Origin of the sequence: Burkholderia sp. JKS000303, from assembly GCF_002563755.1 — a bacterium.
Lineage (GTDB): Bacteria > Pseudomonadota > Gammaproteobacteria > Burkholderiales > Burkholderiaceae > Burkholderia > Burkholderia anthina_B.
Genome location: NZ_PDBZ01000001.1, coordinates 2058770 through 2115745 on the forward strand (window position 1 = coordinate 2058770; position 56976 = coordinate 2115745).

Below are 56976 nucleotides of genomic sequence, written 5' to 3' on the forward strand. Positions count from 1 at the left end.
CGACCCGATGAACCTGCTCGGCGAACGCGATGCATTCCGCTACCCGACCTTCGCCGACTACGTTGCGGCCGTGAACGACGCACGGCCGGCTGTCAATGTCGCGGCGCTCGTCGGGCACACCGCGCTGCGCAACAACCAGATGGACCGCCTCGACCGCGCGGCGACCGACGGCGAAATTGCCGGGATGCGCGCGCAGCTCGAAGAGGCGCTCGCGAACGGCGCGCTCGGATTGTCGTCGGGCCTCGCGTACGGCTCCGCGTTCGCGGCGCCGGCCGAAGAAGTGATGGCGCTCGCCGAGCCGCTCGCGAACGCGGGCGCGCTGTACACGACCCACATGCGCACCGAGTTCGACGCGATTCTCGATGCGATGGACGAGGCGTACCGCGTCGGCCGTCACGCGCAGGTGCCGGTCGTGATCTCGCACCTGAAGTGCGCGGGGCCGTCGAACTGGGGGCGCAGCACCGAGGTGCTCGCGTCGCTCGAAGGCGCGCGCCGTTACCAGCCGGTCGGCTGCGACTGCTATCCGTACAGCCGCAGCTCGTCGACGCTCGACCTGAAGCAGGTGACGGGCGACATCGACATCACGATCACGTGGTCGGAGCCGCATCCGGAAGTCGCCGGCAAGCTGCTGAAGGCGATCGCGGCCGACTGGGGCGTGACCGAGCAGGAGGCCGCGCAGCGGATCCGCCCGGCCGGCGCCGTGTACCACAACATGTCCGAGGACGACGTGCGCCGGATCCTGTCGCACCCGGCGACGATGGTCGGCTCGGACGGCCTGCCGAACGATCCGCTGCCGCATCCGCGGCTGTGGGGCGCGTTCCCGCGCGTGCTCGGCCACTACGTGCGCGATACGAACCTGCTGCCGCTCGAGGAAGCGATCCGCAAGATGACGTCGCTGTCTGCGCGCCGCTACGGGATCGCGCGGCGCGGCGAAGTGCAGGTCGGCTACCACGCGGATCTCGTGCTGTTCGATCCGGCGCGCGTGATCGACGCCGCGACGTTCGAGAAGCCGCAGCAGCCCGCGCACGGGATCGACGCGGTGTGGGTGAACGGCGTGCTGACTTACGAGAGCGGTCAGCCGACCGGCGAGCGCGCCGGCGGTTTCGTCGCGCGCGGCGAGCGCGTGCCGGCGAGTGCCGACGCCGCGTTCTGAGCGCGGTTCTGATTCGATCTGCCGCGCGCGCCAGGGTCGGCGCGCGCATCCGCAACCGTGCGTTGCATGGGGCGGGAGCAAGCGCTGAAGCGCTGGTTCCCGCCGACAAACAAGGAGTGAAACGATGAAGCGATATGGCGTAGGCGAAGCGAAGGGTACCGGCGGCCAGGTGATGCCGTTTGCGCGTGCGGTCGAGGCCGACGGCTGGCTGTACGTGTCGGGCCAGACGCCGATGGTGAACGGCGAGGTCGTTGAAGGCGGGATCGTCACGCAGTCGAAGCAGACGATCGAGAACGTGATCGCGATCCTGAAGGAAGCCGGTTACGGCCTCGAGCACGTCGTGCGCTGCGGCGTGTGGCTCGATGACGCACGCGATTTCGCGTCGTTCAACAAGGTGTTCGTGTCGTACTTCGGCGAGAACCCGCCGGCGCGCGCATGCGTGCAGTCGAGCATGGTCATCGACTGCAAGGTCGAGGTCGATTGCATCGCGTATAAGGCGCCGGCGAAGTAACGCGCGAGGGCGAATGGTTGTGTGACGGGGCCGGCGCATTGATGTGCGCCGGCCCCGTTGCGTTTTGGGGGGGGCGACGTGTTTCCGGCGTTGGGTATTGAGAGCGCTCGTCTCCTGGCAACCGCAATAATTCGGCAGGGAACCCAACCATGATTGGCGCTGAGTAACGCCGAATTTTTACACTCCGAATGAAATTCTTGCGACTCGATCGTGACACGATATGCTGCGTCCGTCGGGCGGCTCTGGTGATGGACGCGCAATACGCCAGCGGCGTCGATGAATCTCGATAGAGTAAATTGAGTGGATCGTCGGGTATGGTCGTCATTCCGATTAACGATTTCGTGAAATCAAATCATGACGAGCAATACGTACCGCTACGGCGTTTATTCGGATCTCACGTCTGCCGAGCTTTTCTTTTTCGTTGCGGTGGAAGAGACCTGCGCACGCGTCGGGATCGACGATGTCGAAGCCGTGGTCCTGATTCTAGCGGGTTGGCCCGTTTTACCGACGCGGCAAAAATTCGGTGGCGCGACGAAAGGGACGTCCGTCGCATCCGTGATGGCCCGTTCGGTTTTTCGCTACCAGCTCAACAGGAAGGTTTTACCAACGGTGACGCTTCAAAGCATCAAGTCGTTCCGGATCATTCTGACCCGGAAGCTCAGCGTATTCATCGGGCGCGCCATTCCGGGCGTCGGTTGGGCGCTGCTTGCCCACGACGTATTCGGGATCGTTCACGGTACGGTCTCCAGGTACAACAGCCTGGTCAAACCCGAGGACAAGGTGTTCTGATGGAAAACGTGCGTTGGGACGAGATCGAAGCCTTCGTCAGATCAGAGGTCGGGCTCGGTCGCTCGAAGCCGCTCGCCGCCGGCACGCGGCTCTGGGACGACCTGGGTCAAACCGGCGACGAAGCAAACGACTTCATGGAGCGCTTTTTTGAGCGGTTTGCTGTCGACACGGGCGATTTCGACTTCCACCGGTATTTTCTGATGGAAGGCGAGGGGCTGCTCTATTCGCTATTTCGGCGATGGGTGCTTCGAAAGCCGCACGACTTCAAGCGGGAATCGATTACGCTCGCGATGCTGCATCGTGCAGCCGTTGAAGGAAAATGGGACGCCACACGATTGGCCGCACTGTCGTGAAAGGGCGGGTTTCCGCACGTGTCGATCCGGATTTCAACGCACGGGATTGGGAACCGACGTCCGCGAATCCGCTACTTCTGCAAACGGTCGGCGCTGGCAGGCTGCAAAATTTCCGTTAGCGCCACATCATTTGCTGCCGCGCAGTGCGCGCTTACACGGTGAATCGCTACAAAACGGGCCGGCACATTCACGTGTGCTGGGCTCGTTTTGTCATGTAGCGTGCCGGGGCTGCGGATGAAAGGCTCTCGATGCAGCCGCCACCACCACGGATCCCGCCTGTTCCGGCACTGTCCTTGGTCATACCGGGAGGAAAAGCATGGAATGGGCTGCCCTGGTACCGGAGCTGATCTGCTCGGACCTGGCCGAAAGCGTTTGCTTCTATCGCGACGTGTTGGGATTCAGGATTCGCTTCGAGCGTCCGGAAGACGGGTTCGCGTATCTTGAAATCGGGCGGGCTCAGCTCATGCTCGAGCAGTACAGTCGGGACGCCTGGCTGATCGGCCTGCTGGAACGGCCGTTCGGGCGCGGGATCAATCTTCAGATCGAGGTTGATTCGCTTGATCCCATCCTTGACCGGATCCGTAACGCAGGCGTGGCGCTGTTTGTCGAACCGCGAACGTCGTGGTACCGACAGGACGATATCGAGCACGGCCAGATCGAGATGCTTGTGCAGGACCCAGACGGCTACCTGTTGCGTCTAGTGGAGATCCTTCCGGAGCGGCCGGTGAGCGGATGACAACGGGCCGGCTGCGCTTCTCCCTGCATAGAAAACAGCCCGGCGGTTGGATCCGGCCGGGCTGTTTTATTCGTGGTTGTCTGGCGTGCTTTGAACTGCGGCGGCGACCCGCCGCCGTCACTGCCGCGCCGTCCGCGCGTTATCCGGCATCGGCTGGTTGTAGTTCGTGCGGAACGGGTTGATGTCGAGCCCCCCGCGGCGCGTATAGCGCGCATACACCGCGAGCTTCACCGGTTTGCATGCCTGCATGATGTCGAGGAAGATGCGCTCGACGCACTGCTCGTGAAAGCCCGTGTGATTGCGGAACGAGATGATGTAGCGCAGCAGCCCCGCATGATCGATCTGCGGGCCGACGTAGTGGATCTGCACGCTGCCCCAGTCGGGCTGGCCGGTGACCGGGCAGTTCGAGCGCAGCAGGTCGGACACGAGCGTCTCCTCCACCGGCGCTTCGTCCTCCGCGTCGGCCGCCGACAGCAGTGACGGATCGGGTTCGTACACGTCGGTGTCGAGGTCGAGCCGGTCGAGCGACAGCCCGTCGAGTTCTTCCATCTCGAGCTTGGCGAAATCGTGCGGCGACACGAGCTGCACCGACACGCTGGCACCGCACGCGGCCGACACGTCGCGCTTGAGCACGTCGCGCACCGCGTCGACCGAGTCGAACTTCGATTGCGCGAACGAGCCGAGATACAGCTTGAACGACTTCGATTCGACGATGCTCGGCGATTCGGCCGGTACGTAGAACGTCGCGACCGCGACCTGCGGCTTGCCGCGCGCATTGAGCCACGACAGCTCGTACGCGTTCCAGATGTCGGTGCCGAAGAACGGCAGCGCCGAGGTGATGCCGAGTTGCTCGCGCGCACCGGCGCGCGGGATCGGGAACAGCAGCGACGCGTCGTACTGCGTGGCGTAGACGGTGGCCTTGCCGAGCGGGGAGTGTTCGGGATTCATTGCGTGACGCCTTTACGACAGGAAGAGACGGTAAGCCGGATTGGCGCTCTCTTCGACATACGGATAGCCGAGTGCCGCGAGGAAGCGCTCGAACTCGGTGCGATCGGCCTGCGGCACCTGCAGCCCGACGAGGATCGAGCTGTAGTCCGCGCCCTGGTTGCGGTAGTGGAACAGGCTGATGTTCCAGTCCGGCGCCATCGACGACAGGAACTTCATCAGCGCGCCCGGCCGTTCCGGGAATTCGAAGCGGAACAGGCGTTCGTCCAGCGCGAGCGGCGAGCGGCCGCCCACCATGTAGCGGATGTGTTCCTTCGACAGCTCGTCGTGCGTCAGGTCGACGCTCTTGAAGCCGTGCGACTCGAAGTTCGCGGCGATCTCGGCCGATTCGCCGCGGCGCTTGATCTGCACGCCGACGAAGATGTGCGCGGACTGCGCATCGGCGATCCGGTAGTTGAACTCGGTGACGTTGCGGTCGCCGACGAGCGAGCAGAAGCGCTTGAAGCTGCCGCGTTCCTCGGGGATCGTGACCGCGAACACGGCTTCGCGCGCTTCGCCGACTTCCGCGCGTTCGGCGACGAAGCGCATCCGGTCGAAGTTCATGTTCGCGCCCGACGTGACCGCGACGAGCGTCTGGTTCTCGATCCCTTCGCGTTCCGCGTAGCGCTTGGCGCCCGCGACCGCGAGCGCACCCGACGGCTCGAGCACGCTGCGCGTATCCTGGAAGACGTCCTTGATCGCCGCGCACAGTGCGTCGGTGTCGACCGTCACGACGCCGTCGAGGAATTCGCGGCACAGCCGGAAGGTTTCCTCGCCGACGAGCTTCACCGCGGTGCCGTCCGCGAACAGGCCGACCTCGCTCAGCTCGACGCGCTCGCCCTTCTGCAGCGACTGCGCCATCGCGCACGAATCCTCGGCCTGCACGCCGAACACCTTGATCTCCGGGCGCACGGCCTTCACGTACGCGGCCACGCCGGACGCGAGCCCGCCGCCGCCGATCGGCACGAAGATCGCGTGGATCGGCGCCTGGTGCTGGCGCAGGATTTCCATCGCGATCGTGCCCTGGCCGGCGATCACGTACGGATCGTCGAACGGGTGGACGAACGTGAGATCGCGCTCGGCCTGCACCTTGACCGCGTGCGCATATGCATCGCTGTACGATTCGCCCGCCTGGATCACCTCGACGCTCGGGCCGCCGTGCGCGCGCACCGCATCGACCTTCACCTGCGGCGTCGTGACCGGCACGACGATCACGGCCTTGACGCCCATCCGGGCCGCCGAGAACGCGACGCCCTGCGCGTGATTGCCGGCCGAGGCCGTAATCACGCCGCGTGCGAGTGCGTCGGCCGGAATGTGCGCCATCTTGTTGTACGCGCCGCGCAGCTTGAACGAGAACACCGGCTGGTTGTCCTCGCGCTTCAGGTACACGGGGTTGCGCAGCCGGGCCGACAGGTTGCGGGCGGGTTCGAGTTCCGTCTCGAGCGCGACGTCGTAGACGCGCGCGGTGAGGATTTTCTTCAGGTAATCGTGGGATGCCATGGACGCTCGCGTGCAGTGCGGAAAGCAGACGGTAAAGGATCAATGATAGCGCCAAGGATCCGTCCGCACGCAAGCGGCATGCCGGGCGCACCGTCGCGGAACGGTCCGGCGCGCGCATTTGACGGACGCAATGGCCTTTTTTACCGGTTTAACTGCACGGTTACCGACCGGACGGATGGCGAATGCCGCCGCAAAACCGCGCCGGCCCAAGCGTGGCGCGGGTTGCGGGGATAGCCCCACGACCTGTCCGGCGTGTCACGGACGGCCCGATCATGGGTTAGAATTCCGTTTTGAATCAAGGATCGGAAGATGCAGAGGCACCCTCGGATCGCCCCATTGAAGCCGACGCCGCGTGCAGCCAGCCCCGCGGCGGAGCGGCATGCGCGCCGCGCGCGATCGTGCTGATGGCTCCGAGTGCCGCCAGGCCCTGCCGACCCGGAACGGTGAGTCCAGACCCGCTCCGGCCCCATGCGAGATAGTCGCGCGCCTGGCACCAGAACAGATTTCCCCAAGATTGCGCGTACGCGCTTGCCGACGCCCGTTCACGGTGTATCGGCCCTCCGAGTCGTCCGAACATGAACGCACCACAAGTTTTCGATCCGCATGGCGCGGCCGCCGCCGTCGCCGCCGACCCCGCGCCCCGACTGCGCGAGATTCCCTATAACTACACGTCCTTCTCCGACCGCGAGATCGTGATCCGCCTGCTCGGCGAGGAGGCGTGGTCGGTGCTCGACGAGTTGCGCGCCGAACGCCGCACGGGCCGCTCGGCACGGATGCTGTACGAGGTGCTCGGCGACATCTGGGTCGTGCGCCGCAACCCGTACCTGCAGGACGACCTGCTCGACAACCCGAAGCGCCGCGCGCTCCTGATCGAGGCGCTGAACCACCGCCTGACCGAGATCGGCAAGCGCCGCCGCGCCGACCTGACCCAGCACCATGACGAGGCGGGCCGCGAGCGCGCATCGCGTGTCGAGATGCTCGAGACGGCCGCGCAGCGCGCGGTCGACGAGTTCGCCGACGAATTCGCGAAAATGGCCGACCTGCGCCGCCGCGCGACCAAGGCGCTCGGCCGCTGCACGCAGAAGGACAACATCCGCTTCGACGGGCTGTCGCGCGTGTCGCACGTAACCGACGCGACCGACTGGCGTGTCGAATACCCGTTCGTCGTGCTGACCCCCGATACCGAAGCCGAGATCGCGGCGCTGATCAAGGCCTGCTTCGAGCTCGGCCTGACCGTGATCCCGCGTGGCGGCGGCACCGGCTACACGGGCGGCGCGGTGCCGCTCACGCCGTTCTCCGCGGTGATCAACACCGAGAAGCTCGAACAGCTCGGCGCGGTCGAGCTTACCGAGCTGCCGGGCGTCGCGCACAAGGTGGCGACGATCTTCTCCGGCGCGGGCGTCGTCACGCGTCGCGTGACCGAAGCGGCCGAGGCGGCCGGCTACGTGTTCGCGGTCGATCCGACCTCGCTCGACGCCTCGTGCATCGGCGGCAACGTCGCGATGAACGCGGGCGGCAAGAAGGCCGTGCTGTGGGGCACCGCGCTCGACAACCTGGCCTGGTGGCGGATGGTCGACCCGGACGGCAACTGGCTCGAAGTCACGCGCCACGAGCACAACCAGGGCAAGATCCACGACATCGCGGTCGCGCGTTTCGAGCTGAAGTGGTTCGACGGCGCCTACGCGCCGGGCGAGAAGCTGCTGCGCACCGAGATGCTCGAGATCGAAGGCCGCCGGTTCCGCAAGGAAGGCCTCGGCAAGGACGTGACCGACAAGTTCCTCGCCGGCCTGCCGGGCGTGCAGAAGGAAGGTTGCGACGGGCTCATCACGTCCGCGCGCTGGGTGCTGCACAAGATGCCCGCGCACACGCGCACCGTGTGTCTCGAATTCTTCGGCCAGGCGCGCGAGGCGATCCCGAGCATCGTCGAGATCAAGGACTACCTGTTCGAGACGTCGAAGCAGGGCGGCGCGATCCTCGCGGGTCTCGAGCACCTCGACGAGCGCTACCTGCGCGCGGTCGGCTACGCGACCAAGAGCAAGCGCAACGCATTCCCCAAGATGGTGCTGATCGGCGACATCGTCGGCGACGACGCCGATGCGGTCGCGCACGCGACGTCCGAAGTGGTCCGGATGGCGAACGGCAAGAGCGGCGAAGGCTTCGTCGCGGTCAGCGCGGAGGCGCGCAAGCGTTTCTGGCTCGACCGCAGCCGCACGGCCGCGATCGCGAAGCACACCAACGCGTTCAAGATCAACGAAGACGTCGTCATCCCGCTGAACCGGATGGGCGAGTACACCGACGGCATCGAGCGGATCAACATCGAGCTGTCGCTGAAGAACAAGCTGCAACTGGTGGACGCGCTCGAAGCGTTCTTCAAGGCCGGCAACCTGCCGCTCGGCAAGACCGACGACGCGAACGAAATCCCGAGCGCCGAGCTGCTGGAAGACCGTGTGCAGCAGGCACTGGAGTTGCTCAAGCGCGTACGCGCGCGCTGGGAATTCGTGCGCGACCGGCTCGACCAGCCGCTGCGCGAGGCGCAGCATTACCTCGTGCAGCTCGGCTACGAGGCGCTCGCCGAGAAGTTCGCGGATCGCGCGGACGAGCAGCCGGGCGCGACCGTGTTCCACATCACGCAGGACCGCACGGTCCGCATCTCGTGGAAGCAGGAGATCCGCGCGGAGTTGCGCACGATCTTCAACGGCGGCGCGTTCAAGCAGATCCTCGACGAAGCGCAGGCGATCCACAAGCAGGTGCTGCGCGGCCGCGTGTTCGTCGCGCTGCACATGCACGCGGGCGACGGCAACGTCCACACGAACCTGCCGGTCAACTCCGACAACTACGAGATGCTGCAGGATGCGCATGCGGCGGTCGCGCGCATCATGACGCTCGCGCGTTCGCTCGACGGCGTGATCTCCGGCGAGCACGGGATCGGCATCACGAAGCTCGAGTTCCTGACCGACGACGAGATCGCCGAATTCCGCGCGTACAAGCAGCGCGTCGACCCGAACGGCCGCTTCAACAAGGGCAAGCTGCTCGACGGCGCGGATCTTCGCAACGCGTACACGCCCAGCTTCGGGCTGATGGGGTACGAGTCGCTGATCATGAAGCAGTCCGACATCGGCGCGATCGCCGATTCGGTGAAGGACTGCCTGCGCTGCGGCAAGTGCAAGCCGGTGTGCGCGACCCACGTGCCGCGCGCGAACCTGCTGTACAGCCCGCGCAACAAGATCCTCGCGACCTCGCTGCTGGTCGAGGCGTTCCTGTACGAAGAGCAGACGCGCCGCGGCGTGTCGATCAAGCACTGGGACGAGTTCAACGACGTGGCCGACCACTGCACGGTGTGCCACAAGTGCGCGACGCCGTGCCCGGTGAAGATCGACTTCGGCGACGTCACGATGAACATGCGCAACCTGTTGCGCAAGATGGGCAAGAAGAAGTTCAATGCCGGCAATGCGGCGGGCATGTTCTTCCTGAACGCGACCAATCCGCAGACGATCAACGTCGCGCGTAGCGTGATGATGGGCGTCGGCTACAAGGCGCAGCGCTTCGCGAACGACATGCTGAAGAAGGTCGTGACGAAGCAGACGCAGCACCCGCCCGCGACGACCGGCAAGCCGCCCGTGGTCGAGCAGGTGATCCACTTCGTCAACAAGAAGATGCCGGGCAACCTGCCGAAGAAGACGGCGCGCGCGCTGCTCGACATCGAGGACAACAAGATCGTGCCGATCATCCGCAACCCGAAGTCGACGACCGTCGATTCGGAAGCGGTGTTCTACTTCCCGGGCTGCGGCTCCGAGCGCCTGTTCTCGCAGGTCGGCCTCGCGACGCAGGCGATGCTGTGGGAAGCGGGCGTGCAGACCGTGCTGCCGCCGGGCTACCTGTGCTGCGGTTATCCGCAGCGCGGCTCGGGCCAGTACGACAAGGCCGAGAAGATCGTCACCGACAACCGCGTGCTGTTCCACCGGGTTGCGAACACGCTCAACTACCTCGACATCAAGACGGTGGTCGTGTCGTGCGGCACCTGCTACGACCAGCTCGCGGGCTACGAATTCGACAAGATCTTCCCGGGCTGCCGGATCATCGACATCCACGAGTTCCTGCTCGAGAAGGGGATGAAGCTCGACGGTGTCTCGGGCACGCGCTACATGTACCACGACCCGTGCCACACGCCGATCAAGACGATGGATCCGGTGAAGCTCGTCAACGAGCTGATGGGCACGGAGAAGGACGGCTACAAGATCGAGAAGAACGAGCGCTGCTGCGGCGAATCGGGCACGCTCGCGGTCACGCGTCCGGACATCTCCACGCAGGTCCGCTTCCGCAAGGAAGAGGAAATCCGCAAGGGCGCGGCCAAGCTGCGCAGCATCCCGGTCGTGGCCGGCGATGCACCGGCGCCGGCTGCCGCGGCCGAGAACGGCCCGGACGTGAAGATCCTGACGAGCTGCCCGTCGTGCCTGCAGGGCCTGTCGCGCTACAGCGAAGATGCGAACCTCGAGGCCGACTACATCGTGGTCGAAATCGCGCGTCAGACGCTCGGCGAGAACTGGATGGCCGACTATGTCGCACACGCGAACAATGGCGGGATCGAGCGCGTGCTGGTCTAATGCGGGCATGACGACCGCCCGGCGGGGCTTGGGATGAGAGCGGGCGCCGGCGCAGAAGCGCCGGCGCCCGTCCACTTGGGAGCGACGATGAAATGCGTGTTTTGCCGTGAAGACGGCGGCGAGGTGCTCTGGCAGGACGATGCGCTGCGCGTCGTCCTCGCGACGGGCGAGCACGAGTACCCGGGCTTCTGCCGGGTGATCTGGGGCGCGCACGTGGCCGAGTTCTCCGATCTCGGCGAACCCGAGCGGGCACACCTGATGCGCGTGGTGTACGCGGTGGAGCGGGCCGTGCGCCGCGTAATGCAGCCGAACAAGGTGAATCTCGCGAGCCTCGGCAACATGGTGCCGCACGTGCACTGGCACGTGATCCCGCGCTTCTCGAACGACGCCCATTTCCCGCAGCCCGTCTGGGCGCCGCGCCAGCGCAGCGTGTCCGAGGCGCTGCTGCGCACGCGCGCGGCGCAGGCCTCGCTGCTGCACAATGCGGTGCGCGAGGAAATTCAACGAACGACCGATTCGAGGCAGCCATGAGCGGTTTGACTTCCACGACGCCGATTCCGTCCGGCGTCGTCGTGCACGCGGTATCGCGCGTGCTCGAATTGCAGTACCCGAACGGAGACAGCTTCCGGATTCCGTTCGAGCTGATGCGCGTGTATTCGCCGTCGGCCGAGGTGCGCGGTCACGGGCCCGGCCAGGAAACGCTGCAGACCGGCAAGCGCGAGGTGACGATCACCGCGCTCGAGGGCGTGGGCAACTACGCGCTGCAGCCGACGTTCTCCGACGGCCATTCCACCGGCATCTACTCATGGGATCTGCTGTACGAACTGGCGACGCAGCAGGACGCGCTGTGGCGCGACTATTTCGACAAACTGAAGGCGGCGGGCGTCGAGCGCGACGCGCCGATGCAGGCGGCCTCCGCGCCGCACGGCCACTGCCACTGAAATCGACGGCGCCCGCTCGGCGCCGTCTTGCCATTTACTGAGGATCAACGCGATGAGCAAAACCCACTTCGGCTTTGAAAGCGTCGAGGAAACCGAAAAAGCGAAGAAAGTGGCGGGTGTGTTCCATTCGGTCGCGAGCAACTACGATCTGATGAACGACCTGATGTCGGCCGGCATGCACCGCGCGTGGAAGGCGTTCACGATCGCGCAGGCGAACGTGCGCCCGGGCTTCAAGGTGCTCGACATCGCGGCCGGCACCGGCGACCTGACCAAGGCGTTCGCGAAGGCGGCCGGCCCGACCGGCGAAGTCTGGCACACCGACATCAACGAATCGATGCTGCGCGTCGGCCGCGACCGGCTGCTCGACAAGGGCATCGTTACGCCGTCGCTGCTGTGCGACGCGGAGAAAACGCCGTTTCCGGACAATTACTTCGACGTGGTCACGGTCGCGTTCGGGCTGCGCAACATGACGCACAAGGATGCGGCGCTCGCCGAGATGCGCCGCGTGACGAAGCCCGGCGGCCGCGTGATGGTGCTGGAATTCTCGAAAGTCTGGGATCCGCTGAAAAAAGCCTACGATGTGTATTCTTTCAAAGTATTACCGTGGCTTGGCGACAAGTTCGCGAAAGATGCTGAAAGTTACCGGTATCTTGCTGAATCTATCCGGATGCACCCGGATCAGGACACCCTGAAGACGATGATGGAACAAGCAGGCCTCGACGCCGTCAAATATTACAATTTGTCAGGTGGCGTGGTAGCTTTACACCTGGGAACCAAGTACTAAGGGGTTCTTTCCATACATTCGCCTTTCATTTGGAGAAACTGATGTCCGAATCGCGTTCGTTGTTCAACCGTAGCAAGCCGTCGAAGCCGTGGGCTCGACGGGTCGGCACGCTGCTGATGGTCGGCCTGCTCACGGCCGGCACGTTCGCATCGCTCGACGCCGAAGCCCGGCGCATGGGCGGCGGGCGCAGCATCGGCCGTCAGAGCTCCACCGTCACGCAGCGCCAGGCCACGCCGCCGGCGCAGCCGATGCAGCAGGCCGCGCCGTCGCAGGCGCAGCGCGCGAACCCGGCCGCTCCCGCGCCGGCCGCGCAGCCTAACCGCTCGCGCTGGCTCGGGCCGATCGCCGGTCTTGCGGCCGGCCTCGGCATCGCGGCGCTGCTGTCGCACTTCGGCCTCGGCGGCGCGTTCGCGAGCATGATGGCGAACGTCATCGTGATCGCATTGCTCGCGATGATCGGCATCTGGCTGGTCCGCAAGTTCATGAACCGCGGCCGCTCGCAGCAGCCGGCGTACTCGGTCGGTGGCTCGGCCTCGTCGTCGGGCAGCTACTCGCAAGGCCCGTCGTTCCAGCAGGGCAACACCGGCAGCAATTATGCGGGCAGCGGCAGCAGCTACGCGAACGAAGCGCAGGGCGTGTTCGGCGGCGGTACGCCGGCCGCAGCAGCAGCGGGCGCAATGGCAGCCGCACCGCTGCAGGTGCCGGCCGGTTTCGACACCGAAGCGTTCCTGCGCAGCGCGAAGGTCTATTTCGTGCGCCTGCAGGCAGCCTGGGACCAGGGCAACCTGGCCGACATCCGCGAGTTCACGACGCCCGAAATGTTCGCCGAGATCAAGATCGACCTTGATTCGCGCGGCAACGAGTCGAACCAGACCGACGTCGTGCAGCTCGACGCGGAACTGGTCGCGATCGAGGATCGCGGCATCGAGCAGTCGGCGAGCGTGCGCTTCCACGGTCTGATCCGCGAATCGGCGAATGCGTCGGCCGCGCCGTTCGACGAGGTGTGGAACCTGTCGAAGTCGGGCAGTCAGGGCTGGTTGCTCGCGGGTATCCAGCAGATCAACACGCACTGAACGTGGCTGGCGGCTCCGCCCGCCGGCTTCACGGGCGACGGCCGCCGCGCTGCGACCGGTTGCCGCCCGGATGTGCGGTCGGCCGCGGTCTGCCGACGATCCGACGTTACAATAGAAACCCGCACGGGCGCCCGGCCCGCGCGGGTTTTTTCTTTCCCAGCCCGATGACCTTTGCCGCCAAGCCTTTTGCTGCTGCTGTCAATCACCTGCTCGCGCGCGAATCGTGGGCGCGCGACCGCCTGATCCCCTACGCGGGCAAGACTGCCCGGCTCGACGTGCCGCCCGTCACGCTCACGCTGCTCGTGCAGCCCGACGGTTACCTGTCCGCGGTCGAAGCGCACGATGCGCAACACGTCGACGTGTCGATCGCGCTCGCGGGCGACACGGTCGCCGCATTCCTGCAGGGCGGCCAGGCGGCCGTGATGAAGCACGTGAAGATCGAAGGTGACGCGGAGTTTGCGGCGCAGATCGCGAAACTGGCCGAGCATCTGCGCTGGGAACCCGAAGAAGATCTCGCGAAGCTGGTCGGCGACGCGGCGGCGTACCGGATTGCGACGGTCGTGCGCGACGCCGGCGCGCGTGCGCGCCGCACCGGCCGCAACGTGCTCGATTCCGTCGCCGAATACTGGCTCGACGAAAACCCGCAGGTCGTTCGACGCACGGCGCTCGGCGGCTTCGATGCCGAGCTCGCGCGCGCGCGCGACGCGCTCGCGCGGGTCGAAAAGCGGGTCGAGCGACTCGAACAAAAAATCGGCGCGCGCACGGGTTCCGGCCCGCGCGGCGCGCACTGAGGGCAGCAGGGCATGCGCATTTTCCGTTTCATCAAGATTGTCTACACCGTCATCCGCTTCGGCCTCGACGAGGTGATGCTGTCCCGGATCGACGACCGGCGCGTGAAGTTGCTGCTGCGCGTGACGACGATCGGCCGCCGTTATTCGTCGCCGCCCGCGGTGCGTCTGCGTCACGCGCTCGAAAGCCTCGGCCCGATCTTCGTGAAGTTCGGCCAGGTGCTGTCGACGCGCCGCGACCTGTTGTCCGTCGATTTCGCGAACGAACTCGCGAAGCTGCAGGACCAGGTGCCGCCGTTCGATTCGGCGGTCGCGATCGCGATCATCGAGAAGTCGCTCGGTGCGCCGGTCGACGAGCTGTTCGACGAATTCGAGCGCGAGCCGATCGCGAGCGCGTCGATCGCGCAGGTGCATTTCGCGAAGCTCAAGCAGGGGCCGCACGCGGGCAAGTCCGTCGCGGTGAAGGTGCTGCGCCCGAACATGCTGCCGGTGATCGATTCCGACCTCGCGCTGATGCGCGACATCGCGACGTGGACCGAGCGGATGTGGGCCGACGGCCGGCGCCTGAAGCCGCGTGAAGTCGTCGCCGAGTTCGACAAGTACCTGCACGACGAGCTCGACCTGATGCGTGAGGCCGCGAACGGCAGCCAGCTGCGCCGCAACTTCGCGGGCCTCGACCTGCTGCTCGTGCCGGAGATGTTCTGGGATTTCTCGACGTCGCAGGTGCTCGTGATGGAGCGCATGACGGGCGTGCCGATCAGCCAGGTCGAGACGCTGCGCACGGCGGGCGTCGACATCAAGAAGCTGGCACGCGAAGGCGTCGAGATCTTCTTCACGCAGGTGTTCCGCGACGGCTTCTTCCATGCGGACATGCACCCGGGCAACATCCAGGTGAGCCTCGACCCGAAGACCTTCGGCCGCTACATCGCGCTCGATTTCGGGATCGTCGGCGCGCTGTCCGACTTCGACAAGAACTACCTCGCGCAGAACTTCCTCGCGTTCTTCAAGCGCGATTACCACCGCGTCGCGACGTTGCACCTCGAGTCGGGCTGGGTGCCGCCCGAAACCCGCGTCGAGGAACTCGAAAGCGCGATCCGCGCGGTGTGCGAGCCGTATTTCGACCGCGCGCTGAAGGACATCTCGCTCGGCCAGGTGCTGATGCGCCTGTTCTCGACGTCGCGCCGCTTCAACGTCGAGATCCAGCCGCAGCTCGTGCTGCTGCAGAAGACGATGCTGAACGTCGAAGGGCTCGGCCGCTCCCTCGATCCCGAACTCGACCTGTGGAAGACCGCGAAACCGTATCTCGAGCGCTGGATGACCGAGCAGATCGGCCTGCGTGGCTGGTATGAGCGTTTCAAGGTCGAAGCGCCGCAATGGAGCAAGACGCTGCCGCAACTGCCGCGCCTGATCCATCACGCGATGGCGGCGCGCCACGACGCGCCGCGCGCGGCGAGCGAGGACCTGATGCGTCAGATCCTCATCGAGCAAAAGCGTACGAACCGGCTGATGCAGGCGTTGCTGATCTTCGGCTTGGCCGTGGGCGTCGGCGCGCTGGTCGCGCGCGTGCTGCTCGCGCTCGCGTACGGCGGATGACCGAAAGGAGCAGGGCGATGTCCGAACCGAAGCACCCTTCAGCGCCAGGCGCGGCCGATTTCGCGACGCGCGACCCCGGCAACGCATCGTTCTGGGACGAGCGGTTCGCGCGCGGCGTGACGCCGTGGGAGTTCGGCGGCGTGCCGGACGGGTTTCGCGCATTCGCGCAGCGGCATGCGCCGTGCGCGGTGCTGATTCCGGGCTGCGGCAGCGCGCAGGAGGCCGGCTGGCTCGCGCAGGCCGGCTGGCCCGTGCGTGCGATCGATTTTGCCGCGCAGGCGGTGGCGGCTGCGAAGGCGCAGCTCGGCGCGCATGCGGACGTCGTCGAGCAAGCCGATTTCTTCGCATACCCGCCGCCGTTCGACGTGCAGTGGGTGTACGAGCGCGCGTTCCTGTGCGCGCTGCCGCCGAGCCTGCGCGCGGACTATGCGGCGAGGATGGCCGAACTGCTGCCCGCCGGCGGATGGCTGGCCGGTTACTTCTTCGTGACGGCGAAACCGAAGGGGCCGCCGTTCGGCATCGAGCGCGCCGAACTCGATGCGTTGCTCGCGCCGCACTTCGAACAGATCGAGGATCTGCCCGTGACCGATTCGCTGGCCGTGTTCGGCGGCCACGAGCGCTGGCTCACGTGGCGCCGTCGCTGATCTCCGTGCGTCGCGCCCGTTGCCGGAGCGCGCCGGGGTTTCAGCTATAATTCAAGGTTTTGCAAGCCGTTTCCAGTTTCTGCGGGAAAAATATCATGCCGATCTACGCCTATCGCTGCGAAGCGTGCGGTTTCGCGAAGGATGTACTCCAGAAGATGAGCGATGCGCCGCTGTCGCAGTGCCCTGAATGCGGGAAGGATGCTTTTCGCAAGCAGGTCACCGCCGCCGGCTTCCAGCTGAAGGGTTCCGGCTGGTATGTCACCGATTTTCGCGGGGGTTCGGGCGGCACCAGCGCGCCGGCCACGGCGTCGGGCGATGGCGCTGCAGCGCCGGCCGACGCAACGCCGGCGGCAGCCGCGCCGGCCGCTGCGAGTTCCGAAAGTACGACGACGAGCGCTGCGCCAGCCCCGGCTGCGGCGCCCGCCGCCGGCAGTTGACAGTCGCGGCCCGGTCGGGCCGCGCCCACACCGCGCCGCCGGCGCGGTTCATTGACGGCAGATGATGAAAAAGACGACCCTGAAATCGGTGTTTCTGACCGGCCTGCTGGTTCTCGTCCCGCTCGCGATCACGCTGTGGGTGCTCGGCCTCATCATCGGCACGATGGACCAGACGCTGCTGCTGCTGCCCGAATCGTGGCAGCCCGAGCGCGTGCTCGGTTTCCACCTGCCGGGGATCGGCGCGGTGCTGACGCTCGCGTTCATCTTCGTGGTCGGGCTGGCCACGCAGAACTTCATCGGCCAGAAGCTCGTCACGTGGTGGAACGCGGTCGTGCGTCACATCCCGGTCGTCGGGCCGATCTACACGAGCGTCAAGCAGGTGTCGGACACGCTGCTGTCGAGCAGCGGCAACGCGTTCCGCAAGGCGCTGCTGATCGAATACCCGCGTCGCGGCTCGTATACGATCGCGTTTCTGACCGGCGCGCCCGGCGGCGACGTGGTCAACCATCTGACGGAAGAGTACGTGAGCGTGTACGTGCCCACGACGCCGAACCCGACGTCGGGCTTCTTCCTGATGCTGCCCAAGAGCGAAGTCATCGAACTCGACATGTCGGTCGATGCCGCGCTCAAGTACATCGTCTCGATGGGCGTCGTGGCGCCTCCGACGCCGGCTCCGGCGCCCGCCCGCCGTCCCGTCGAGCCGCCGCTGTAAGTAAAGAATCATCGCCCGGGCCGCGCGTTGCGGCGCCCGTTGATCAAACCGAACGAAAGCAAACATCATGTCGATGCGTACTGAATACTGCGGTCTCGTGACCGAACACCTGCTGGGCCAAACCGTGTCGCTGTGCGGCTGGGTGCAGCGCCGCCGCGATCACGGCGGTGTGATCTTCATCGACCTGCGCGATCGTGAAGGCCTCGTGCAGGTGGTGTGCGACCCGGATCGCGCCGAAATGTTCGCAACCGCCGAAGGCGTGCGCAACGAGTTCTGCGTGCAGATCAAGGGCCTCGTGCGCAACCGTCCGGAAGGCACGGTCAACGCCGGCCTGAAGAGCGGCAAGATCGAAGTGCTGTGCCACGAACTGAACGTGCTGAACGCATCGGTCACGCCGCCGTTCCAGCTCGACGACGACAACCTGTCGGAAACGACGCGCCTCACGCACCGCGTGCTCGACCTGCGCCGTCCGCAGATGCAGCACAACCTGCGCCTGCGCTACCGCGTCGCGATCGAAGCGCGCAAGTACCTCGACGAGCAGGGCTTCATCGACATCGAAACGCCGATGCTGACGAAGAGCACGCCGGAAGGCGCGCGCGACTACCTCGTGCCGTCGCGCACGAACGCGGGCCAGTTCTTCGCGCTGCCGCAGTCGCCGCAGCTGTTCAAGCAGCTGCTGATGGTCGCGAACTTCGACCGTTACTACCAGATCACCAAGTGCTTCCGCGACGAAGACCTGCGCGCCGACCGTCAGCCGGAATTCACGCAGATCGACTGCGAAACGTCGTTCCTCGGCGAGCAGGAAATCCGTGATCTGTTCGAAGACATGATCCGTCACATCTTCAAGACGACGATCGACGTCGAACTCGACGCGACCTTCCCGGTGATGCCGTACTCGGAAGCGATGGCGCGTTTCGGTTCGGACAAGCCGGACCTGCGCGTGCAGCTCGAATTCACCGAGCTGACCGACGCGATGAAGGACGTCGACTTCAAGGTGTTCAGCACGCCGGCCAACGCGAAGGACGGCCGTGTCGCGGCACTGCGCGTGCCGAAGGGCAGCGAGCTGTCGCGTGGCGACATCGACGGCTATACCGAATTCGTGCGCATCTACGGCGCGAAGGGCCTCGCGTGGATCAAGGTCAACGAGAAGGCGAAGGGCCGTGACGGCCTGCAGAGCCCGATCGTCAAGAACCTGCACGACGCATCGATCGCGGCGATCCTCGAGCGCACCGGCGCGGAAGACGGCGACATCATCTTCTTCGCGGCCGACCGCGCGAAGGTCGTCAACGACAGCCTCGGCGCACTGCGCCTGAAGATCGGCCATTCGGAATTCGGCAAGGCGAACGGCCTCGTCCATGCCGGCTGGAAGCCGCTGTGGGTCGTCGACTTCCCGATGTTCGAATACGACGACGAAGATGCGCGCTACGTCGCGGCTCACCACCCGTTCACGAGCCCGAAGGACGAGCACCTCGAGTACCTCGAGACCGACCCGGGCCGTTGCCTCGCGAAGGCATACGACATGGTGCTGAACGGCTGGGAAATCGGCGGCGGCTCGGTGCGTATCCACCGCGAGGAAGTGCAGAGCAAGGTGTTCCGCGCGCTGAAGATCGGTGCGGAAGAAGCACAGCTGAAGTTCGGCTTCCTGCTGGACGCACTGCAGTACGGCGCGCCGCCGCACGGCGGTATCGCATTCGGTCTCGACCGCATCGTCACGATGATGGCCGGCGCCGACTCGATCCGCGACGTGATCGCGTTCCCGAAGACGCAGCGTGCGCAGGATCTGCTCACGCAGGCGCCGAGCCCGGTCGACGAGCGTCAGCTGCGCGAACTGCACATCCGCCTGCGCCAGCCGGAACAGCCGAAGGCATAACGCCTGTCGCAGCTCGTGCGCGCGGCGACGCGCGCGCGACACCCAACGAAAAAGGCGCCGTGGTGCGCCTTTTTCGTTTTTTGCGGTACAGTCGCAGCACTTGCCGCACGTTCGGGCACAGGCCCGCCGCACGGCCCTGTGCCGCATGAAACCAAGATGACGAAGCCGCCGAAAATCCCCGAATCCGTTCTCGTCGTGATCTACACGCCTGAACTCGACGTGCTGGTGATCAAGCGTGCCGACCAGCCCGATTTCTGGCAATCGGTGACCGGATCGAAGGACGCGCTCGACGAGCCGCTCGCGCTCACCGCCGCGCGCGAAGTGGCCGAGGAAACCGGCATCGCGGTCGGCACGCGCGATGTGCCGGCCACCGCGCTCGTCGACTGGCATCACCGGATCGAGTACGCGATCTATCCGCAATACCTGCATCGCTATGCGCCGGGCGTCACGCGCAACGTCGAGCACTGGTTCGGCCTGTGCGTGCCGCACCGCGTCGACGTGACGCTGTCGCCGCGCGAGCACGTCGACCATGCATGGCTGCCGTTCCGCGAAGCGGCCGCGCGCTGCTTCTCGCCGTCGAATGCCGAAGCGATCCTGCAGTTGCCCGCGCGCGTGGCGCTCGCTCACGCGCCGCACGGCTCGTCCGCATGAATGCGGAAACCCGCAAGCGCTTCGCGCAGTTGCGGCAGATGTTCCTGCAGGAGCGCGGCTCCGCGTCGCGGCTCGCATTCACGGCCGGCAACACGGTGCGGCTGTGCGAGACCGGCAGCGAATTCTTCAGCGCGCTGATCGAGCGGATCGACGCGGCGAGCGAGCAGGTGATGCTCGAAACCTACATCTTCTGCGACGATGCGGCTGGCCGTCCGGTGTCGGACGCGCTGATCCGCGCGGTGCAGCGCGGCGTGCGCGTGCGCGTGATCACCGACGGCGTCGGCACCGCGCGCCTGCCGCTGTTCGACACGTGGGCTGCGGCCGGTGTCGAGCACTGCATCTACAACCGTTACCTGTTCGGCCGCTTCGGCTTCTCGCGCACGCACCGCAAGCTCGCGGTGATCGACCGGACGGCCGCGTTCTGCGGCGGCATCAACATCGTCGACGACTTCACGCAGGGCAGTGCGACGCTGCCGTTTCCGCGCTGGGATTTCGCGGTCGAGATGGCGGGGCCGGCGGTGGCGGACGTGCGTGCCGCGTTCGAACTGCAGTGGCACCGGATCCAGTTCGGCCACAAGCCGTATGCGCAGTACGCGGCGGGGCTGCACGGCGGCGAAGCGTTTCCCGACATGTTCCGGCGCTGGATGCGCAGTCATCGATGGGTCAAGGCCGGCGCGCTGCGGAACGTGACGGAGCCGAGCGTCGCGTTCGTCGCGCGCGACAACGTCGTGAACCGCCGCGCGATCGAGAAGGCGTATCTCGCGGCGATCGGCCAGGCGCGTCACCGGATCCTGCTCGCGAACCCGTACTTCATGCCGGGCCGCAAGCTGCGCCGCGCGCTGACGGGCGCGGCACGCCGCGGTGTCGACGTGCGTATCCTGATCGGCCGCAAGGAATTCACGGCGCTCGATACCGCCGTGCCGTTCCTGTATCACTCGCTGTTGCGCGCCGGCGTGCGCGTGGCGGAATATGACAAGACGATCCTGCACGGCAAAGTGGCCGTGATCGACGACAATTGGGCGACGGTCGGTTCGTCGAATCTGGACGCGCTGAGCCTGATGCTGAACAATGAGGCCAATGTCGTGCTGGTGCGCTACGACACGATCACGAACGAGCTGCGCGATGCGATCGCGGCCGCCTTCTCCGAAGGCCGCGAAATCGACGCCGCGCGGTATGCCGCAAGGCCGCGCATCGAGCGTATCCTGAACTGGCTTGCGTACAACACGTACCGCATCGTGATGAAGGCGCTGACGGTCGGCGGTTACGACTGAAGCGGACTCAGCACCCGCTTCAAAATATCTGTCCGCACGTTCGTGCGGAAAAGCCGCTCCGGTCCCGCCGGAATCGCGCAAAATAGCGGCTCGGTTAGACACCGGTTTCTAATAATTTCCTTGTTTCGCGAGCGGCCGCACTCAATAATAGTACGGCCGTTCGATTTTATTCGAACCCCCGAACGGTTACAGAAATAGCTATGCGAAAAGGCGAACAGACGCGTGCCGCGATACTTGAAGCTGCTTTGGACCTCGCCAGCCGTGACGGGCTGGAGGGGCTGACGATCGGCCTGCTGGCCGAGCGCATGCAGATGAGCAAGAGCGGTGTGTTCGCGCACTTCGGATCGCGTGAGGACCTGCAGGTCGAGGTCGTCCGCGAGTATCACCATCGTTTCGAAAACGAGGTGTTCTTTCCGAGCCTGCGCGAGCCGCGAGGCTTGCCGCGCCTTCGGGCGATGCTGGCCCGCTGGACGGAGAAGCGCATCCAGGAGGTGACGACCGGATGCATTTACATCAGCGGTGCCGTCGAGTACGACGACCGGCCTGACAGCCCCGTGCGCGAGCAGTTGATCGCGAGCGTGACGGCCTGGCGTGCCGCGATGCTGCGTGCCATTTCGCAGGCGAAGGAAGAAGGCCATCTGCGTGCGGATACCGATCCGGACCTGATGCTCTTCGAGTTGTACAGCTTCACGCTCGGCCTGCATCACGACGCCCGCTTCCTGCATTCGCCGGATGCCGTGCGCCTCACGTGGGCCGCGCTGGAAAAGACGATCGTTTCGTATCAGAGCGAGAGCCGTTAGCGGCGCGTGATCCGCCCGCCGGGAGCTCGAGCCGTTTGCCCACTTTGGAGAGAGTCATGGGACAGTACGCCGCGCCGCTGCGCGACATGCAATTCGTGTTGCACGAGCTTCTGAACGTCGAAGCCGAGGTCAAGCAAATGCCGCGGCATGCGGACCTCGACGCCGACACGATCAATCAGGTCCTGGAGGAAGCGGGCAAGTTCTGCTCCGAGGTGCTGTTCCCGCTGAACCAGGTGGGCGACCGCGAAGGCTGCACGTATGAAGGCGACGGCGTCGTGAAGACCCCGACCGGCTTCAAGGAAGCGTATCAGCAGTACGTCGAGGCCGGCTGGCCGGCGCTCGGCTGCGATCCGGACTACGGCGGCCAGGGCCTGCCCGCGTTCGTGAACAACGCGCTGTACGAAATGCTGAACTCGGCGAACCAGGCGTGGACGATGTACCCGGGCCTGTCGCACGGCGCATACGAATGCCTGCATGCGCACGGCGCACCGGAGCTGCAGCAGCAATACCTGCCGAAACTCGTGTCGGGCGAATGGACGGGCACGATGTGCCTGACCGAGCCGCACTGCGGCACCGATCTCGGCATCCTGCGCACCAAGGCCGAACCGAACGGCGACGGCTCGTACTCGATCAGCGGCACGAAGATCTTCATCTCGAGCGGCGAGCACGACATGTCGAAGAACATCGTCCACCTCGTGCTCGCGCGCCTGCCGGACGCGCCGCAAGGCACGAAGGGGATCTCGCTGTTCATCGTGCCGAAATTCATTCCGGACGCCGCGGGCGAGCCGGGCGAGCGCAACGGCATCAAGTGCGGCTCGATCGAACACAAGATGGGCATCCACGGCAACTCGACGTGCGTGATGAACCTCGACGGCGCGAAGGGCTGGCTGGTCGGCGAGCCGAACAAAGGCTTGAACGCGATGTTCGTGATGATGAATGCCGCGCGCCTGGGCGTCGGCATGCAGGGCCTTGGCCTCACGGAAGTCGCGTACCAGAACTCGCTCACGTATGCGAAGGAGCGCCTGCAGATGCGCTCGCTGACGGGCCCGAAGGCACCGGACAAGCCGGCCGACCCGATCATCGTGCATCCGGACGTGCGTCGCATGCTGCTCACGCAGAAGGCCTACGCGGAAGGCGCGCGCGCGTTCACGTACTGGTCCGCGCTGCAGATCGACAAGGAGCTGTCGCACGGTGACGAAGCGGTGCGCAAGGAATCGGCCGACCTCGTCGCGCTGCTCACGCCGATCATCAAGGCGTTCCTGACCGACAACGCGTTCGAGTCGACCAACCACGCGATGCAGATCTACGGTGGCCACGGCTTCATCTCCGAGTGGGGCATGGAGCAGTACGTGCGCGACGCGCGGATCAACATGATCTACGAAGGCACGAACTCGATCCAGTCGCTCGACCTGCTGGGCCGCAAGGTGCTCGGCGACATGGGCGCGAAGCTGAAGAAGTTCGGCAAGCTCGTCACGGAATTCGCGGAAGCCGAAGGCGTGAAGCCGGAAATGGCCGAGTTCATCAACCCGCTCGCCGACATCGGCGACAAGGTGCAGAAGCTGACGATGGAAATCGGCATGAAGGCGATGCAGAACCCTGACGAAGTCGGTGCTGCCGCCGTGCCGTACCTGCGTACCGTCGGCCACCTGGTGTTCTCGTACTTCTGGGCGCGCATGGCACGCCTCGCACTCGACAACGAAGCGTCGGGCGACCCGTTCTACAAGTCGAAGCTCGCAACGGCCCGCTTCTACTTCGCGCGCCTGCTGCCCGAGACGGCGTCGACGATTCGCGCCGCGCGCGCCGGTTCGAAGACGATGATGGAAGTCGACGAATCGCTGTTCTGACGCGAGTCCGGGCGGTGCGCGTCGCGCGCCGCCCGAACGCAACGGTTCCTGGTACTCACTTCGCCGTGCAGCCCTCACAACCCGCGCTGCACGACACTATCCGGAGACATCCCGTGAGCAATTTCCTGATTCGCAAGGTCGCCGTGCTGGGCGCCGGCGTGATGGGCGCGCAGATCGCCGCGCACCTCGTCAACGCGCGCGTGCCCGTGCTGCTGTTCGACCTGCCGGCCAAGGAAGGTCCGAAAAACGCGATCGCGCTGAAGGCGATCGAGAACCTGAAGAAGCTGTCGCCCGCGCCGTTCGGCGTGAAGGACGACGCGAAATACCTCGAAGCCGCGAACTACGAGGACGACATCGCGAAGCTCGCCGAGTGCGACGTCGTGATCGAAGCGATCGCCGAGCGGATGGACTGGAAGCACGACCTGTACAAGAAGGTCGCGCCGCACCTCGCGCCGAACGCGATCTTCGCGACCAACACGTCGGGCCTGTCGATCACCAAGCTGTCCGAAGGTTTCTCGGACGAGCTGAAGTCGCGCTTCTGCGGCGTGCACTTCTTCAACCCGCCGCGCTACATGCACCTCGTCGAGCTGATCCCGACCGCGCATACGCGCCCGGAGATCCTCGACCAGCTCGAAACCTTCTTGACGAGCATCGTCGGCAAGGGCGTCGTGCGTGCGAAGGACACTCCGAACTTCATCGCGAACCGCGTCGGCATCTTCTCGATCCTCGCGGTGATCACCGAGGCCGCGAAGTTCGGCCTGCGCTTCGACGAAGTCGACGACCTGACGGGCAGCCGCCTCGGCCGCGCGAAGTCGGCGACGTTCCGCACCGCGGACGTGGTCGGTCTCGACACGATGGCGCACGTGATCAAGACGATGCAGGACAACCTCGCCGACGATCCGTTCTTCCCGGTCTACCAGACGCCTGCCGTGCTCGCCGAGCTGGTGAAGCAGGGCGCGCTCGGCCAGAAGACGGGCGGCGGGTTCTACAAGAAGGAAGGCAAGGCGATCAAGGTGCTCGACGCGAAGACGGGCAGCTACGTCGACGCGGGTGCGAAGGCTGATGAAACCGTCGGCCGCATCCTGAAGCGCCCGCCGGCGGAACGCCTGAAGCTGCTGCGCGAGACGGATCATCCGCACGCGCAGTTCCTGTGGTCGATCTTCCGCGACGTGTTCCACTACATCGGCGTGCATCTCGAGTCGATCGCCGACAACGCGCGCGACGTCGACCTCGCGATCCGCTGGGGCTTCGGCTGGAACGAAGGCCCGTTCGAAGGCTGGCAGGCCGCCGGCTGGAAGCAGGTCGCCGAGTGGGTGCAGGAAGACATCGCGGCCGGCAAGGCGCTCGCGAACGTGCCGCTGCCGTCGTGGGTGCTCGAAGGCCCGGTCGCCGAGAAGGGCGGCGTGCACACGGCCGAAGGCTCGTGGGCGCCGGCGTCGAAGCGCTTCGTGCCGCGTTCGGACCTGGCCGTCTACGACAAGCAGGTATTCCGCGCGCCGCTGCTGGGCGAAGCGGGCGCCGATCCGAAGACGTACGGCAAGACGCTGTTCGAAACCGACGCGGTGCGCGCATGGGTCGACGATCGTGCCGGTGAAGACGACGTCGTGATCGTGTCGTTCAAGTCGAAGATGAACACGATCGGACCGAGCGTGATCGACGGCCTCGTGCAGGCGATCGAACTCGCGGAGAAGGACTACAAGGGCGTCGTGATCTGGCAGCCGACGTCGCTGAAGCTCGGCACGCCGGGCGGCCCGTTCTCGGCCGGCGCGAACCTCGAAGAGGCGATGCCCGCGTTCATGATGGGTGGCGCGAAGGGCATCGAGCCGTTCGTGAAGAAGTTCCAGGAAGGCATGCTGCGCGTGAAGTACGCGAACGTGCCGGTCGTCGCGGCCGTGTCGGGCATCGCGCTCGGCGGCGGGTGCGAGCTGATGCTGCACAGCGCGAAACGCGTCGTGCACGTCGAGAGCTACGTCGGTCTCGTCGAAGTGGGCGTCGGCCTCGTGCCGGCGGGCGGCGGCCTGAAGGAAGCCGCACTGCGTGCGGCGGATGCCGCGACGGCCGCGAACGCGACCACCGACATCCTGAAGTTCGTCACGAAGTCGTTCGAGAACGCGGCGATGGCGAAGGTGTCGGCGTCCGCACACGATGCGCGTGCGATGGGCTACGTGAAGCCGTCCGACACGATCATCTTCAACGTGTTCGAACTGCTCGACACCGCGAAGAAGGAAGCGCGTGCGCTGGCTGCCGTCGGCTACCGCGCACCGCTGCGCGCGAAGGACGTGCCGGTGGCCGGCCGCTCGGCGATCGCGACGATCAAGGCATCGCTCGTCAACATGCGTGACGGCCGCTTCATCAGCGACCACGACTACCTGATCGCGAGCCGCATCGCCGAAGCCGTGTGCGGCGGCGACGTCGAAGCCGGCAGCCTCGTCGACGAGCAGTGGCTGCTCGCGCTGGAGCGCCGTGCGTTCGTCGAGCTGCTCGGCACGCAGAAGACGCAGGAACGGATCATGGGCATGTTGCAGACCGGCAAGCCGGTGCGTAACTGAGCGAGCAGACAAGGAGTCTGAAATGAGCAAACAACTGCAAGATGCATACATCGTCGCCGCCAGCCGCACCCCGATCGGCAAGGCCCCGCGCGGTGTCTTCAAGAACACGCGCCCTGACGAGCTGCTGGTTCACGCAATCAGGTCGGCAGTCGCGCAGGTGCCGGGCTTCGACACGAAGCTGATCGAGGACGCGATCATCGGCTGCGCGATTCCGGAAGCCGAGCAGGGCCTGAACGTCGCGCGGATGGGCGCGCTGCTCGCGGGCCTGCCGCAGACGGTCGGCGGCGTGACGGTCAACCGTTTCTGCGCGTCGGGCATCACCGCGCTGGCGATGGCGGCCGACCGCATTCGCGTCGGCGAATCGGACGCGATCTTCGCGGGCGGCTGCGAATCGATGAGCATGGTGCCGATGATGGGCAACAAACCGTCGATGTCGCCGCACATCTTCGATCGCAGCGAAGACTTCGGCATCGCGTACGGGATGGGCCTGACGGCCGAGCGCGTCGCCGAGCAGTGGAAGGTGAGCCGCGAAGACCAGGACGCGTTCTCGGTCGAGTCGCACCGCAAGGCACTGGCCGCGCAGCAGGCCGGCGAGTTCGGCGACGAGATCGCTGCGTACACGATCACCGAGCGTTTCCCGAACCTCGCGACAGGCGAAGTCGACGTGAAGACGCGCGAGATCGCGCTCGACGAAGGTCCGCGTGCGGATACGACGCTCGAAGGCCTCGCGAAGCTGCGCACGGTGTTCGCGAACAAGGGCTCGGTCACGGCCGGCAACAGCTCGCAGACGTCGGACGGTGCGGGCGCGCTGCTCGTCGTGTCGGAGAAGGTGCTCAAGGAATTCAACCTGACGCCGCTCGCGCGCTTCGTGAGCTTCGCGGTGCGTGGCGTGCCGCCGGAAATCATGGGCATCGGTCCGAAGGAAGCGATTCCGGCTGCGCTGAAGGCCGCGGGCCTGAAGCAGGACGATCTCGACTGGATCGAGCTGAACGAGGCGTTCGCCGCGCAGTCGCTGGCGGTGATGCGCGATCTCGGCCTCGACCCGTCGAAGGTCAACCCGATGGGCGGCGCGATTGCGCTCGGCCACCCGCTCGGCGCGACCGGCGCGATCCGCGCGGCGACCGTCGTGCACGGCCTGCGCCGCCGCAACCTGAAGTACGGGATGGTCACGATGTGCGTCGGCACCGGCATGGGTGCGGCGGGCATCATCGAACGCCTGTAAGCGGAGCGGGACAGTAGCGATCACGGTGCGCGAGCCACGAGCTTGCGCACCGTTTTTCATTCCGGAAGCGGAAAGACCAAGGAGACGGTTGTGGCCGAAATTCAAGTGGAACGCGCCAACGGCGTGATGACGATCACGATCGCGCGTGCGGCGAAGAAGAACGCGCTGACGGCGGCGATGTATCAGACGATGGCCGATGCGCTCGCCGACGCGCAGGAAGACAAGGCAATCCGCGTGATCCTGCTGCGCGGCAGCGACGGCAACTTCACCGCGGGGAACGATCTCGAGGACTTCCTGAAGACGCCGCCGAAGGACGAGAACGCGTCGGTGTTCCAGTTTCTCGCGCGCATCAGCAGCGCCAGCAAGCCGATCGTCGCGGCGGTGCCGGGCATCGCGATCGGCGTCGGCGTGACGATGCTGCTGCACTGCGATCTCGTCTACGCGGCCGATACCGCGACGTTCTCGCTGCCGTTCGCGCAGCTCGGGCTATGTCCGGAAGCGGCGTCGAGCGTGCTGCTGCCGCGTCTGGCCGGCCATCAGGTCGCCGCTGAAAAGCTGTTGCTCGGCGAAGCGTTCGATGCGCTGGAAGCGCACCGGATCGGCATCGTCAATCGCGTGCTGCCGGCGGCCGAACTCGACGCATTCGCGGCGAAGCAGGCTGCGAAGCTCGCGGCGCTGCCGGCGTCGTCGCTGCGCATGACGAAGGCGCTGCTGAAGGATACGGGCGGCGTGACGGTTGCCGCGCGGATGAGCGAGGAAGCCGGCCACTTCGCCGCGATGCTCCGGGCACCGGAAGCGCGCGAGGCGATGACGGCGTTCTTCGAGAAGCGCAAGCCGGATTTCCGTCAGTTCGACTGATGCAGCGGGCCGCGCCGGCGAGACATTGCCGGCGCGCCTGCACGGCCGGGGTCAGGCCGTCCCGTAATCGACGTGGCCGGTTTCCCGGCAGAAACTGACCAGCCGCAACCCGGCCGCCTTCGCGATCTCGATCGCGAGCGACGACGGCGCGGAGATCGTCGCGACCATCGGGATGCCGACCCGTGCCGACTTGCGCACGAGCTCGTAGCTCGCGCGGCTCGACAGGAACACGAAGCCGTCGGTCGCGTCGGCGCGCGACAGCACGAGCGAGCCGATCAGCTTGTCGAGCGCGTTGTGGCGGCCGACATCCTCGAATGCCATCCGGATCGCACCTGTTGCGTCGCACCACGCGGCCGCGTGCAGGCCGCCGGTGAGTCGCGTGAGCGCCTGGTGCGTGGGCAGCGCGTGGGCCGCACACGCGAGCGCGTCGGGCGCGAGGCGGGCGAGAAAGCCGGTATCGGGCACGCGTTCGGGCGCGAGGTCGAGCAGGTCGATGCTCTCGATGCCGCACACGCCGCAGCCGGTGCGTCCCGCGAGCGCGCGGCGCCGGTCCTTCAGTGCGGCGAACGCCTGCTGGATGACTTCCAGATGCACCTCCGCGTGCGGCAGCGGCGCATCGGCGTGCAGGATCACCTCGATGTCCTTGATGTCGCTGCCGCGCGCGACGATCCCTTCCGAGATCGCGAAGCCGACCGCGAAGGCTTCGAGGTCGAGCGGCGTGCACATCATCACCGCATGCGAGATGCCGTTGAAGACGAGCGCGACCGGCCATTCCTGGCCGACGTAGTCGTGCGCGGTCTCGACGGCGCCGCCGCGCGTGCGGCGCACGGACAGTTCGATCGCGCCGCGCGGCTCGTCTCGCGGTTCGTCGCGCAGTGGGTCGGATTGGGTCGGATTCACGAGCACTCCCGTTGATTCGAAGCACGTGCGGCGACGAATCGCATTCGCCGCTCGCGCACAGAGGTTCTAAAATACCTCAGGCAGGCCGGCCGCGCCGGCATCCGCCACTCAGGTAACGACCATGGGACTCAGCGACGCTCCGCTGCTATTCAACTTCGAACACGATTCGTCGGAAAACCTGACGTACATTCCGATGATCGTGCGTTTCAATCTCGACCGTTTCGGTCTGCGGATTTCACTGGAGCAGTGGCAGCTGCTGCCGCTCGAGGACCGCAAGCTGCTCGCGCGCTTTCCGGCCGACGACGACACCGCGATCGAGCCCAACTTCGATCACGCGCTGTTCGAGATGCTGCGCACGCATGCCGACCTCGAGCCGTCGTGGTTCCAGCCGGACGATCGGCCGGCCTGGCGCGGGGTCGAGACGGTGCCGGATGCGCTTGTGCAGCAGAGCGCGCTGGCCGGGCTGCCGGCGCCTGCCCTGGCGCAGTGGCAGCGGCTCGCGCCGTTCCAGCGCTACGTGCTGATGAAGCTGTCGCGCAAGCCGAAGCTCAATCACGACTTCCTGCCCGCGATGCGGGAGTTCGGGCTGACGGCCACGCACTGACGGCCCGCGTTGCCGCGCCGCAGCGCGGCGCGCGCATTACAGCGGCGGCAGCGGCCGCGGCTTGCGGTCGGCGCCGGTCGCGACGTAGGTGAGCGTCGCTTCGGTGACCTTCACGATTTCGCCGATCAGGCGCATGCGCTGTGCGTACACCTCGACGTCGACCGTCACCGACGTGTTGCCGGTGCGCGTGATGGTGGCGTAGAAGCTCAGCAGGTCGCCGACGAACACCGGCTGCTTGAACACGAACGAATTGACCGCGACTGTCGCGACCCGCCCGTTCGCGCGCTGGCTCGCGGGGATCGAGCCGGCGATGTCGACCTGCGACATGATCCAGCCGCCGAACACGTCGCCGTGGACGTTGGCGTCGTGCGGTTGCGGGACGACGCGCAGCGCGGGCTGCTTCTGCGGGAGCTCGAGGGTCGAATCGGTCATGGCGGGTGCTTTCATCCTGTAATAAATGCGCCGCCGCGCGCATGACAGCCGGCGAGGCCGCCGGCAGCGGCGCGAAGCGGCTTCTGCGACAATACAACGTTCGCAAATTGTACGAGAAAGCGCGCCAGTCGGCCGCTGCCGCACGCGCCCGACATACCGCCGATCCTTCCCCCATGCGCCGATTTCCTGCTTCCGGCGAGCCCGCGCCGGCTCCGACCGGGCCTCGCAACGACTGGCAGACCATCCGGTCGTTGCTGCCGTACCTCGCCACCTACAAACTGCGTGTCGCGCTCGCGCTCGGCTGCCTGATCGGCGCGAAGGTCGCGAACCTCGGCGTGCCCGTCGTGATGAAGCGCATCGTCGATCATCTGTCCGCCGTGCAGCAGCTCACCGCGCTCGGCCGCGCGGAGCACTCGGCCGGCATCGTGCTCGCGGGCGGCGTGGGCCTGCTCGTCGTCGCGTATGCGTTCGTGCGGCTGTCGACGTCGCTGTTCACCGAGCTGCGTGAAATCCTGTTCTCGAAGGTCACCGAGAGCGCGGTGCGCCAGCTCGCGCTGCAGGTGTTCCGCCATCTGCACGGTTTGTCGCTGCGCTTTCACCTCGAGCGCCAGACGGGCGGCATGTCGCGCGACATCGAGCGCGGCACGCGCGGGATCCAGCAACTGATCTCCTATTCGCTGTACAGCATCCTGCCGACGCTCGTCGAAGTCGGGCTCGTGCTCGGCTTCTTCGTGGTCAAGTACGAGGCGTACTACGCGTACGTGACGTTCGCGGCGCTCGTCACGTACATCGTGTTTACCGTGAAGGTCACGAACTGGCGCACGCACTTTCGCCGCACGATGAACGAGCTCGATTCGCGTGCGAACTCGCGCGCGATCGATTCGCTGATCAACTACGAGACGGTGAAGTACTTCGGCAACGAGGAGTGGGAAGCGCAGCGCTACGACGAGAACCTGAAGCGCTACCGCAAGGCCGCGATCCGCTCGCAGAACTCGCTGTCGGTGCTGAACTTCGGTCAGCAGGCGATCATCGGCACGGGGCTCGTGTTCATCCTGTGGCGGGCGACGCAGGGCGTGCTGGCGGGCAAGCTGACGCTGGGCGATCTCGTGCTGATCAACACGTTCATGCTGCAGCTGTACATTCCGCTGAATTTTCTCGGCGTCGTCTATCGCGAACTGAAGCAGAGCCTCACCGACATGGACCGGATGTTCGGGCTGCTGTCGTCCGCGAAGGAAGTCGCGGACGCGCCCGACGCGCGGTCGCTCGCGGTGGCCGGCGCGCAAGTGCGCTTCGAGCACGTGAACTTCTCGTATGAAGCGTCGCGGCAGATCCTGCACGACGTCACCTTCACGATCGATGCGGGCACGACGACCGCGGTGGTCGGCCACAGCGGCTCCGGCAAGTCGACGCTGTCGCGGCTGCTGTTCCGCTTCTACGATCTCGACCGCCAGGCGGGCGGCGCGATCCGGATCGACGGCCAGGACATTCGCGACGTCACGCAGGACTCGCTGCGCGCGTCGATCGGGATCGTGCCGCAGGACACCGTGCTGTTCAACGACTCGATCTACTACAACATCGCGTACGGCCGGCCGACCGCGAGCCGCGACGAAGTGATCGCGGCCGCCCGCGCCGCGCACATCCACGACTTCATCGAAAGCTTGCCGAAGGGCTATGACACGCCGGTCGGCGAGCGCGGGCTGAAGCTGTCGGGCGGCGAGAAGCAGCGCGTCGCGATTGCGCGCACGCTGCTGAAGGATCCGCCGGTACTGCTGTTCGACGAGGCGACGTCGGCGCTCGACTCGCGCTCGGAGCGCGCGATCCAGCACGAGCTCGACCAGATCGCGCGGCATCGCACGACGCTCGTGATCGCGCACCGGCTGTCGACGGTCGTGCATGCGCAGCAGATTCTCGTGATGGACCACGGACGGATCGTCGAGCGCGGCACGCACGACGAACTCGTGCGCGCCGACGGGCTGTACGCGCAGATGTGGGCGCTGCAGCAGCAGCGCGCGGCGGCGGGCGGGGAAGCGGCCGAGGCCGCGTGAGCGCGGGGGCGCGGGGGCGCGACGAACCGGCGCTCGACCGCGAAACGATCAGCCCGCGGCGGCGCGCAGCCGCGCGTCGAGCTCGCCGAGCTGCGCGGGCGTACCGACGTTCTCCCAGATACCTTCATACAATTCGCCGGTCGCGTGGCCGGCCTCGATCGTCGCCTTGAAGTAAGGCGACAGCGCGCGATGCGTGCCGGGCACGATGTCGCGGAACATCCGCGTGTCGTACACGCCGATGCTGCCGAACGTCACGCGCGGCGCGCCGGCGAGGGACAGCCGGCCGTCGTCGCGGAGCACGAAATCGCCGGCCGGATGGAACGGCGGGTTCGGCACCATCACGAGATGCATCGCGGGCGCATCGAGCGCGGCCATCTGCGCGGCGCGCGCGGCGAGCGTCCGGTAGTCGAATGCGCAGTACACGTCACCGGCAACCGCCGCGAACACCGTCGGCCGGCCGTCGCGTTCGAGCAGCGGCAGCGCCTGCGCGATGCCGCCCGCGGTTTCCAGCGCGTCGCCTTCGGCCGAATACGCGAGCCGCACGCCCCAGCGCGAACCGTCGCCGAGCGTGGCTTCGAGCTGGTCGCCGAGCCAGGCGTGGTTGATCACGATCGTCTCGATGCCCGCGCGTGCGAGCGCTTCGATCTGCCAGACGATCAGCGGCTTGCCGCCTGCTTCGAGCAGCGGCTTCGGGCGGGTGTCGGTGAGCGGGCGCATCCGTTCGCCGCGCCCGGCGGCGAAGATCATCGCCGTGTTCAGGGGAGTGCTCATGTTCGGCCGGATATCAGGACGGTAGAGGGCGGTCAGAACGTATAGCCGACGTCGGGCGCCGTCTTGTCCTCGAGCTCGTCAAGCAGCTTCGCGAACGGCACGAGCGGGCGGTAGCGCAGTGCGACCTTGCGCGCATAGGTCAGGAAGCGCGGCAGGTCGCTCAGGTAGTGCGGCTTGCCGTCGCGGTAGTTGATGCGCGCGAACAGGCCGAGGATCTTGATGTGGCGCTGCAGCCCCATCCATTCGAGTTGGCGGTAGAACTCGCCGAAATCGGGGTCGACCGGCAGGCCGGCCTTCTTTGCCTTCTCCCAGTAGTACGCGAAGCAGTCGAGCTCGAACTCCTCGTCCCAACTGATGAACGCGTCGCGCAGCAGCGACACGACGTCGTACGTCAGCGGTCCGTACACGGCGTCCTGGAAGTCGAGCACGCCCGGGTTCGGCTCGCAGACCATCAGGTTGCGCGGCATGAAGTCGCGCAGCATGAAGCCCTGCGGCTGCGCATGGGCGCTCGCGACCAGCAGCGCGAAGGTGCGGTCGAGCGTGCCGCGCATCGCGTCGGTCACGGGCTTGCCGAGGTGCCGGCCCACGTACCACTCGGGCAGCAGCTCCATCTCGCGGCGCAGGAACGCTTCGTCGAACGGCGGCAGCACGTCGGGCTTGGAGCTCAGCTGGAAGCGGATCAGCGCGTCGAGCGCGTCGCGCATCAGCGGACGGGCGGCGACCGGGTCGGCCGGATCGAGCACCGAGATGTACGACGTGCGGCCGAGATCGGTCACGAGCATGAAGCCGGCATCGAAATCGTGCGCCAGCACGTCCGGCACGTGGTCGCCGGCCGCGGCCAGCAACTGCGCGACCTGGACGAACTCGCGGCACTTCTCGGGCGGCGGCGCATCGACGGCGATCAGCGCGCCGCCGGGGCTCGCGGCCGACGCGACACGGAAATAGCGGCGGAAACTGGCGTCCGACGAGGCGGGCGCGAGCGTCGACAGGTCAAGGGCGTAGCGCTCGGCGAGCGGGCGCAACCACGCGGTCAGTGCTTCGAGGCGGGCGTCGGGCTGGGATGCGGCGGATGGGGGCGTCATGAAACTCGGAGGAGGGGGGAACGTCTTGCCATATAATACCCCACGACTTTTTTGACGCGCCCCGCGTCAGCTTCTGCCGTGCAGGTCCGCCGCCTGTCGCGCCGTTCGCCCGATCGCCTCCCCCGTTTGCGCTCAGCCGCAGTCGCGGTTCGACGGTGCGGCCGGCCGTGCGCGAATGTGCCAGGCAGGTACGGTTGACAAGGGGCGATTCGCCAAACGATAGATGCCGCCCAAACCGCTATTCCCGAATGTTTTCCCCGGTGACGGGGCGCCGCGCAAACGGCGGCTCGCGCTCGCGCTCCTGGCCGTGCCCGGCCTCGTGCCGGCCGTGTCGTACGCGCAGCTGTCGGGTGCGGCCGCGCAGCCGCAGCCGCTCGATTCGCCGTGGGATCTGCGTCTCGCACCCCAGCTCGAGGATCATCCGCTGAAGGACGGCACGAAGCCGGCCGCCTTCGTGATCGCCGACCATACGAGCGGCACGGCCGAGCAGGACCTGGCCGCGAAGGGCTCCGCCGAGCTGCGGCGCGGCGATGCGGTCGTGAAGGCCGATGCGATCCACTACGATCAGGATACCGACATGGCCGATGCATACGGCCAGGTCCGGGTGATCAACAGCGGCACATCGTTCGTGGGCCCCGAGGCGCATCTGAAGATCGAGGCGAACCAGGGCTTCATGACGGCGCCGAAGTACCACTTCAACATGACGGGCGGATCGGGTAGCGCGGAGCGCGTCGACCTGCTCGACAGCGAGCGTTCGGTGTTCGTGAATGGCACCTACACGGCGTGCCAGTGCTCGACGAACCCCGCGTGGTACATCAAGGGCAGCCGTTTCGACTTCGATACGGGCGCCGACGAAGGCACCGTGCGCAACAGCGTGCTGTTCTTCCAGGGCGTGCCGATCTTCGCGAGCCCGTGGATGACGTTCCCGTTGTCGGGCGATCGGCGCAGCGGCCTGCTGCCGCCGACGTTCTCGATGAACTCGAACAACGGGTTCGAGCTGACGCTGCCGTACTACTTCAACATCGCGCCGAACCGCGACCTGACGCTCACGCCGCGCATCATCTCGCGGCGCGGCGTGCAGACCGAGGCGACGTTCCGCTATCTGTCGCCGACGTATTCCGGCACGTTTACGGCGAATTACCTGCCGGATGACCGGCTCGCGCACCGCGACCGCTACGCGATCTACTGGCAGCACCAGCAGAACTTCGGCGGCGGTTTCGGCGGCTACGTCTACTTCAACAAGGTCTCGGACAACACGTATCCCGAAGACCTTGGGTCGATGAACCAGTTCATCAACGGGACGCAGACGCTGTACCAGCAGGAAGCCGGCCTCACGTACAACAAGGGCCCGTGGTCGGTGCTCGCGCGCTACCAGCACTGGCAGACGCTGCCGCCGTCGATCGCGCCGTACAGCCGCGAGCCGCAGTTGAACGTGAAGTACACGAAGTACAACGTCGGCGGCTTCGACTACGGCGCGGAAGCCGACTATTCGCGGTTCCGCATCACGACCGCCGACTCGACCGAAGGCGACCGCGTCGTCTTCAACCCGTACCTCTCGTACGGCGTGTACGGCCCCGGCTACTTCGTCGTGCCGAAGGTCCAGTACCACTTCGCGTCGTACGACCTCAACTACCTGTCGTCGAGCACGCCGAACAGCCCGAAGCGCTTCACCGAGTCGATCCCGACCGTGAGCTTCGACTCGGGCCTGATCTTCGACCGCTCGGTGCGCCTGTTCGGCCAGGACTTCATCCAGACCCTCGAGCCGCGCCTGTACTACGTGTACACGCCGTATCGCGACCAGTCGAACGCGCCGCTGTTCGACACCGCGGAATCGGACTTCGGGCTCGCGGAGATCTACCAGCCGAACACGTTCGTCGGTAACGACCGGATCGCGGACGCGAACCGGATCACGGCGGGCCTGACGTCGCGCTTCATTGATCCGCGCACCGGCGACGAACGCGCGCGCTTCGTGATCGCGCAGCAGTACTACTTCGCCGACCAGCGCGTCACGCTGAACTCGGGCCAGACCGCGGCGCAGGCGCGCCACTCGGACCTGATCGTCGGCGCCGCGCTGAAGCTCGGTTCGGGCTTCATGTCCGAGACGGCGTTCCAGTACAACCAGAACAACAACCAGCTCGTGAAATCGAGCGTCGGTTTCGGCTACAGCCCGGGCGAGCGCCGTGTGATCAACGTCGGCTATCGCTACACGCGTGCGAACACGACGCTTGACGGCCAGCCGATCAACCAGTTCCTGGTGTCCGCGCAGTGGCCGCTCACGCGCCGGCTGTACGCGATCGGCCGTTTCAACTACGACCTGGCCGGAGATCGCGTGGTCGACGGGCTGCTCGGCTTACAATACGACGCGGATTGCTGGGCGCTCGGGGTCGGGGTCCAGCGGTTTGCGAACGGCGTGAATACGTCGGGGCAGCAGAACTCGTCGACGCGTTTCATGATGCAGCTGACGCTCAAGGGCCTGTCGACGGTCGACAACGGCCTCGTCTCGGCATTCCGCGCCGGGGTACCGGGCTACACGCCGCTGCCGTCCGCACCGCCGCCGATGTCCCGCTTCAGCAACTACGAGTAACGCCGGCTTGTCTGCACCGGTCAGCACGATTTCAATGGAGTTTCAGTGGCAATGAAGAAAACCCTTCGTTTCGCGGCAGTCGTGTCCAGCCTCGCCGCGTCCGCCGCGCTGCTCGCCGCGGCGCCGGCCGCGGCGCAGGCGCTCGGTTCGCAAGGTGCGCAGCTCGCCGACGAAGTCGTCGCGGTCGTCAACAACGACGTGATCACGAGCCGCGAACTCGACCAGCGCGTCGGCCTGATCTCGCGCCGGCTGCAGCAGCAGAACGCGCCCGTGCCGCCCGCCGACCAGCTGCGCGCGCAGGTGCTGAACCAGATGGTGCTCGAGCGCATCCAGGTGCAGAAGGCGAAGGACGACGGGATCCGCGTCGACGACGCCACCGTGCAGTCCACGCTGCAGCGCCTCGCGCAGGCGAACGGGATGACGCTCGACCAGTATCGTGCGCGCATCGTCGGGCAAGGCGTGCCCTGGAGCATCTTCACGAACGATGCCCGTACCGAACTGATGCTGTCGAAGCTGCGCGAGCGCGAAGTCGACGGCAAGATCACCGTGTCGGACGCCGAAGTCGCGAACTACATCGCGAGCCAGCGCGGGCCGAGCGCATCGCAGCAGCAGGATCTGCGCTTCGAGCACATCTTCATCAAGGCGCCGACCAACGCGCCGCAGCCGGAGATCGAAGCCGCGCAGAAGAAGGCTGAGGCGTTGCTGCAGCAGGCGACGTCGGGCGCCAATTTCGAGAGGCTCGCGAAGAACAATTCGGAAGCGAACGACGCGAAGAAGGGCGGCGACCTCGGCTTCAAGGCGCCGGGCGCACTGCCGCCGGACGTCGTTGCAGCCGCATCCAAGCTGCGCCCGGGCCAGGTCAACCCGACGCTGATCCGCGTGCCGGACGGCTTCGAGATCGTGCGTCTGGTCGATCGTCGCGAGAGCCAGGGCACCTCGGCCGCGGCACCGAAGATCGTGCAGACGCACGTGCGCCACATCCTGCTGCGCGTGGGCGAAGGCAAGTCGGAAGGCCAGGCGCGCCAGCAACTGCTCGACATCCGCAAGCAGATCGAGGCAGGCGGCGATTTCGAGAAGTTCGCACGCACCTACTCGCAGGACGGGTCGGCGTCGCAAGGCGGCGACCTCGGCTGGATCAGCCCGGGCGAGACCGTGCCTGAATTCGAGCGCGCGATGAACAACCTGCAGGACGGCCAGATCAGCCAGCCGGTGCGGACCGAGTACGGCTATCACCTGATCCAGGTGATCGACCGCCGCGATGCGGAAGGCTCCGTGCAGCAGCAGATGGATATCGCACGCCAGGCGATCGGCCAGCGCAAGGCCGAGCAGGCGTATGCCGACTGGCTGCGCGAGCTGCGCGATTCGTCGTACGTTCAGTACAAGATCAGCGGCATGGGCCCGACGAACTGAGCGAGCGCCAGATGACGACACCCGCGCTGCAGATCGCGATCACGACCGGTGAGCCCGCGGGTGTCGGTCCGGAGCTGACCGTGCAGGCATTGCAGGACGCCGCGCGGCGCTGGCCGGATGCCCGTTTCACCGTGCTCGGCGACGCCGCGCTGCTCGATGCGCGCGCGGCGGCCGTCGGCGCCGACCGGGCGGTGCTCGCCGGCGGTCAGGTGTCGGTCGAGCATCACGCGCTCGCCGCGCCCACGCAGGCGGGCACGCTCGACGCGGCCAACGGCCGCTACGTGCTCGGGCTGCTCGACGCGGCGATCGACGGGGCGGTGGCGGGGCGGTACGACGCGATCGTTACCGCGCCGCTGCAGAAGAGCACGATCAACGATGCCGGCGTGCCGTTTACCGGCCACACCGAATATCTGGCGGAGCGCACCCACACGCCGCGCGTCGTGATGATGCTGGCGGGCACCGGCGAGCGGCCGCTGCGCGTCGCGCTCGCGACGACCCACCTGCCGCTGAAGGACGTATCGGCCGCGCTGACGATCGACGGTCTCGTCGAGACGCTCGCGATCATCGATCACGATCTGCGGCGCGACTTCGGTCTCGCCGCGCCGCGCATCCTCGTGACGGGGCTGAACCCGCACGCGGGCGAGAACGGCTATCTCGGGCGCGAGGAGATCGACGTGATCTCGCCGGCGCTCGCGCGCGCGAACGCGCAGGGCATCGACGCGCGCGGTCCGTATCCCGCCGACACGCTGTTCCAGCCGCGCTACCTCGCGGATGCCGATTGCGTGCTCGCGATGTTCCACGATCAGGGCTTGCCCGTGCTGAAGTACGCGACGTTCGGCGAGGGCATCAACGTCACGCTCGGGCTGCCGATCATCCGCACGTCGGTCGATCACGGCACCGCGCTGGATCTGGCCGGCACGGGCCGTGCGGATCCCGGCAGCATGGTCGCCGCGCTCGACACGGCCGTCACGATGGCGCGCCATCGCCGCGCGTCCTGACGCACGCAGGCCTTCGCGGCCTGACTTTATTCGTCGTATTTTTCGTTTTTCTCAGTCGATGTCGAACAGCAGACAGCACCAAGGCCACTTCGCGCGCAAGCGCTTCGGGCAGAACTTCCTCGTCGATCACGGCGTGATCGACTCGATCGTCTCGACGATCGGCCCCGCGCGCGGCCAGCGGATGGTCGAGATCGGCCCCGGGCTCGGCGCGCTGACCGGGCCGCTGATCGAGCGTCTCGCGACGCCCGAGTCGCCGCTGCACGCGGTCGAACTCGACCGCGACCTGATCGGCCGCCTGCAGCAGCGCTTCGGCGCGCTGCTGGAACTGCACGCGGGCGACGCGCTCGCCTTCGATTTCCGCTCGCTCGCGGCGCCCGGCGACACGCCGTCGCTGCGTATCGTCGGCAACCTGCCGTACAACATTTCGAGCCCGCTGCTGTTTCACCTGATGACGTTCGCGGACGCGGTCATCGACCAGCATTTCATGCTGCAGAACGAAGTCGTCGAACGGATGGTTGCAGAGCCGGGCACGAAGGCGTTCTCGCGGCTGTCGGTGATGCTGCAGTACCGTTACGTGATGGAGAAGATGCTCGACGTGCCGCCGGAATCGTTCCAGCCGCCGCCGAAGGTCGATTCGGCGATCGTCCGGATGATTCCGTACGAGCCGCACGAACTGCCGGACGTCGATCCCGTGCTGCTCGGCGAAGTCGTCACGGCCGCGTTCTCGCAGCGCCGCAAGATGCTGCGCAATACGCTCGGCGACTATCGCGAGACGATCGATTTCGATGCGCTCGGTTTCGATCTCGCGCGACGCGCGGAGGATGTCAGCGTGGCCGAATACGTCGGCGTCGCGCAGGCGCTTGCGGCAGTGCGCAAGGCGGCCGACTGATTGCAGCGCGCGGCGCGCGCCACGTCGATGTTCACGAGGCAGCCCCATGGGGCTGCCTTTTTTATTGCCCGGACGTCGCGGCAGGCCGGGCGCGTCACGCGCGCCGGCGCGGCGGCGCGTTGACGAGCGCGATGCCGGTCAGCACCAGCGCGGCCGCGGACATGAAGCGCCAGCCGACCGACTCGCCGAGCAGCAGCACGCCGAACGCGACGCCGAACAGCGGCGACAGGAACGTGAACACGGACAGCCGTGATGCGCTGTAGCGCGTGAGCAGCCAGAACCACGACAGATAGCTGACGAACGCGACGATCACCGACTGGTACGCGAGGCTCGCGAGCGCAAGCGGCGTGGCGCGTGCGAACGACGTCTCGCCGAGCACGGCCGCGAGCCCGACCAGCACGACGGCCGACACCGCGAGCTGGTAGAACAGCGTCTTGCTCGCGCTTGCGCGCGCGAGCGACGTCGAGCGCACGACGACCGTCGTCGCGGCCCACATCGCGCCGCCGAGGATCCCGAGCGCGTCGCCGGCGAGCCCCGTCAGCACCGACGCGCCGGGCGCGCTCGGCTTCAGGAAGCCGTCCGCGAACGCGAGCGCGATGCCGGCGAACGCGAGGGCGACGCCCGCCCACTGCATGCGCTGCAATCGCTCGCCCGGTGCGAACAGGTGCAGGCCGAGCGCGGTGAAGCAGGGCGCCGTGTACAGGAAGATCGCCATGTGCGATGCGCTCGTCAGCGTCAGCCCGAAGAACACGCAGATGAACTCGCCGGCGAACAGTGCGCCGGCCGCGATCCCCGCGCCGAGCGTGCCGTCCGCGCGAAACAGCGGCGTGCCGCGCGAGCGGGCCCAGCCCCACAGCAGCAGCGCGGCGATCACCGAGCGCAGCCCGGCCTGGAACATCGGCGGGATGGCGGCATTCGTGCTCTTGATCGCGACCTGCTGGAAGCCCCAGATCGCGCAGAGCAGCAGCATGACGCCGACGGCGCGCGTGTCGAGCGCGCGGCGCACGGGCGAAGCGGCGAGCGCGCTCATCGGCGGGCCTCGGCGCAATGGCGGGAAGACAGCTGCAGCAGGTGGACGGCGCGGACGGCGCGCTCGAATCGGCGGTTTCGCACGGGAGGCAGGGTGGCTGAATGAAGGGGGTGAGTCGCGTTTCCGCGGCGGGCGGCATGCCCGCTTTTGGTGCGAGGTGGGACGATGTTACCCGATCGGCCGCGACGGCGGCGCGCGTCGCGCCTGATGGTTTCCACGAGCGTGCGGGCGGCGGTGCCGCGCACCGATGCGCGCTATCGGCCGGTGGCGTATGGGGCGTGCGCGGCGAGATTCACACGACTCCGGTAGAATTTCTGGTTCTGGCAAGGCCCCACAGGAGTACAACACATGCGTTTGCTGCATACGATGCTGCGAGTCGGCGATCTCGACCGCTCGATCAAGTTCTACACCGAATTGCTCGGCATGAAGCTGCTGCGCCGCGAGGATTATCCGGACGGCAAGTTCACGCTTGCGTTCGTCGGCTATGAAGCGGAAAGCACGGGCACCGTGATCGAGCTGACCCACAACTGGGATACGCCGTCCTACGATCTCGGCAACGGTTTCGGCCACCTGGCGGTGGAAGTCGAAGACGCGTACGCGGCTTGCGACAAGATCAAGGCGCAAGGCGGCAAGGTCACGCGCGAAGCGGGCCCGATGAAGCACGGCACGACCGTGATCGCGTTCGTCGAGGATCCGGACGGCTACAAGATCGAGTTCATCCAGAAGAAGGCGCACTGAGCGCTGGATGAGCGGTTCGCGGCGCGTTGCGCGTCGCGGGCAACGAAAACGGGCGATGCGGCATTCTTCGCATCGCCCGTTTGGCGTTTACGTCGCGACCGACGACGTTACAGCGACGGCAGCAACTCGGGCGGATGATGCTTGAGCGTGTGCCGTGCTTCGCGGAATTCCGGGAAGATCGATTCGACGGTCTGCCAGAAGGCCGGGCTGTGGTTCATTTCGCGCAGGTGCGACAGTTCGTGCGCGACGACGTAGTCGATGATCGACATCGGGAAATGGATCAACCGCCAGTTCAGCCGGATCTTGCCGTCGCTCGAGCAGCTGCCCCAGCGCGTCGCGGCCGATGACAGCGCGACCATCGAATACGTGACGCCGAGCTTTTCCGCATAGACGACGAGGCGTTCACCGAAGATCCGCTTCGCTTCGTTCTGCAGCCAGCCCTGCACGCGATCCTTGATCTGCTGCATGTCCGCCTGCACGGGCAGCGGCAGTGACAGCCGCAGTGCGTCGGCGTCGAACGCGAGGGCGCCCGCGCCGAGCGCGATCGTCACCGTCTTGCCGAGATACGGGAGTTGCGCGCCGTCGCGCCAGTCGATCTGCGGCAGTGCGCGCTGCTCGGTGCGGGTCTTCCATTCCGCGAGCTTCGCGAAGATCCAGCGCTGCTTCTCTGCGATCGCCGCCTCGATGTCGGCGAGCGTGACCCAGCGCGGCGCGGTGATCGACAACCCGCTGCCGTCGATCGTGAAGCCGATCGTGCGGCGTGCCGAGCGCTTCAGCCGGTATTCGAGCACGCGACTGTCGAGCGCGAACGTGCGGACGCGGGAGCGATCGGGGGCGCGGCCCGGGTCGAGCGGGGCGGTGGGCGCAGCCGCCGCCGGCGTGGCTTCGGGCTGCGTGGGCGGTGCGGCGGGTGCCGACGGTGCGGCAGCCGGCCCGTCGAAGAGTGGCAGATCCATCTGGCGATGATCGAGGGCCACGACGGCAGGCCGTGGCCGCGGACGCTTTTTCATCAATTCGCTTCGTTTCGTCGTACGCAACGGCGGCAATCCGGGGGATTCAGATGCGCGCGGCATCGCGCGTACCCGCATTACCCGGCTCGCGATAGGCATCCGGGTCGATGCGGCGCATTTCCGCTTCGATCCATGCTTCGACCTGCGAGTTCAATACGTCGGGCGTTTTGCCTTCGACCGGAATCGGCTTGCCGATCGACACGGTGACCACGCCCGGGAATTTCGTGAACGAATTGCGCGGCCACACACGACCTGCATTGTGCGCGATCGGCACGACCGGCGCACCGGTTTCGATCGCGAAGCGCGCGCCGCCCGTCTTGTACTTGCCTTGCTTGCCGACCGGCGTGCGGGTGCCTTCCGGGAACATGATCATCCATGCGCCTTCCGACAGGCGCTTCTTGCCCTGGCGGATCACCGACACGAACGCGTTCTTGCCTTCCTTGCGGTTGATGTTGACCATGTGCAGCAGCCCGAGCGCCCAGCCGAAGAACGGCACGTACAGCAGCTCGCGCTTGAACACGTAGCAGAGCGGCTTGGGCATCAGCGCCGGAAACGCGAGCGTTTCCCACGCGGACTGGTGCTTCGACAGCAGCACGGCCGGGCCGTCGGGCAGGTTTTCGAACCCTTCGATCCGGTAGTGGATGCCGTTCAGCCAGCGCACGACCCACAGCGTCGACTTGCACCAGCCGGCCGCCATCCAGTAGCGCGCGTCGGGACGCATGAACGGAAACGCGATGAAGCACGCGGTGGCGTACGGCACCGTGTACACGATGAAGTAGATCAGCAGCAGCAGGGAGCGGATGAAGCGCATCGGCGTGGGTCTGACAGTAAGGAGGATGCGCGCGGCGCCCGCATCACTCGTGTTCGTGTGAAAGGAAATCCAGGGCGAACGCGCGCAGGTCGTCGTGGACCTTCGTGCCGTCGGGCAGGTTGCCCGCGGCGAGCGTCTTCTTGCCTTTGCCGGTCAGCACGAGGTGCGGCTGGAAGCCGACCGCGACGCCAGCCTGCAGGTCGCGCAGCGAATCACCGACGACCGGCGTGTGATCGGGATCGATCTCGAAGCGCTCGGCGATCATCTGCATCATGCCGGGTTTCGGCTTGCGGCAGTCGCAGCGATCCTCGGCCGTGTGCGGGCAGAAGAACACCGCGTCGATGCGCGCGCCGACCGCCGCCGCCGCGCGATGCATCTTCAGGTGCATCTCGTTGAGCGTGGCCATGTCGAACAGCCCGCGACTGATGCCGGACTGGTTGGTCGCGACGACCACGCGATAACCTGCGTGGTTGAGCCGTGCGATCGCCTCGAGGCTGCCGGGCAGCGCGATCCACTCGTCGGGCGTCTTGATGAACGCATCCGAATCGACGTTGATCACGCCGTCCCGGTCGAGGACGACGAGCTTGCGGTTGGGGCTGGTCGGCATCGTTCGGCCTTTATGCGGCGAGCTTCGAGATGTCGGCGACGCAGTTCATCTGCTGATGCAGCGCGAACAGCAGCGCGAGACGGTTCGCGCGCAGCGCGGGATCCTCGGCATTGACCATCACGTCGTTGAAGAACGTGTCGACCGGCGCGCGCAGCGCGGCGAGCGCGGACAGCGCGCCCGTGTACGCACGTGCTTCGAGCTGCGACTGCACGTGCGGCGTCACGGCCGTGAGCTGTTCGTGCAGCGCCTTTTCGGCCGCCTCGACGAGCAGCGTCGGCTGTACCGTGCCGTTCGCGCCGCCTTCGGACTTCTTCAGGATGTTCGAGATCCGCTTGTTCGCGGCCGCGAGCGCTTCGGCTTCCGCGAGGCGCGTGAACTCGCGCACGGCGTCCAGACGTGCGACGAGATCGTCGACGCGCGTCGGGTTCAGGCTCAGCACCGCGTCGACTTCACCGGCCGTATAGCCGCGTTCGCGCAGCAGGCCGCGCAGGCGATCCATGAAGAACGCGAAGATCGCATCGGTCGATTCGGCGACGCCCGGCACGCCTTCGAAGCGCGCGTGGGCCGTGCGCAGCAGCGACACGAGATCGAGCGGCAACTGCTTCTCGAGCAGCAGACGCAGCACGCCGAGCGCGTGACGGCGCAGTGCGAACGGATCTTTCTCGCCGGTCGGCGCGAGGCCGATGCCCCAGATGCCGACGATCGTCTCGAGCTTGTCGGCGAGCGCGACGGCGGTCGACACCGGCGTGGTCGGCAGTGCGTCGCCGGAGAAGCGCGGCTGGTAGTGCTCGGCGCAGGCCAGCGCGACGTCGTCGGGTTCGCCGTCGTGACGCGCGTAGTACGTGCCCATCGTGCCCTGCAGCTCCGGGAACTCGCCGACCATGTCGGTCAGCAGGTCGGCCTTCGCGAGGCGCGCGGCGCGCTTCGCGTGCGCGGCATCGGCGCCGATCACCGGGGCGATTTCACCGGCCAGCGCTTCGAGACGCTCGACGCGTGCGAGCGCCGAGCCGAGCTTGTTGTGATAGACGACGTTCGCGAGCAGCGGCACGCGCTCGGCGAGCGGCTTCTTCTTGTCCTGCTCGAAGAAGAACTTCGCGTCGGCGAGGCGCGGGCGCACGACGCGCTCGTTGCCTTCGATGATCTCGCCCGGCGTCTTCGTCTCGATGTTCGACACGATCAGGAAGCGCGAGCGCAGCTTGCCGCTGACATCGGTCAGCGCGAAATACTTCTGGTTCGTCTGCATCGTGAGGATCAGGCATTCCTGCGGCACCTGCAGGAATTCGTCCTCGAAGCGGCACGGGTAGACGACCGGCCATTCGACCAGCGACGTCACTTCGTCGAGCAGCGATTCGGGCATCACGACGGTGTCGCCGTTCGCGTGCTCGTTCAGCTGCGTGCGGATCGTTTCGCGGCGATCGGCGAAGTGCGCGATCACGCGGCCCTTGTCGCGCAGCGTGTCGGCGTACGCGTGCGCATGCTGGATCGCGACGAGGCCGTCGGACAGGAAGCGGTGGCCGAGCGTGGTGTCGCCGGCATCGATGCCGAACGCGGTGACCGGCACGACGCGATCGTCGTGCAGCACCGTCAGGCGGTGCACCGGACGCACGAACTTCACGTCGGAGCCGTCCGGGCGCTGGTAGGTCATGAACTTCGGAATCGGCAGCTTCGCGAGCGCTTCGTCGAGCGCGGCCTGCAGCCCGTCGGCGAGCGTTGCGCCGGCCGCCGAATAGTTGACGAAGAACGCTTCGGCCTTGCCGTCCTGCGCGCGTTCGAGATCGGCGATCGTCAGGGTCGGGTGGCCGAGCGCCGCGAGCTTCTTCGCGAGCGGGGCGGTCGGCTTGCCTTCGGCGTCGAGTGCGACCGACACGGGCAGGACCTTTTCGCGGACCTGTTTTTCAGGCGCGACGGCGCGCACGTTCTGCACGACGACCGCAAGGCGGCGCGGCGTGGCGTAGCGCTCGAACACGAGTTCGCCTTCGATGAGGTCGCGCGCGGCAAGGCGTTGTGCGATACCTTCGGCGAATGCGTCGCCGAGGCGTGCGAGGGCCTTCGGCGGCAGCTCTTCGGTCAGCAGTTCGACGAGCAGGGGGGCGGGATGATTGTGCGTCATGTCTGGAATAAATCTCGTCTCGTCAGTCCTGATCGATCTTGCGTTCGACCTTCAGCGGCGGCGCCCATGCCGGCTGGGCGGCGTCCTGGGCGTCGGTGGTGAGGCCCGGCACGCCCGGCGGGTTGCCGAGCATCGGGAAGCCGAGCTTCTCGCGCGAGTCGTAGTAAGCCTGCGCGACGAGACGCGACAGCGCGCGGATGCGGCCGATGTACGCCGCCCGTTCCGTCACCGAGATCGCGCCGCGCGCGTCGAGCAGGTTGAACGTGTGACCGGCCTTCAGCACGAGTTCGTACGCGGGCAGCGCGAGCTGCGCGTCGATCATCTTCTTTGCTTCCGATTCGTAGCTGTTGAAGAACGTGAACAGCAGGTCGACGTTCGCGTGCTCGAAGTTGTAGGTCGACTGCTCGACCTCGTTCTGGTGGTAGACGTCGCCGTACGACAGGCGGCGCAGCTCGGGGCCGTTCGGGCCTTGCTCTTCCCACTCGGTCCAGACCAGGTCGTACACGTTCTCGACCTTCTGCAGATACATCGCGAGGCGCTCGAGACCGTACGTGATCTCGCCGAGCACCGGCTTGCATTCGAGGCCGCCGACTTCCTGGAAGTACGTGAACTGCGTGACTTCCATCCCGTTCAGCCACACTTCCCAGCCGAGGCCCCACGCGCCGAGCGTCGGGTTTTCCCAGTCGTCCTCGACGAAGCGCACGTCGTTCTGCTTCAGGTCGAAGCCGAGTGCCGCGAGCGAGCCGAGGTACAGGTCGAGGATGTTTTCCGGTGCCGGCTTGAGCACGACCTGGTACTGGTAGTAGTGCTGCAGGCGGTTCGGGTTCTCGCCGTAGCGGCCGTCCTTCGGGCGGCGCGACGGTTGCACGTAGGCGGCGCGCCACGGCTCGGGGCCGACCGCGCGCAGGAACGTGTGGACGTGCGACGTACCCGCGCCGACTTCCATGTCGATGGGCTGGAGCAGGGCGCAACCCTGCTTGTCCCAGTAGGACTGCAGCGTCAGGATGATTTGCTGAAACGTAAGCATGAAGAGCCTTCGTGGCGCTGGCGCTCCGTTGCGGGCGGCGCTCCGGGCAGGGCCCGGAGAGTCGGCTCGCGCGGCGGCGCGGCTTGTTAGTGTGCTGAAACGTGCAATTTTACCGGATCGGCGACCGGATGCGGCCGGAACGCGGACGAAGGGGCCGTCGACGGTGTTTTCGCCGCATCCGTGCGACGCGCCGACGTGCGTGGCGCGGTCTCGGGCGCCGCGCCGCGACGGCGTTCGCGATGTGCTTGCGGCAGCGGTTCCCGCGAGCGTTAAGATGCGCGTATCGCGGTGCGCGCGACCGTTGTCGCGCGACCGATCGCCGATTCCCGGAGCGCATGGACGACTCGAACGACCTCCTCATTCCGCTGCTGCCGCCGTTGCTCGCACTGCTCGGCCAGGCCGTCGACGCGCACGCGCGCGGCGAGCGCGCCGCGCACGATCTGTGGCTGAGCGCCGCCGGCCATCTGTACGCGACCGACATGACCGCGCTCGCGCGGCTGACCTCGACGCTGGTCGCGCGGCAGCGCAAGGCCGACGCGCTCGCGCTGGCCGAATGCGCGGCACGCCTTCACCCGGGTGCCGCCGCCGGCTTCAATCACGGCTACGCGCTGCAGATGCTCGACCGTCACGCCGACGCCGTCGTGCCGTACCGCGCGGCGTTCGCGCTCGACCCCGGCTGGCCGTCGCTGCGCAACAACCTCGCGGTCGCGCTGCGCCTGTCGGGCGGCGATCGCCACGAGGAAATCGCGCTGCTCGACGCGGCCGTGGAGACCGATCCGCACGACGTGCAGGCGTGGATCAACCTGATCGTCGCGCGGCTCGCAGTGCAGGATCTCGACCGTGCGCTCGTGTGCGCCGCGCGGCTCGCGGAGATTGCACCCGACAACGCGCTCGCGCAGAACAACATCGCGATGACGATGAAGGAGGCGCAGCGCTGGGACGACGCCGAGCGCTACGCGGCGCGCGCGTGCGAGCTGGCGCCCGACGACGCGGCGTTCCGTTTCAACCTCGCGATCATCCAGCTCGTGCGCGGCAACTACGCGGACGGCTGGCGCGGCCACGAGGCGCGCTGGGACGGTGCCGGCGAACTGCGCGGCCGCCTGCCGGTGCTGCCCGGCCCCCGCTGGCGCGGCGAGCCGCTCGCCGGCAAGACGCTGCTCGTGTGGGGCGAGCAGGGGCTCGGCGACGTGCTGCAATTCAGCCGCTACGTCGCACCGCTTGCCGAGCGCGTGCACCGCGAGGGTGGCCGGCTCGTGTGGAACACGTTCCCGCAGGTCGGCACGCTGATGGCGCGCAGCCTCGGCGCGCATGCGGACGCGTTCAGCGCGGGCGGCGGCGTCGACGAGCTGCCGCCATTCGACTACGAAGTGCCGCTGATCGGCCTGCCGCTGCTGCTCGGGACGCAGGCGTCGACGTTCGGCGCATCGGTGCCGTACCTGCACGCCGATCCGCGTGCGCGCGACGCGTGGCGCGCGCGGCTCGCGGGCGACGGCCGGCTGAAGGTCGGGCTCGTGTGGACGGGCAGCGCGGGGCACCAGCGCAACCCGTTCCGGCGTGTCGGGCTCGAGCGTTATGCGAGTGCGTTTCGCGGTATCGACGGTGTCGCGTTCCATTCGCTGCAGCCGGGCGCGGAAGCGGACGTCGCCGCGGCGCGCGCGGCCGGCTTCGCGATCGACGACTACACGGCGGAGCTGAAGAGTTTCGACGATACGGCCGCGTTCATCGGTGCACTGGATCTGGTGATCACGGTGTGCACGTCGGTCGCGCACCTGTCGGGCGCGCTCGGTGCGCGCACCTGGGTGCTGCTCGACGTGAATCCGCACTGGCCGTGGCTGCTCGAACGCACGGACAGCCCGTGGTATCCGACCGCCACGCTGTACCGGCAGCCGGCATTCGGCGCATGGACACCGGTGATGGAAACGCTCGCGCGGGATCTGCGCGGGCGGGTCGAGGAAGCGAAGCGGGGGCGTTGACCGGCGTGAAGGTTGGCTGGCGTTTGGACGGAATCACGCTGCGGCTTGCGGTTCGGCACCCGGGCCGAACAGCAAGCCGATGCGTCGTCAGGCGTTCTGGTCGCCGCCGGCTTTCGCGCCGTTGCGGCGGCGCAGGCCGGGCCCGAACGTGAAGCCGAATGCGAGCAGCACGAGCGACACCGCGAGCACGATGTTGTTGCCGCTCGTCACGTACGGCGTGAAGCCGCTCGTGCCTTCGATCCGCACGTCGAGCGAGCCGATCGTGTACGGCTTCAGCTGACCGAGCACGCGGCCGTGCGCGTCGATCGCGGCCGTCATCCCGGTGTTGGTCGAGCGCAGCATCGGCCGGCCCGTTTCGAGCGCGCGCATCCGCGCGATCTGCAGGTGCTGGTCGAGCGCGATCGTGTCGCCGAACCACGCGAGGTTCGTCACATTGACGAGCACGCCGGGCGGTTGCGGATTGTCGCGGATCGTTGCGGCGATTTCCTCGCCGAACAAGTCCTCGTAGCAGATGTCGGCCATCACCGGCTGGTTGTGCACGAAGAACGGCTTCTGCACTGGCGCGCCGCGCGCGAAATCGCCGAGCGGCATCTTCATCAGGTCGACGAACCACCGGAAGCCCCACGGGATGAATTCGCCGAAGGGCACGAGGTGGTGCTTGTCGTAGTGATAGATGTCGCGCGAGTGCGGCGTCACGCCGTACAGGCTGTTCGTGTAGTCGACGTAATGGCCGTCCGGCGTCACCGACGCGCCGACCGCGCCGAACAGCACGGCCGAGCCCGTCGTGTCGCTGAACTTGCGGATCGCGACGGCGAACGGCTCGGGCAGCTCCTGGATCATCACCGCGATCGCGGTTTCCGGCGTGACGATCAGGTCGGCCGGCTTCTCGATGATCATCTGCTGGTACATCTTGATCGCCGCGTCGATGCCCGCTTCCTCGAACTTGATGTCCTGCTTCACGTTGCCCTGCAGCAGCCGCACGGTGAGCGGCGCGTTCGCGGGCACGGTCCACGTGGCCTGCGACAGCCCGAGGCCGGCCGCGATCAGTGCGACGGCGATGGCGGCCGGCGCGGCAATCCGCACGCGCGGGTTGCCGTTGGCGTCTGGTTCATTCGCGTTCGCGGGCGCGCGGCGCGCGGCGACGAGCGCCTGCACGACCAGCGCGGCGAACAGCGCGAGCACCCAGCCGATCCCGTACACGCCGACGACCGGCGCGAAGCCCGCGAACGGGCCGTCGACCTGCGGATAGCCGCTCGCGAGCCACGGGAAGCCGGTAAACACCGTGCCACGCAGCCATTCGCCGAGCGCCCACGCGCTGGCGAATGCGAACGCGCCGTGCCAGGTCGGCGAGAACGGCCGCGGATCGGGCGTGCGACGATGCCACGCATGGCCCGCGCAGAACGACCACAACCCGGCCGAGAACGCCGGGTACAGCGACAGGTACAGCGAGAACAGCACCAGCGCGCCGCCCGCGAGCGGCGCCGCCATCTCGCCGTACACGTGCATGCTGATGTAGAGCCACCAGATGCCGGTCATGAAGTTGCCGAAGCCGAACGCGCCGCCGGTGAGCGCGGCGCCGCGCCAGCTCGACGTGCGCGTCAGTTGCGCGAAAAACCAGACGAATACGACGAGCTGCAGCCAGCCGCCGTGCGGCGTCGGTGCAAAGCTGAGCGTATTGGCCGCGCCGGCGAGCAGCGCGGCCGGGTAGTGCCAGCGCGGCAGCGCGCGGCTGGGCGCCGGCGCGAGAAGACCGCCAGCCGGGCGGGACGGGATTGGATCGTCCATGTGACGCAGAAGGGGGCGAGCGGTTGAAAAAGACGCGGCCGGCGCGAGGCGGTCAGTCCTCGTGCGAGGTTTCGGCGCGGCGGCTCGCGAGCGGGTTGCGGCGTACCAGCAGCACGTGGATCTGGCGCGCATCGCCGCGCTGGATCTCGAACACGAGGTTGCCGAGCTGCAGCTTCTCGCCGCGATGCGGCACGCGACCGAAATGATGCGTGATCAGGCCGCCGATCGTGTCGACTTCGTCGTCGGGGAAATCGGTGCCGAACGTCTCGTTGAACTGGTGGATCTCGGTCAGCGCGCGCACGCGGTAGCGGCCGTCCGGACCCGAGATGATGTTGCCGGCTTCTTCGTCGAAGTCGTATTCGTCCTCGATGTCGCCGACGATCTGTTCGAGCACGTCCTCGATCGTGATCAGGCCCGCGACGCCGCCGTATTCGTCGACGACGATCGCGAGGTGGTTGCGGTTCACGCGGAAGTCGTGCAGCAGCACGTTCAGGCGCTTCGATTCGGGGATGAACACGGCGGGACGCAGCATCCCGCGCACGTCGAATTCCTCTTCGGCATAGAAGCGCAGCAGGTCTTTGGCGAGCAGCACGCCGATCACGTTGTCGCGATTCTCCTCGTACACCGGGTAGCGCGAGTGCGCCTTTTCGAGGACGAACGGGATGAAGTCTTCAGGCTTGTCCGCGATGTTGATCGCGTCCATCTGTGCGCGCGGCACCATGATGTCGCGGGCGCACAGGTCGGATACCTGGAACACACCTTCGATCATCGACAGCGAATCGGCGTCGATCAGGTTGCGTTCGTGGGCGTCCTGGAGGATTTCCAGCAGCTCGGTCCGGGATTCCGGCTCGGGCGAGATGAAGTCGGTCAGGCGCTCGAGCAGCGAGCGCTTTTCTTGCGGTTTGTCGGTTAGCTTACGACTGGGATACGAATCGTTCATGGTGGTGCGCCCGGGTCATGCCGGAGCGCGCTGTCACGGAGTAGGCAAGGATACACCAAGGGCATGGCGCAGCCGTGTCACACCGGCCGTCCGGCCGGGCTCAGGCGGCCCGCGCGAGCCCCGCTCGAGGACGGCCATGCCGCGCACGGCGCCGTCCTTCATATCCATCGTATCTCAGAAAGGGTCGCCGGGGCAGCGGCGGCAAAAATGCGGGCGCCGGCGGTGGCCGCCCGGTCGGGCGGCAGCGCGGCACGGCGGCATTTCGTCGCGCCGCGCCGGCGCGGGGTTCAGAAGCGCATGCCGGCCGAGCAGCCGCCGGCAGCCGCGCCGTTGGTCGCGGCGCCGCCGCAGCCGAGCAGGCCGCAGCCGGCGAGCGTGACGCTCGCGACGACGAGCAGCGCGGCGAGCAGGCAGCGCGAGCGGCATGACGGTTGCAGCGGAGCGGATCCGGGGCCGGACGCGCGGGCGGCCCGGCCCGCGTCGGCGGCCGGTGTGGCGCCCATGTGCCGGCCGGGCGTTACCGGCATCGCGCGAGCAGCCCTTCGAGCGCGCGGTCGGGGATGCCGCTCGCGCGCAGCGCGTCCACGGTGCGGCTCACGTAGTCGAGCGTCGTCCCGTAGCGGCCGGCCGCGCAGCCGAACACTTCCTTCACGACCGGGTCGGTCAGCTTGCCGGTGTAGGTCGGCGCGTCTCGGCGCATCACGAACGCGAGCGCGTTCACGCGTTCGCCGGTCTCGAGCGAGCACGGCAGCCAAGCGGGCCGGTACGAGCCCATCGGCATCTCGCGTTTCCACAAGGTTTCGAGATGCGGCTGCGCGGTCGGGCCCGCGAGCCGGAAGGCGATGCCCGAGCACGAGCCGCCGCGATCGAGCGCGAGCACGAGCCCCGGACGTTCGGGCGTGCCGCGGTTCACGCGCGACCACAGGTAGAGCCCGCGATGGTAGCCGTGCACCTTGCCGCGCACGGCGGCGACGGTCGGCAGCCCGGGGTTCCAGATCAGCGAGCCATAACCGAACAGCCACAGATCCTGCTGGCCGTCCCAGTCGCGCATCGTGTGCGCGAGCGACGCCGCGAGCTCGTCGTCCGTCAGCAGCCGCCCGTCGCCGATCGACGGCGGGTAGGCGGGCGGCAGTATCGCGGCGTGGTGCATGTGCAGGCGGTGCTTACTGGTACGGGTTCGGGAAACCCAGTTTCGCGAGGATGTCGACTTCGAGCGCTTCCATTTCGGCTGCGTCCTCGTCGCTCGTCTCGTGATCGTAGCCCTGCGCGTGCAGCGCGCCGTGCACCAGCAGGTGCGCGTAGTGGGCCGTGAGCGGCTTGCCCTGTTCGTGCGCTTCCTTCTCGACCACCGGGCAGCACAGCACGAGGTCGCCGATCACGGTGCCGTCGGGCGCTGCGTCGTACGCGAAGGTCAGCACGTTGGTCGGGTAGTCCTTGTGGCGGTAGCCGGCGTTCAGCGTGCGGCCTTCTTCGTCGCCGACGAAGCGCACGGTCAGCTGCGCGTTGGCGAACAGCGCCGGCTCGAGCCATTCGGCGATCAGCTTGCGCTTGGGGAGCGCCTTGCGCACGTCGCCGGTGATCTCGTCGCCGTACTGCACGGACAGGTCGAGTTCCGGCTCGCGCAAGTCGGCTTCCAGTTCCTCGTCGCGCGGCGCGATTTCGGCGCCCACGTGCAGCGTCACGCTGTCGTAGTGCTCCGGCTGCAGCGCGAGCTTCGCGCGCATCGCCGGGTCGTTGTGCTGCGCGACGATCGCGACGGCCGCCTCGCCCGAGCTGCCCGACAGGTCGAACATCAGGCTGCGGCCATCCGGGAAGTCGATTCGCAGTCCTTGCGCGTTGATGGTCCGGGCTTTGCCCTTCGCATCGAACAGCGAAACACGGGGGGAATCGGACGCGGCGGACTGGTCGCGACCGGACTTGCGGGAGCGGGAAGATTTCATGACGGGTGAGGCGATTGGGACGCGTTGAGGATACACCAAACGGCCGATCGCACCCGAATTCGAACCGGCCGCGCGCGGACGAAAAAAAGCCCGGCGCGCCGTCGGGCGGGCCGGGCCGTTGACCGGTACGGCGCGCGGGCGCCACCGGTGCTTCAGGCGTTCATGCGTCCTTGTGCTGGGCGTGAAAGTCGTCGTAAGCCTCGACGATGCGCGCGACGAGCGGATGGCGCACGACGTCCGCGCTCGTGAAGCGCGTGAGCGCGATGCCGCGCACGCCGCCGAGCACCTGCTGCGCTTCGACGAGGCCGCTCTTGTGGCCGCGCGGCAGGTCGACCTGACTGGTGTCGCCGGTCACGACGGCCTTCGAGCCGAAGCCGATCCGCGTGAGGAACATCTTCATCTGCTCGGGCGTGGTGTTCTGCGCCTCGTCGAGGATGATGAACGCGTGGTTCAGCGTGCGGCCGCGCATGTACGCGAGCGGTGCGATCTCGATCATCTGGCGCTCGAACATCTTCGCGGTCTTGTCGAAGCCGAGCAGGTCGTACAGCGCGTCGTACAGCGGACGCAGGTACGGGTCGACCTTCTGCGCGAGATCGCCCGGCAGGAAGCCGAGCCGCTCGCCGGCCTCGACGGCCGGGCGCGTCAGCACGATTCGCTTGACTTGGTCGCGCTCGAGCGCGTCGACCGCGCATGCGACCGCGAGGTAGGTCTTGCCGGTGCCGGCTGGCCCGACGCCGAGCGTCACGTCGTGCGACAGGATCTGCTTCAGGTACTCGCGCTGCGCGGGCGTGCGGCCGCGCAGGTCGGCGCGCCGCGTGTAGAGCTTCGGTGCGGGCTCCTCGTCCGGCTCGCTGGCATCGAGTTGTACGATGGGGTCGTCGAACGGATGGTCGGGGTCGCCGCGAAAGCGCACGTCGAGCGTGTCCTGGCGGCCGTTGCCGGACGTGTGGCGCACTTCGACCAGCGCGAGCTGGATGTCGTCGACCGACAGCGCATCGCGCGCGCGGTTGTAGAAGTTCTCGAGCGCGGCGAGTGCGAGCTTGGCGCCGCGGCCGCGGATCGCGATCCGGTGGCCGCGTCGCGACAGCGTGACGTCGAGCGCCTGTTCGATCTGCCGCAGGTTCTCGTCGAGCGGGCCGCAGAGGTTGGCGAGGCGCGCGTTGTCGTCGCGCGGCGCGACGAATTCCAGTGCTTGGGTCGGCTTCAAAGTAGCGTCGGGCTCCTGTTGAGCGTCAATCGGTCAGTGGGTGGCCGCGCTCGCGTCGTCGCTGACGAGCAGCAGCTCGCCGCGCAGCGAATGCGGATACGCATGGTTGATCTTCACGTCGATCATCTGGCCGATCAGGCGCGGGTGCGATGCGAGCGGCGCCGGGAAATTCACGACCCGGTTGTTCTCGGTACGGCCCGCGAGTTCGTTCGGGTCCTTGCGCGACGGGCCCTCGACGAGGATCCGCTCGACCTTCCCGACCATCGACTGGCTGATGCGTGCGACGTTTTCCTCGATGGTCGCCTGCAGATGTTGCAGGCGTTTGAGCTTCACTTCGCGCGGCGTGTCGTCGGCGAGGTTCGCGGCCGGCGTGCCGGGGCGCGGGCTGTAGATGAACGAGAAGCTGGTGTCGTAGCCCATGTCGTGCACGAGCGCCATCATCTTGTCGAAATCGTCCTCGGTTTCGCCGGGGAAGCCGACGATCATGTCGGTCGACAGCGACAGGTCCGGGCGGATCGCGCGCAGCTTGCGGATCACCGACTTGTACTCGAGCACCGAGTAGCCGCGCTTCATCGCCATCAGGATCCGGTCGGAGCCGTGCTGGACCGGCAGGTGCAGGTGGCTCACGAGCTTCGGCACCTTCGCGTACGTGTCGATCAGGCGCTGCGTGAATTCCTTCGGGTGCGACGTCGTGTAGCGGATCCGCTCGATGCCGGGGATGTCGGCGACATATTCGATCAGCGTCGCGAAATCGGCGATCTCGGTCGAACCGGCCGTCAGCGCGCCGCGATAGGCGTTCACGTTCTGGCCGAGCAGCGTGACTTCGCGCACGCCCTGGTCGGCGAGGCCGGCCACTTCGGTCAGCACGTCGTCGAGCGGGCGCGACACTTCATCGCCGCGCGTGTACGGCACGACGCAGTAGCTGCAGTACTTCGAGCAGCCTTCCATGATCGACACGAACGCGCTCGGCCCCTCGACGCGCGCGGGCGGCAGGTGGTCGAACTTCTCGATCTCGGGGAACGTGATGTCGACCTGTGCGCGACCGCTCTCGCGGCGCGCGTCGATCATCTGCGGCAGGCGGTGCAGCGTCTGCGGGCCGAACACGAGGTCGACGTACGGCGCACGCGACACGATCGACGCGCCTTCCTGGCTGGCGACGCAGCCGCCGACGCCGATCAGCAGGCCCGGCTTCGCTTTCTTCAGCTCGCGCGCGCGGCCGAGATCGGAGAACACCTTTTCCTGCGCCTTTTCACGCACCGAGCACGTGTTGAACAGGATGATGTCCGCGTCTTCCGGGGTATCGGTCTTTTCGAGGCCTTCGGCGGCATGGAGCACGTCCACCATCTTGTCCGAGTCGTACTCGTTCATCTGGCAGCCGAAGGTCTTTACGTAAATTTTCTTGGTCATGGGGATTCGCCG

At 67.0% G+C, this 56976-nt stretch carries 50 protein-coding genes (1 of these 50 running past the window's edge); 31 read left to right on the forward strand and 19 right to left on the reverse strand.

The features are described 5' to 3' along the window. The 5 genes from BX604_RS10005 to BX604_RS10025 all read left to right on the forward strand — a co-directional run. Positions 1–1153, forward strand: the 3' portion of a protein-coding gene (locus tag BX604_RS10005; RefSeq protein WP_098550601.1) for an N-acyl-D-amino-acid deacylase family protein. The gene continues 329 nt to the left of window position 1, outside the view; 1153 of the gene's 1482 nt are visible here — the last part of the coding sequence; its start codon lies off the left edge, out of view; it ends in the stop codon at positions 1151–1153. 124 nt (positions 1154–1277) lie between these two features. After that, positions 1278–1664 carry a RidA family protein gene (locus BX604_RS10010; RefSeq protein ID WP_057926573.1) on the forward strand — a complete coding sequence of 129 codons (387 nt, stop codon included), beginning with the start codon at positions 1278–1280 and terminating at the stop codon, positions 1662–1664. Between the two features lie 354 nt (positions 1665–2018). Beyond that, the gene (locus tag BX604_RS10015) at positions 2019–2453 is read left to right on the forward strand and encodes an STM2901 family protein (RefSeq protein ID WP_098550602.1); all 435 of its coding nucleotides are present in this window, start codon (positions 2019–2021) and stop codon (positions 2451–2453) included. Continuing rightward, positions 2453–2806: a DUF1493 family protein gene (locus tag BX604_RS10020; RefSeq protein WP_096508702.1), complete on the forward strand. Its 354-nt coding sequence runs from the start codon at positions 2453–2455 to the stop codon at positions 2804–2806. The genes BX604_RS10015 and BX604_RS10020 overlap by 1 nt, the downstream gene beginning before the upstream one ends. 316 nt (positions 2807–3122) lie before the next feature. Next, positions 3123–3542 (forward strand): bleomycin resistance protein, encoded by a 420-nt coding sequence (locus BX604_RS10025; protein WP_098550603.1) that lies wholly within the window; start codon positions 3123–3125, stop codon positions 3540–3542. 117 nt (positions 3543–3659) lie between these two features. Here the strand turns inward: BX604_RS10025 and queF are convergent, their stop codons facing one another. Both queF and ilvA read right to left on the reverse strand, forming a co-directional pair. Further along, a complete protein-coding gene (gene queF, locus BX604_RS10030) occupies positions 3660–4490 on the reverse strand; it encodes an NADPH-dependent 7-cyano-7-deazaguanine reductase QueF (RefSeq protein ID WP_098550604.1) in 831 nt (276 codons plus the stop codon). Positions 4491–4502: 12 nt separating this feature from the next. Then, a complete protein-coding gene (ilvA, locus tag BX604_RS10035) occupies positions 4503–6026 on the reverse strand; it encodes a threonine ammonia-lyase, biosynthetic (RefSeq protein WP_098550605.1) in 1524 nt (507 codons plus the stop codon). 575 nt (positions 6027–6601) lie between these two features. Between ilvA and BX604_RS10045 the strand changes: the two genes are divergently transcribed. From BX604_RS10045 to BX604_RS10130, 18 genes are all read left to right on the forward strand, one after another. After that, complete coding sequence (locus BX604_RS10045; RefSeq protein WP_098550607.1) at positions 6602–10627, forward strand: DUF3683 domain-containing protein; 4026 nt, start codon at positions 6602–6604, stop codon at positions 10625–10627. An 87-nt stretch (positions 10628–10714) separates the two neighbouring features. Beyond that, positions 10715–11158 carry an HIT family protein gene (locus BX604_RS10050; RefSeq protein WP_098550608.1) on the forward strand — a complete coding sequence of 148 codons (444 nt, stop codon included), beginning with the start codon at positions 10715–10717 and terminating at the stop codon, positions 11156–11158. Further along, complete coding sequence (locus tag BX604_RS10055; RefSeq protein WP_098550609.1) at positions 11155–11568, forward strand: gamma-butyrobetaine hydroxylase-like domain-containing protein; 414 nt, start codon at positions 11155–11157, stop codon at positions 11566–11568. The genes BX604_RS10050 and BX604_RS10055 overlap by 4 nt, the downstream gene beginning before the upstream one ends. Positions 11569–11620: 52 nt before the next feature. Continuing rightward, a complete protein-coding gene (gene ubiE / locus BX604_RS10060) occupies positions 11621–12352 on the forward strand; it encodes a bifunctional demethylmenaquinone methyltransferase/2-methoxy-6-polyprenyl-1,4-benzoquinol methylase UbiE (RefSeq protein WP_098550610.1) in 732 nt (243 codons plus the stop codon). A gap of 41 nt (positions 12353–12393) precedes the next feature. Continuing rightward, the gene (locus BX604_RS10065) at positions 12394–13425 is read left to right on the forward strand and encodes a Tim44 domain-containing protein (RefSeq protein ID WP_098550611.1); all 1032 of its coding nucleotides are present in this window, start codon (positions 12394–12396) and stop codon (positions 13423–13425) included. Positions 13426–13589: 164 nt separating this feature from the next. Beyond that, positions 13590–14216: a ubiquinone biosynthesis accessory factor UbiJ gene (locus BX604_RS10070; protein WP_098550612.1), complete on the forward strand. Its 627-nt coding sequence runs from the start codon at positions 13590–13592 to the stop codon at positions 14214–14216. A gap of 12 nt (positions 14217–14228) precedes the next feature. Continuing rightward, positions 14229–15806 (forward strand): ubiquinone biosynthesis regulatory protein kinase UbiB, encoded by a 1578-nt coding sequence (ubiB, locus tag BX604_RS10075; protein ID WP_098550613.1) that lies wholly within the window; start codon positions 14229–14231, stop codon positions 15804–15806. Positions 15807–15823: 17 nt separating this feature from the next. Continuing rightward, entirely contained in the window at positions 15824–16450 is a 627-nt protein-coding gene (locus BX604_RS10080; protein ID WP_098550614.1) for a methyltransferase domain-containing protein, read from the forward strand. 95 nt (positions 16451–16545) lie between these two features. Continuing rightward, positions 16546–16887, forward strand: coding sequence for an FmdB family zinc ribbon protein (locus tag BX604_RS10085; RefSeq protein ID WP_098550615.1), 342 nt, complete (start codon positions 16546–16548; stop codon positions 16885–16887). Between the two features lie 61 nt (positions 16888–16948). After that, positions 16949–17599, forward strand: a complete 651-nt coding sequence (locus BX604_RS10090; RefSeq protein WP_175775872.1) for a DUF502 domain-containing protein — start codon at positions 16949–16951, stop codon at positions 17597–17599. Positions 17600–17666: 67 nt separating this feature from the next. After that, positions 17667–19469 carry an aspartate--tRNA ligase gene (gene aspS, locus BX604_RS10095; protein WP_011353156.1) on the forward strand — a complete coding sequence of 601 codons (1803 nt, stop codon included), beginning with the start codon at positions 17667–17669 and terminating at the stop codon, positions 19467–19469. Positions 19470–19625: 156 nt separating this feature from the next. Beyond that, positions 19626–20120 (forward strand): dihydroneopterin triphosphate diphosphatase, encoded by a 495-nt coding sequence (gene nudB, locus BX604_RS10100; RefSeq protein WP_098552812.1) that lies wholly within the window; start codon positions 19626–19628, stop codon positions 20118–20120. Continuing rightward, a complete protein-coding gene (clsB, locus tag BX604_RS10105; protein ID WP_098550616.1) occupies positions 20117–21391 on the forward strand; it encodes a cardiolipin synthase ClsB in 1275 nt (424 codons plus the stop codon). Before nudB ends, clsB begins: the two co-directional genes overlap by 4 nt. A 200-nt stretch (positions 21392–21591) precedes the next feature. After that, on the forward strand, positions 21592–22191 hold the full coding sequence (locus tag BX604_RS10110; RefSeq protein WP_006751498.1) for a TetR/AcrR family transcriptional regulator: 600 nt from the start codon (positions 21592–21594) through the stop codon (positions 22189–22191). Positions 22192–22247: 56 nt separating this feature from the next. Continuing rightward, positions 22248–24035 carry an acyl-CoA dehydrogenase C-terminal domain-containing protein gene (locus BX604_RS10115; protein WP_098550617.1) on the forward strand — a complete coding sequence of 596 codons (1788 nt, stop codon included), beginning with the start codon at positions 22248–22250 and terminating at the stop codon, positions 24033–24035. 113 nt (positions 24036–24148) lie between these two features. Then, positions 24149–26584, forward strand: a complete 2436-nt coding sequence (locus tag BX604_RS10120; RefSeq protein WP_098550618.1) for a 3-hydroxyacyl-CoA dehydrogenase/enoyl-CoA hydratase family protein — start codon at positions 24149–24151, stop codon at positions 26582–26584. Positions 26585–26606: 22 nt separating this feature from the next. Continuing rightward, a complete protein-coding gene (locus BX604_RS10125) occupies positions 26607–27806 on the forward strand; it encodes an acetyl-CoA C-acyltransferase (RefSeq protein WP_098550619.1) in 1200 nt (399 codons plus the stop codon). Positions 27807–27896: 90 nt separating this feature from the next. Beyond that, entirely contained in the window at positions 27897–28664 is a 768-nt protein-coding gene (locus tag BX604_RS10130) for an enoyl-CoA hydratase (protein WP_098550620.1), read from the forward strand. 51 nt (positions 28665–28715) lie between these two features. Here the strand turns inward: BX604_RS10130 and fdhD are convergent, their stop codons facing one another. Continuing rightward, positions 28716–29570, reverse strand: coding sequence for a formate dehydrogenase accessory sulfurtransferase FdhD (fdhD, locus tag BX604_RS10135; protein ID WP_098550621.1), 855 nt, complete (start codon positions 29568–29570; stop codon positions 28716–28718). 115 nt (positions 29571–29685) lie between these two features. On the opposite strand from fdhD, the gene BX604_RS10140 reads away from it, so the two are divergent. After that, positions 29686–30168, forward strand: a complete 483-nt coding sequence (locus tag BX604_RS10140; protein ID WP_098550622.1) for a nitrate reductase associated protein — start codon at positions 29686–29688, stop codon at positions 30166–30168. Between the two features lie 36 nt (positions 30169–30204). Here BX604_RS10140 and BX604_RS10145 read toward each other — a convergent pair whose 3' ends face one another. Then, entirely contained in the window at positions 30205–30600 is a 396-nt protein-coding gene (locus BX604_RS10145; RefSeq protein ID WP_098550623.1) for an acyl-CoA thioesterase, read from the reverse strand. 173 nt (positions 30601–30773) lie between these two features. Here BX604_RS10145 and BX604_RS10155 point away from each other — a divergent pair, with 173 nt between their 5' ends. Beyond that, positions 30774–32645, forward strand: a complete 1872-nt coding sequence (locus tag BX604_RS10155; RefSeq protein ID WP_098550625.1) for an ABCB family ABC transporter ATP-binding protein/permease — start codon at positions 30774–30776, stop codon at positions 32643–32645. A gap of 48 nt (positions 32646–32693) precedes the next feature. On the opposite strand, the gene murU is transcribed toward BX604_RS10155, so the two are convergent. Further along, on the reverse strand, positions 32694–33416 hold the full coding sequence (gene murU / locus BX604_RS10160) for an N-acetylmuramate alpha-1-phosphate uridylyltransferase MurU (protein WP_098550627.1): 723 nt from the start codon (positions 33414–33416) through the stop codon (positions 32694–32696). Between the two features lie 32 nt (positions 33417–33448). Further along, the gene (locus tag BX604_RS10165; RefSeq protein ID WP_098550629.1) at positions 33449–34498 is read right to left on the reverse strand and encodes an aminoglycoside phosphotransferase family protein; all 1050 of its coding nucleotides are present in this window, start codon (positions 34496–34498) and stop codon (positions 33449–33451) included. Positions 34499–34721: 223 nt separating this feature from the next. Here BX604_RS10165 and BX604_RS10170 point away from each other — a divergent pair, with 223 nt between their 5' ends. Genes BX604_RS10170 through rsmA form a run of 4 tightly spaced genes read left to right on the forward strand, consistent with a single transcriptional unit; the run spans position 34722 to position 40379 of the window. Beyond that, positions 34722–37082 (forward strand): LPS-assembly protein LptD, encoded by a 2361-nt coding sequence (locus tag BX604_RS10170; protein WP_098550632.1) that lies wholly within the window; start codon positions 34722–34724, stop codon positions 37080–37082. 51 nt (positions 37083–37133) lie between these two features. Next, positions 37134–38492 carry a peptidylprolyl isomerase gene (locus BX604_RS10175; protein WP_098550634.1) on the forward strand — a complete coding sequence of 453 codons (1359 nt, stop codon included), beginning with the start codon at positions 37134–37136 and terminating at the stop codon, positions 38490–38492. Positions 38493–38503: 11 nt separating this feature from the next. Then, positions 38504–39490, forward strand: a complete 987-nt coding sequence (pdxA, locus tag BX604_RS10180; protein ID WP_098550636.1) for a 4-hydroxythreonine-4-phosphate dehydrogenase PdxA — start codon at positions 38504–38506, stop codon at positions 39488–39490. 58 nt (positions 39491–39548) lie between these two features. Beyond that, entirely contained in the window at positions 39549–40379 is an 831-nt protein-coding gene (rsmA, locus tag BX604_RS10185) for a 16S rRNA (adenine(1518)-N(6)/adenine(1519)-N(6))-dimethyltransferase RsmA (protein ID WP_098550637.1), read from the forward strand. Between the two features lie 94 nt (positions 40380–40473). Here rsmA and BX604_RS10190 read toward each other — a convergent pair whose 3' ends face one another. Further along, complete coding sequence (locus BX604_RS10190; RefSeq protein ID WP_098550639.1) at positions 40474–41409, reverse strand: DMT family transporter; 936 nt, start codon at positions 41407–41409, stop codon at positions 40474–40476. 348 nt (positions 41410–41757) lie between these two features. Here BX604_RS10190 and gloA point away from each other — a divergent pair, with 348 nt between their 5' ends. Next, positions 41758–42147, forward strand: a complete 390-nt coding sequence (gloA, locus tag BX604_RS10195) for a lactoylglutathione lyase (protein ID WP_098550641.1) — start codon at positions 41758–41760, stop codon at positions 42145–42147. Positions 42148–42254: 107 nt separating this feature from the next. Here the strand turns inward: gloA and BX604_RS10200 are convergent, their stop codons facing one another. From BX604_RS10200 to glyQ, 5 genes are read right to left on the reverse strand one after another with little or no spacing between them, the layout of a single operon-like run. Beyond that, complete coding sequence (locus BX604_RS10200; protein WP_098550643.1) at positions 42255–43157, reverse strand: M48 family metallopeptidase; 903 nt, start codon at positions 43155–43157, stop codon at positions 42255–42257. A gap of 46 nt (positions 43158–43203) precedes the next feature. Further along, positions 43204–43968 (reverse strand): lysophospholipid acyltransferase family protein, encoded by a 765-nt coding sequence (locus BX604_RS10205; protein ID WP_098550645.1) that lies wholly within the window; start codon positions 43966–43968, stop codon positions 43204–43206. A 43-nt stretch (positions 43969–44011) separates the two neighbouring features. After that, the gene (gene gmhB, locus BX604_RS10210) at positions 44012–44575 is read right to left on the reverse strand and encodes a D-glycero-beta-D-manno-heptose 1,7-bisphosphate 7-phosphatase (protein ID WP_098550647.1); all 564 of its coding nucleotides are present in this window, start codon (positions 44573–44575) and stop codon (positions 44012–44014) included. A 10-nt stretch (positions 44576–44585) separates the two neighbouring features. Next, complete coding sequence (glyS, locus tag BX604_RS10215) at positions 44586–46685, reverse strand: glycine--tRNA ligase subunit beta (protein ID WP_098550648.1); 2100 nt, start codon at positions 46683–46685, stop codon at positions 44586–44588. 22 nt (positions 46686–46707) lie between these two features. After that, a complete protein-coding gene (glyQ, locus tag BX604_RS10220; protein ID WP_098550650.1) occupies positions 46708–47712 on the reverse strand; it encodes a glycine--tRNA ligase subunit alpha in 1005 nt (334 codons plus the stop codon). A gap of 335 nt (positions 47713–48047) precedes the next feature. On the opposite strand from glyQ, the gene BX604_RS10225 reads away from it, so the two are divergent. After that, complete coding sequence (locus tag BX604_RS10225) at positions 48048–49685, forward strand: hypothetical protein (RefSeq protein ID WP_098550652.1); 1638 nt, start codon at positions 48048–48050, stop codon at positions 49683–49685. A gap of 87 nt (positions 49686–49772) precedes the next feature. On the opposite strand, the gene lnt is transcribed toward BX604_RS10225, so the two are convergent. The 7 genes from lnt to miaB form a co-directional block, all read right to left on the reverse strand. After that, positions 49773–51470 (reverse strand): apolipoprotein N-acyltransferase, encoded by a 1698-nt coding sequence (gene lnt / locus BX604_RS10230; RefSeq protein WP_098550653.1) that lies wholly within the window; start codon positions 51468–51470, stop codon positions 49773–49775. Between the two features lie 52 nt (positions 51471–51522). Beyond that, positions 51523–52410, reverse strand: a complete 888-nt coding sequence (locus BX604_RS10235; RefSeq protein WP_098550655.1) for an HlyC/CorC family transporter — start codon at positions 52408–52410, stop codon at positions 51523–51525. A gap of 287 nt (positions 52411–52697) precedes the next feature. Beyond that, entirely contained in the window at positions 52698–52913 is a 216-nt protein-coding gene (locus tag BX604_RS10240) for a hypothetical protein (RefSeq protein ID WP_098550656.1), read from the reverse strand. 14 nt (positions 52914–52927) lie between these two features. Beyond that, positions 52928–53560, reverse strand: coding sequence for a gamma-glutamylcyclotransferase (locus tag BX604_RS10245; RefSeq protein WP_098550658.1), 633 nt, complete (start codon positions 53558–53560; stop codon positions 52928–52930). A gap of 13 nt (positions 53561–53573) precedes the next feature. After that, complete coding sequence (gene ybeY / locus BX604_RS10250) at positions 53574–54350, reverse strand: rRNA maturation RNase YbeY (RefSeq protein ID WP_098550660.1); 777 nt, start codon at positions 54348–54350, stop codon at positions 53574–53576. A gap of 160 nt (positions 54351–54510) precedes the next feature. After that, a complete protein-coding gene (locus BX604_RS10255) occupies positions 54511–55557 on the reverse strand; it encodes a PhoH family protein (protein ID WP_098550663.1) in 1047 nt (348 codons plus the stop codon). A gap of 33 nt (positions 55558–55590) precedes the next feature. Beyond that, positions 55591–56964 carry a tRNA (N6-isopentenyl adenosine(37)-C2)-methylthiotransferase MiaB gene (gene miaB / locus BX604_RS10260; RefSeq protein WP_098550665.1) on the reverse strand — a complete coding sequence of 458 codons (1374 nt, stop codon included), beginning with the start codon at positions 56962–56964 and terminating at the stop codon, positions 55591–55593. Between the last annotated feature and the right edge of the window lie 12 nt (positions 56965–56976).

What these genes read in the sequence shown, in the direction of transcription:
- BX604_RS10025 (WP_098550603.1), top strand. Translation starts at nt 3,123, where the DNA reads ATGGAATGGGCTGCCCTGGTACCGGAGCTGATCTGCTCGGACCTGGCC.
- ubiE (WP_098550610.1), top strand. Translation starts at nt 11,621, where the DNA reads ATGAGCAAAACCCACTTCGGCTTTGAAAGCGTCGAGGAAACCGAAAAA.
- BX604_RS10190 (WP_098550639.1), bottom strand. Translation starts at nt 41,409, where the DNA reads ATGAGCGCGCTCGCCGCTTCGCCCGTGCGCCGCGCGCTCGACACGCGC.
- BX604_RS10065 (WP_098550611.1), top strand. Translation starts at nt 12,394, where the DNA reads ATGTCCGAATCGCGTTCGTTGTTCAACCGTAGCAAGCCGTCGAAGCCG.
- BX604_RS10240 (WP_098550656.1), bottom strand. Translation starts at nt 52,913, where the DNA reads ATGGGCGCCACACCGGCCGCCGACGCGGGCCGGGCCGCCCGCGCGTCC.
- gloA (WP_098550641.1), top strand. Translation starts at nt 41,758, where the DNA reads ATGCGTTTGCTGCATACGATGCTGCGAGTCGGCGATCTCGACCGCTCG.
- lnt (WP_098550653.1), bottom strand. Translation starts at nt 51,470, where the DNA reads ATGGACGATCCAATCCCGTCCCGCCCGGCTGGCGGTCTTCTCGCGCCG.
- nudB (WP_098552812.1), top strand. Translation starts at nt 19,626, where the DNA reads ATGACGAAGCCGCCGAAAATCCCCGAATCCGTTCTCGTCGTGATCTAC.
- BX604_RS10225 (WP_098550652.1), top strand. Translation starts at nt 48,048, where the DNA reads ATGGACGACTCGAACGACCTCCTCATTCCGCTGCTGCCGCCGTTGCTC.
- ilvA (WP_098550605.1), bottom strand. Translation starts at nt 6,026, where the DNA reads ATGGCATCCCACGATTACCTGAAGAAAATCCTCACCGCGCGCGTCTAC.
- queF (WP_098550604.1), bottom strand. Translation starts at nt 4,490, where the DNA reads ATGAATCCCGAACACTCCCCGCTCGGCAAGGCCACCGTCTACGCCACG.
- BX604_RS10170 (WP_098550632.1), top strand. Translation starts at nt 34,722, where the DNA reads ATGCCGCCCAAACCGCTATTCCCGAATGTTTTCCCCGGTGACGGGGCG.
- pdxA (WP_098550636.1), top strand. Translation starts at nt 38,504, where the DNA reads ATGACGACACCCGCGCTGCAGATCGCGATCACGACCGGTGAGCCCGCG.
- BX604_RS10070 (WP_098550612.1), top strand. Translation starts at nt 13,590, where the DNA reads ATGACCTTTGCCGCCAAGCCTTTTGCTGCTGCTGTCAATCACCTGCTC.
- BX604_RS10015 (WP_098550602.1), top strand. Translation starts at nt 2,019, where the DNA reads ATGACGAGCAATACGTACCGCTACGGCGTTTATTCGGATCTCACGTCT.
- BX604_RS10145 (WP_098550623.1), bottom strand. Translation starts at nt 30,600, where the DNA reads ATGACCGATTCGACCCTCGAGCTCCCGCAGAAGCAGCCCGCGCTGCGC.
- glyQ (WP_098550650.1), bottom strand. Translation starts at nt 47,712, where the DNA reads ATGCTTACGTTTCAGCAAATCATCCTGACGCTGCAGTCCTACTGGGAC.
- BX604_RS10110 (WP_006751498.1), top strand. Translation starts at nt 21,592, where the DNA reads ATGCGAAAAGGCGAACAGACGCGTGCCGCGATACTTGAAGCTGCTTTG.
- BX604_RS10205 (WP_098550645.1), bottom strand. Translation starts at nt 43,968, where the DNA reads ATGCGCTTCATCCGCTCCCTGCTGCTGCTGATCTACTTCATCGTGTAC.
- rsmA (WP_098550637.1), top strand. Translation starts at nt 39,549, where the DNA reads ATGTCGAACAGCAGACAGCACCAAGGCCACTTCGCGCGCAAGCGCTTC.
- BX604_RS10085 (WP_098550615.1), top strand. Translation starts at nt 16,546, where the DNA reads ATGCCGATCTACGCCTATCGCTGCGAAGCGTGCGGTTTCGCGAAGGAT.
- BX604_RS10235 (WP_098550655.1), bottom strand. Translation starts at nt 52,410, where the DNA reads ATGAACGATTCGTATCCCAGTCGTAAGCTAACCGACAAACCGCAAGAA.
- clsB (WP_098550616.1), top strand. Translation starts at nt 20,117, where the DNA reads ATGAATGCGGAAACCCGCAAGCGCTTCGCGCAGTTGCGGCAGATGTTC.
- BX604_RS10020 (WP_096508702.1), top strand. Translation starts at nt 2,453, where the DNA reads ATGGAAAACGTGCGTTGGGACGAGATCGAAGCCTTCGTCAGATCAGAG.
- BX604_RS10055 (WP_098550609.1), top strand. Translation starts at nt 11,155, where the DNA reads ATGAGCGGTTTGACTTCCACGACGCCGATTCCGTCCGGCGTCGTCGTG.
- BX604_RS10080 (WP_098550614.1), top strand. Translation starts at nt 15,824, where the DNA reads ATGTCCGAACCGAAGCACCCTTCAGCGCCAGGCGCGGCCGATTTCGCG.
- BX604_RS10165 (WP_098550629.1), bottom strand. Translation starts at nt 34,498, where the DNA reads ATGACGCCCCCATCCGCCGCATCCCAGCCCGACGCCCGCCTCGAAGCA.
- BX604_RS10045 (WP_098550607.1), top strand. Translation starts at nt 6,602, where the DNA reads ATGAACGCACCACAAGTTTTCGATCCGCATGGCGCGGCCGCCGCCGTC.
- murU (WP_098550627.1), bottom strand. Translation starts at nt 33,416, where the DNA reads ATGAGCACTCCCCTGAACACGGCGATGATCTTCGCCGCCGGGCGCGGC.
- BX604_RS10245 (WP_098550658.1), bottom strand. Translation starts at nt 53,560, where the DNA reads ATGCACCACGCCGCGATACTGCCGCCCGCCTACCCGCCGTCGATCGGC.
- glyS (WP_098550648.1), bottom strand. Translation starts at nt 46,685, where the DNA reads ATGACGCACAATCATCCCGCCCCCCTGCTCGTCGAACTGCTGACCGAA.
- BX604_RS10115 (WP_098550617.1), top strand. Translation starts at nt 22,248, where the DNA reads ATGGGACAGTACGCCGCGCCGCTGCGCGACATGCAATTCGTGTTGCAC.
- BX604_RS10200 (WP_098550643.1), bottom strand. Translation starts at nt 43,157, where the DNA reads ATGAAAAAGCGTCCGCGGCCACGGCCTGCCGTCGTGGCCCTCGATCAT.
- BX604_RS10155 (WP_098550625.1), top strand. Translation starts at nt 30,774, where the DNA reads ATGCGCCGATTTCCTGCTTCCGGCGAGCCCGCGCCGGCTCCGACCGGG.
- BX604_RS10125 (WP_098550619.1), top strand. Translation starts at nt 26,607, where the DNA reads ATGAGCAAACAACTGCAAGATGCATACATCGTCGCCGCCAGCCGCACC.
- gmhB (WP_098550647.1), bottom strand. Translation starts at nt 44,575, where the DNA reads ATGCCGACCAGCCCCAACCGCAAGCTCGTCGTCCTCGACCGGGACGGC.
- BX604_RS10140 (WP_098550622.1), top strand. Translation starts at nt 29,686, where the DNA reads ATGGGACTCAGCGACGCTCCGCTGCTATTCAACTTCGAACACGATTCG.
- ybeY (WP_098550660.1), bottom strand. Translation starts at nt 54,350, where the DNA reads ATGAAATCTTCCCGCTCCCGCAAGTCCGGTCGCGACCAGTCCGCCGCG.
- ubiB (WP_098550613.1), top strand. Translation starts at nt 14,229, where the DNA reads ATGCGCATTTTCCGTTTCATCAAGATTGTCTACACCGTCATCCGCTTC.
- miaB (WP_098550665.1), bottom strand. Translation starts at nt 56,964, where the DNA reads ATGACCAAGAAAATTTACGTAAAGACCTTCGGCTGCCAGATGAACGAG.
- aspS (WP_011353156.1), top strand. Translation starts at nt 17,667, where the DNA reads ATGTCGATGCGTACTGAATACTGCGGTCTCGTGACCGAACACCTGCTG.
- BX604_RS10090 (WP_175775872.1), top strand. Translation starts at nt 16,949, where the DNA reads ATGATGAAAAAGACGACCCTGAAATCGGTGTTTCTGACCGGCCTGCTG.
- BX604_RS10050 (WP_098550608.1), top strand. Translation starts at nt 10,715, where the DNA reads ATGAAATGCGTGTTTTGCCGTGAAGACGGCGGCGAGGTGCTCTGGCAG.
- BX604_RS10175 (WP_098550634.1), top strand. Translation starts at nt 37,134, where the DNA reads ATGAAGAAAACCCTTCGTTTCGCGGCAGTCGTGTCCAGCCTCGCCGCG.
- BX604_RS10010 (WP_057926573.1), top strand. Translation starts at nt 1,278, where the DNA reads ATGAAGCGATATGGCGTAGGCGAAGCGAAGGGTACCGGCGGCCAGGTG.